General features: G+C 68.2%; 61 protein-coding genes and 4 tRNA genes (2 of these 65 cut by a window edge). 56 read left to right on the top strand and 9 right to left on the bottom strand.

What is annotated here, in order from left to right:
- The 5 genes in view from R2910_03960 to R2910_03940 are tightly spaced (at most 43 nt apart) and all read right to left on the bottom strand, a layout consistent with a single transcriptional unit that may run on beyond the window.
- A protein-coding gene (locus R2910_03960; GenBank protein MEZ4412121.1) for a cbb3-type cytochrome c oxidase subunit 3 crosses the window boundary here: on the bottom strand, nt 1–192 show its 5' portion. Its footprint begins 12 nt before the window's first position; only the first 192 of its 204 coding nucleotides appear in the window; it begins with the start codon at nt 190–192; its stop codon lies beyond the left edge, outside the window.
- Between the two features lies 1 nt (nt 193).
- Nucleotides 194–2,374 (bottom strand): cytochrome-c oxidase, cbb3-type subunit I, encoded by a 2,181-nt coding sequence (ccoN, locus tag R2910_03955; GenBank protein ID MEZ4412120.1) that lies wholly within the window; start codon nt 2,372–2,374, stop codon nt 194–196.
- A 29-nt stretch (nt 2,375–2,403) separates the two neighbouring features.
- A complete protein-coding gene (locus R2910_03950; protein ID MEZ4412119.1) occupies nt 2,404–4,269 on the bottom strand; it encodes a heavy metal translocating P-type ATPase in 1,866 nt (621 codons plus the stop codon).
- On the bottom strand, nt 4,266–4,961 hold the full coding sequence (locus tag R2910_03945) for a response regulator transcription factor (protein MEZ4412118.1): 696 nt from the start codon (nt 4,959–4,961) through the stop codon (nt 4,266–4,268). The genes R2910_03950 and R2910_03945 overlap by 4 nt, the downstream gene beginning before the upstream one ends.
- A 43-nt stretch (nt 4,962–5,004) precedes the next feature.
- Nucleotides 5,005–6,255, bottom strand: a complete 1,251-nt coding sequence (locus tag R2910_03940) for a GAF domain-containing protein (GenBank protein MEZ4412117.1) — start codon at nt 6,253–6,255, stop codon at nt 5,005–5,007.
- Nucleotides 6,256–6,379: 124 nt separating this feature from the next.
- Between R2910_03940 and R2910_03935 the strand changes: the two genes are divergently transcribed.
- The 56 genes from R2910_03935 (at nt 6,380) to R2910_03660 (ending at nt 52,599) form a co-directional block, all read left to right on the top strand.
- Nucleotides 6,380–7,213 carry a universal stress protein gene (locus R2910_03935; protein MEZ4412116.1) on the top strand — a complete coding sequence of 278 codons (834 nt, stop codon included), beginning with the start codon at nt 6,380–6,382 and terminating at the stop codon, nt 7,211–7,213.
- 22 nt (nt 7,214–7,235) lie between these two features.
- Complete coding sequence (locus R2910_03930) at nt 7,236–7,718, top strand: hypothetical protein (GenBank protein ID MEZ4412115.1); 483 nt, start codon at nt 7,236–7,238, stop codon at nt 7,716–7,718.
- 1 nt (nt 7,719) lies between these two features.
- On the top strand, nt 7,720–9,012 hold the full coding sequence (locus R2910_03925) for an MgtC/SapB family protein (protein ID MEZ4412114.1): 1,293 nt from the start codon (nt 7,720–7,722) through the stop codon (nt 9,010–9,012).
- Between the two features lie 30 nt (nt 9,013–9,042).
- Entirely contained in the window at nt 9,043–9,963 is a 921-nt protein-coding gene (locus R2910_03920) for a universal stress protein (protein MEZ4412113.1), read from the top strand.
- Between the two features lie 139 nt (nt 9,964–10,102).
- Nucleotides 10,103–10,555 (top strand): hypothetical protein, encoded by a 453-nt coding sequence (locus tag R2910_03915; protein MEZ4412112.1) that lies wholly within the window; start codon nt 10,103–10,105, stop codon nt 10,553–10,555.
- 63 nt (nt 10,556–10,618) lie between these two features.
- Entirely contained in the window at nt 10,619–11,542 is a 924-nt protein-coding gene (locus R2910_03910) for a mechanosensitive ion channel family protein (GenBank protein MEZ4412111.1), read from the top strand.
- Nucleotides 11,539–12,987: a cysteine--tRNA ligase gene (cysS, locus tag R2910_03905; GenBank protein ID MEZ4412110.1), complete on the top strand. Its 1,449-nt coding sequence runs from the start codon at nt 11,539–11,541 to the stop codon at nt 12,985–12,987. The genes R2910_03910 and cysS overlap by 4 nt, the downstream gene beginning before the upstream one ends.
- Before the next feature lie 76 nt (nt 12,988–13,063).
- Nucleotides 13,064–13,531: a YbjN domain-containing protein gene (locus R2910_03900; protein MEZ4412109.1), complete on the top strand. Its 468-nt coding sequence runs from the start codon at nt 13,064–13,066 to the stop codon at nt 13,529–13,531.
- 228 nt (nt 13,532–13,759) lie between these two features.
- Nucleotides 13,760–13,835: transfer RNA gene (locus R2910_03895), tRNA-Thr, on the top strand.
- Nucleotides 13,836–13,917: 82 nt separating this feature from the next.
- Nucleotides 13,918–14,001: transfer RNA gene (locus R2910_03890), tRNA-Tyr, on the top strand.
- Nucleotides 14,002–14,039: 38 nt separating this feature from the next.
- Nucleotides 14,040–14,112 (top strand) — tRNA-Gly (locus tag R2910_03885).
- Between the two features lie 14 nt (nt 14,113–14,126).
- A tRNA-Thr gene (locus R2910_03880) sits at nt 14,127–14,199 on the top strand.
- Nucleotides 14,200–14,322: 123 nt separating this feature from the next.
- On the top strand, nt 14,323–14,475 hold the full coding sequence (gene rpmG, locus R2910_03875; protein ID MEZ4412108.1) for a 50S ribosomal protein L33: 153 nt from the start codon (nt 14,323–14,325) through the stop codon (nt 14,473–14,475).
- Nucleotides 14,476–14,477: 2 nt separating this feature from the next.
- Nucleotides 14,478–14,732 (top strand): preprotein translocase subunit SecE, encoded by a 255-nt coding sequence (gene secE, locus R2910_03870; GenBank protein MEZ4412107.1) that lies wholly within the window; start codon nt 14,478–14,480, stop codon nt 14,730–14,732.
- 5 nt (nt 14,733–14,737) lie between these two features.
- Nucleotides 14,738–15,280 (top strand): transcription termination/antitermination protein NusG, encoded by a 543-nt coding sequence (nusG, locus tag R2910_03865; protein ID MEZ4412106.1) that lies wholly within the window; start codon nt 14,738–14,740, stop codon nt 15,278–15,280.
- Nucleotides 15,281–15,385: 105 nt separating this feature from the next.
- A complete protein-coding gene (gene rplK / locus R2910_03860) occupies nt 15,386–15,811 on the top strand; it encodes a 50S ribosomal protein L11 (protein MEZ4412105.1) in 426 nt (141 codons plus the stop codon).
- Nucleotides 15,811–16,500 (top strand): 50S ribosomal protein L1, encoded by a 690-nt coding sequence (gene rplA / locus R2910_03855; protein ID MEZ4412104.1) that lies wholly within the window; start codon nt 15,811–15,813, stop codon nt 16,498–16,500. Before rplK ends, rplA begins: the two co-directional genes overlap by 1 nt.
- Entirely contained in the window at nt 16,497–16,991 is a 495-nt protein-coding gene (gene rplJ / locus R2910_03850; protein ID MEZ4412103.1) for a 50S ribosomal protein L10, read from the top strand. Before rplA ends, rplJ begins: the two co-directional genes overlap by 4 nt.
- Nucleotides 16,992–17,010: 19 nt before the next feature.
- A complete protein-coding gene (gene rplL / locus R2910_03845; protein ID MEZ4412102.1) occupies nt 17,011–17,385 on the top strand; it encodes a 50S ribosomal protein L7/L12 in 375 nt (124 codons plus the stop codon).
- A 176-nt stretch (nt 17,386–17,561) separates the two neighbouring features.
- Entirely contained in the window at nt 17,562–22,037 is a 4,476-nt protein-coding gene (gene rpoB, locus R2910_03840; protein ID MEZ4412101.1) for a DNA-directed RNA polymerase subunit beta, read from the top strand.
- A gap of 70 nt (nt 22,038–22,107) precedes the next feature.
- Nucleotides 22,108–26,682, top strand: a complete 4,575-nt coding sequence (gene rpoC, locus R2910_03835) for a DNA-directed RNA polymerase subunit beta' (protein MEZ4412100.1) — start codon at nt 22,108–22,110, stop codon at nt 26,680–26,682.
- Between the two features lie 192 nt (nt 26,683–26,874).
- Nucleotides 26,875–28,104 carry a leishmanolysin-related zinc metalloendopeptidase gene (locus R2910_03830; GenBank protein MEZ4412099.1) on the top strand — a complete coding sequence of 410 codons (1,230 nt, stop codon included), beginning with the start codon at nt 26,875–26,877 and terminating at the stop codon, nt 28,102–28,104.
- A 206-nt stretch (nt 28,105–28,310) separates the two neighbouring features.
- Nucleotides 28,311–31,088 (top strand): Ig-like domain-containing protein, encoded by a 2,778-nt coding sequence (locus R2910_03825; protein ID MEZ4412098.1) that lies wholly within the window; start codon nt 28,311–28,313, stop codon nt 31,086–31,088.
- A gap of 202 nt (nt 31,089–31,290) precedes the next feature.
- A complete protein-coding gene (rpsL, locus tag R2910_03820) occupies nt 31,291–31,677 on the top strand; it encodes a 30S ribosomal protein S12 (GenBank protein MEZ4412097.1) in 387 nt (128 codons plus the stop codon).
- Nucleotides 31,674–32,144 (top strand): 30S ribosomal protein S7, encoded by a 471-nt coding sequence (gene rpsG / locus R2910_03815; protein MEZ4412096.1) that lies wholly within the window; start codon nt 31,674–31,676, stop codon nt 32,142–32,144. Before rpsL ends, rpsG begins: the two co-directional genes overlap by 4 nt.
- Nucleotides 32,145–32,375: 231 nt before the next feature.
- Nucleotides 32,376–34,475, top strand: a complete 2,100-nt coding sequence (fusA, locus tag R2910_03810) for an elongation factor G (protein MEZ4412095.1) — start codon at nt 32,376–32,378, stop codon at nt 34,473–34,475.
- A 50-nt stretch (nt 34,476–34,525) separates the two neighbouring features.
- The gene (gene tuf, locus R2910_03805) at nt 34,526–35,728 is read left to right on the top strand and encodes an elongation factor Tu (protein MEZ4412094.1); all 1,203 of its coding nucleotides are present in this window, start codon (nt 34,526–34,528) and stop codon (nt 35,726–35,728) included.
- Between the two features lie 58 nt (nt 35,729–35,786).
- Entirely contained in the window at nt 35,787–36,095 is a 309-nt protein-coding gene (gene rpsJ / locus R2910_03800; protein ID MEZ4412093.1) for a 30S ribosomal protein S10, read from the top strand.
- Nucleotides 36,096–36,097: 2 nt separating this feature from the next.
- Nucleotides 36,098–36,724, top strand: a complete 627-nt coding sequence (gene rplC, locus R2910_03795; GenBank protein ID MEZ4412092.1) for a 50S ribosomal protein L3 — start codon at nt 36,098–36,100, stop codon at nt 36,722–36,724.
- The gene (rplD, locus tag R2910_03790; GenBank protein MEZ4412091.1) at nt 36,717–37,535 is read left to right on the top strand and encodes a 50S ribosomal protein L4; all 819 of its coding nucleotides are present in this window, start codon (nt 36,717–36,719) and stop codon (nt 37,533–37,535) included. The genes rplC and rplD overlap by 8 nt, the downstream gene beginning before the upstream one ends.
- Nucleotides 37,536–37,823: a 50S ribosomal protein L23 gene (gene rplW, locus R2910_03785; protein MEZ4412090.1), complete on the top strand. Its 288-nt coding sequence runs from the start codon at nt 37,536–37,538 to the stop codon at nt 37,821–37,823.
- Nucleotides 37,824–37,827: 4 nt separating this feature from the next.
- Complete coding sequence (gene rplB, locus R2910_03780; GenBank protein ID MEZ4412089.1) at nt 37,828–38,667, top strand: 50S ribosomal protein L2; 840 nt, start codon at nt 37,828–37,830, stop codon at nt 38,665–38,667.
- 18 nt (nt 38,668–38,685) lie between these two features.
- Entirely contained in the window at nt 38,686–38,976 is a 291-nt protein-coding gene (gene rpsS, locus R2910_03775) for a 30S ribosomal protein S19 (protein ID MEZ4412088.1), read from the top strand.
- 2 nt (nt 38,977–38,978) lie between these two features.
- Nucleotides 38,979–39,335, top strand: a complete 357-nt coding sequence (gene rplV / locus R2910_03770; GenBank protein MEZ4412087.1) for a 50S ribosomal protein L22 — start codon at nt 38,979–38,981, stop codon at nt 39,333–39,335.
- Nucleotides 39,335–39,994, top strand: coding sequence for a 30S ribosomal protein S3 (gene rpsC, locus R2910_03765; protein MEZ4412086.1), 660 nt, complete (start codon nt 39,335–39,337; stop codon nt 39,992–39,994). The genes rplV and rpsC overlap by 1 nt, the downstream gene beginning before the upstream one ends.
- A gap of 5 nt (nt 39,995–39,999) precedes the next feature.
- The gene (rplP, locus tag R2910_03760; GenBank protein MEZ4412085.1) at nt 40,000–40,413 is read left to right on the top strand and encodes a 50S ribosomal protein L16; all 414 of its coding nucleotides are present in this window, start codon (nt 40,000–40,002) and stop codon (nt 40,411–40,413) included.
- Nucleotides 40,414–40,416: 3 nt separating this feature from the next.
- On the top strand, nt 40,417–40,611 hold the full coding sequence (rpmC, locus tag R2910_03755; GenBank protein ID MEZ4412084.1) for a 50S ribosomal protein L29: 195 nt from the start codon (nt 40,417–40,419) through the stop codon (nt 40,609–40,611).
- Nucleotides 40,612–40,620: 9 nt separating this feature from the next.
- The gene (gene rpsQ / locus R2910_03750; protein ID MEZ4412083.1) at nt 40,621–40,893 is read left to right on the top strand and encodes a 30S ribosomal protein S17; all 273 of its coding nucleotides are present in this window, start codon (nt 40,621–40,623) and stop codon (nt 40,891–40,893) included.
- Between the two features lie 19 nt (nt 40,894–40,912).
- Nucleotides 40,913–41,281: a 50S ribosomal protein L14 gene (gene rplN, locus R2910_03745; GenBank protein MEZ4412082.1), complete on the top strand. Its 369-nt coding sequence runs from the start codon at nt 40,913–40,915 to the stop codon at nt 41,279–41,281.
- Between the two features lie 64 nt (nt 41,282–41,345).
- Complete coding sequence (gene rplX / locus R2910_03740) at nt 41,346–41,663, top strand: 50S ribosomal protein L24 (GenBank protein ID MEZ4412081.1); 318 nt, start codon at nt 41,346–41,348, stop codon at nt 41,661–41,663.
- A gap of 1 nt (nt 41,664) precedes the next feature.
- Nucleotides 41,665–42,333 (top strand): 50S ribosomal protein L5, encoded by a 669-nt coding sequence (rplE, locus tag R2910_03735; GenBank protein ID MEZ4412080.1) that lies wholly within the window; start codon nt 41,665–41,667, stop codon nt 42,331–42,333.
- Nucleotides 42,260–42,556, top strand: a complete 297-nt coding sequence (locus tag R2910_03730) for a type Z 30S ribosomal protein S14 (protein MEZ4412079.1) — start codon at nt 42,260–42,262, stop codon at nt 42,554–42,556. The genes rplE and R2910_03730 overlap by 74 nt, the downstream gene beginning before the upstream one ends.
- Before the next feature lie 15 nt (nt 42,557–42,571).
- Nucleotides 42,572–42,967: a 30S ribosomal protein S8 gene (gene rpsH / locus R2910_03725; GenBank protein MEZ4412078.1), complete on the top strand. Its 396-nt coding sequence runs from the start codon at nt 42,572–42,574 to the stop codon at nt 42,965–42,967.
- Nucleotides 42,968–42,975: 8 nt separating this feature from the next.
- On the top strand, nt 42,976–43,515 hold the full coding sequence (gene rplF, locus R2910_03720) for a 50S ribosomal protein L6 (protein ID MEZ4412077.1): 540 nt from the start codon (nt 42,976–42,978) through the stop codon (nt 43,513–43,515).
- A 2-nt stretch (nt 43,516–43,517) separates the two neighbouring features.
- Nucleotides 43,518–43,889: a 50S ribosomal protein L18 gene (gene rplR / locus R2910_03715; protein MEZ4412076.1), complete on the top strand. Its 372-nt coding sequence runs from the start codon at nt 43,518–43,520 to the stop codon at nt 43,887–43,889.
- Nucleotide 43,890: 1 nt separating this feature from the next.
- Complete coding sequence (gene rpsE, locus R2910_03710; protein ID MEZ4412075.1) at nt 43,891–44,526, top strand: 30S ribosomal protein S5; 636 nt, start codon at nt 43,891–43,893, stop codon at nt 44,524–44,526.
- 3 nt (nt 44,527–44,529) lie between these two features.
- Complete coding sequence (rpmD, locus tag R2910_03705) at nt 44,530–44,790, top strand: 50S ribosomal protein L30 (protein MEZ4412074.1); 261 nt, start codon at nt 44,530–44,532, stop codon at nt 44,788–44,790.
- Nucleotides 44,790–45,263, top strand: a complete 474-nt coding sequence (rplO, locus tag R2910_03700) for a 50S ribosomal protein L15 (GenBank protein MEZ4412073.1) — start codon at nt 44,790–44,792, stop codon at nt 45,261–45,263. The genes rpmD and rplO overlap by 1 nt, the downstream gene beginning before the upstream one ends.
- The gene (secY, locus tag R2910_03695) at nt 45,264–46,577 is read left to right on the top strand and encodes a preprotein translocase subunit SecY (GenBank protein ID MEZ4412072.1); all 1,314 of its coding nucleotides are present in this window, start codon (nt 45,264–45,266) and stop codon (nt 46,575–46,577) included.
- An 87-nt stretch (nt 46,578–46,664) separates the two neighbouring features.
- Nucleotides 46,665–47,237 carry an adenylate kinase gene (locus R2910_03690; GenBank protein MEZ4412071.1) on the top strand — a complete coding sequence of 191 codons (573 nt, stop codon included), beginning with the start codon at nt 46,665–46,667 and terminating at the stop codon, nt 47,235–47,237.
- On the top strand, nt 47,234–48,022 hold the full coding sequence (map, locus tag R2910_03685) for a type I methionyl aminopeptidase (GenBank protein ID MEZ4412070.1): 789 nt from the start codon (nt 47,234–47,236) through the stop codon (nt 48,020–48,022). Before R2910_03690 ends, map begins: the two co-directional genes overlap by 4 nt.
- A 53-nt stretch (nt 48,023–48,075) precedes the next feature.
- Complete coding sequence (gene trpS / locus R2910_03680) at nt 48,076–49,023, top strand: tryptophan--tRNA ligase (GenBank protein ID MEZ4412069.1); 948 nt, start codon at nt 48,076–48,078, stop codon at nt 49,021–49,023.
- A gap of 58 nt (nt 49,024–49,081) precedes the next feature.
- The gene (locus R2910_03675; protein MEZ4412068.1) at nt 49,082–50,152 is read left to right on the top strand and encodes a PilT/PilU family type 4a pilus ATPase; all 1,071 of its coding nucleotides are present in this window, start codon (nt 49,082–49,084) and stop codon (nt 50,150–50,152) included.
- A 2-nt stretch (nt 50,153–50,154) separates the two neighbouring features.
- Nucleotides 50,155–50,928: a hypothetical protein gene (locus tag R2910_03670; protein ID MEZ4412067.1), complete on the top strand. Its 774-nt coding sequence runs from the start codon at nt 50,155–50,157 to the stop codon at nt 50,926–50,928.
- Nucleotides 50,929–50,965: 37 nt separating this feature from the next.
- The gene (locus R2910_03665) at nt 50,966–51,112 is read left to right on the top strand and encodes a hypothetical protein (GenBank protein MEZ4412066.1); all 147 of its coding nucleotides are present in this window, start codon (nt 50,966–50,968) and stop codon (nt 51,110–51,112) included.
- A gap of 287 nt (nt 51,113–51,399) precedes the next feature.
- Nucleotides 51,400–52,599 carry an adenylosuccinate synthase gene (locus R2910_03660; protein ID MEZ4412065.1) on the top strand — a complete coding sequence of 400 codons (1,200 nt, stop codon included), beginning with the start codon at nt 51,400–51,402 and terminating at the stop codon, nt 52,597–52,599.
- Between the two features lie 3 nt (nt 52,600–52,602).
- On the opposite strand, the gene R2910_03655 is transcribed toward R2910_03660, so the two are convergent.
- The 4 genes in view from R2910_03655 to R2910_03640 are tightly spaced (at most 10 nt apart) and all read right to left on the bottom strand, a layout consistent with a single transcriptional unit that may run on beyond the window.
- Nucleotides 52,603–53,526, bottom strand: coding sequence for a prepilin-type N-terminal cleavage/methylation domain-containing protein (locus tag R2910_03655; GenBank protein ID MEZ4412064.1), 924 nt, complete (start codon nt 53,524–53,526; stop codon nt 52,603–52,605).
- 5 nt (nt 53,527–53,531) lie between these two features.
- Nucleotides 53,532–53,903 carry a prepilin-type N-terminal cleavage/methylation domain-containing protein gene (locus R2910_03650; GenBank protein ID MEZ4412063.1) on the bottom strand — a complete coding sequence of 124 codons (372 nt, stop codon included), beginning with the start codon at nt 53,901–53,903 and terminating at the stop codon, nt 53,532–53,534.
- Nucleotides 53,900–54,460, bottom strand: coding sequence for a GspH/FimT family pseudopilin (locus tag R2910_03645; protein ID MEZ4412062.1), 561 nt, complete (start codon nt 54,458–54,460; stop codon nt 53,900–53,902). Before R2910_03645 ends, R2910_03650 begins: the two co-directional genes overlap by 4 nt.
- 10 nt (nt 54,461–54,470) lie before the next feature.
- Nucleotides 54,471–55,085, bottom strand: partial view of a hypothetical protein gene (locus tag R2910_03640; protein MEZ4412061.1) — the final stretch only. It continues 1,197 nt past the right edge of the window; 615 of the gene's 1,812 nt are visible here — the last part of the coding sequence; the start codon falls outside the window, past its right edge; it ends in the stop codon at nt 54,471–54,473.

Below are 55,085 nucleotides of genomic sequence, written 5' to 3'. Positions count from 1 at the left end.
TCCTCGGCCTTGGCGCGGTGATTGTGGGTGAACGTCATCCAGCGGCATGCGGCTGGCCTCGTCAAACTCCTTGCGGCGCGACGGCGCGAACACCGACAGGGTGATCAGGAGGAACGCGATCAGGAAGATGACCAGCGCGATTTCCGCATAGTGGGACAGGCCGGCGTTGCTCATGATGTCGGAGAGGCGCATCTCACGGCGCTCCCGCGGCGCCCGCCGCTGCGGGGGCGCTGATGTCGCGCCCCAGCCGCTGGAGATAGGCCACCATCGCGACGATCTCCTTGTCAGAGAGGTCCGCGGGTCCACCCTGCGCGGCGATGGACTGCCCGATGGCCTCCGCCTGCCGGCGGGCCATGCCGGGGGCGTCGTTGACGGCTTCACCGTAGGGGACGCCGAGCATCACCATCGCGTCCACCTTGCGCTGGATGCCCTCGAAATCGAGCTGGTTGGTCAGCATCCAGGGGTACCCCGGCATGATCGACTTGGCCTCCAGGTCCTTCGGGTGGCGCATGTGCCGGACGTGCCAGAGGTCGGGGTACTTGCCGCCCTCCCGCGCCAGGTCGGGCCCGATGCGGCGGGAGCCCCACAGGAACGGGTGGTCATAGACGAACTCGCCCGGCTTCGAGTACTCGCCGTACCGGTCGGTCTCGTAGCGCAGCGGCCGGATCATCTGCGAGTGGCAATTGAAGCACCCCTCGCGGATGTAGATGTCGCGCCCCGCGAGTTCGAGCGGCGTGTACGGCTTGACCGACGCGATCGTCGGGACGTTCGACTTGATGAGGAAGGTCGGGATGATCTCGAAGAGCGAGGCCACGAGCACCGCCACCGTCACCAGGATGGTGAAAGTGAGGGGGAGCCGCTCCCAGGTGCGGTGCCAGGCCGCCTGGACGAACCGTGCCAGGACGCCGGCGGGACGGGAGGCGGTCAGTTCCTCGTAGTCGCCGAGCGGCGCGGCCTGGATGACCGGCTCCTCGTAGGTGGCCGGACGCGCCATCCAGGTCTTGAGCAGGTTGTAGCCGAAGAGCACCATGCCCGCCAGGTACAGCGTGCCACCCGCCACGCGCACCCAGTACATGGGCATGAGGCGCATCACCGTCTCGATGAAGGCGGGGTACTCGAGCCGGCCGGTCACGTCGTAGGCGCGCCACATGAGGCCCTGCGTGAGGCCGGCGCTGTAGATGGCGGTGGCGTAGAGGATGATGCCGAAGGTGGCGAGCCAGAAGTGCACCTCGGCCATCTTGACGCTGTGCAGCTTCGCCTGGAAGAGCCGCGGGGCGAGCCAGTACACCATGCCGAAGGTCAGCAGCCCGTTCCATCCGAGGGCGCCGGTGTGGACGTGCGCGATGATCCAGTCGGTGTAGTGCGCCAGGGCGTTGACGCTGCGCACCGAGAGCATCGGGCCCTCGAAGGTGGACATGCCGTAGGCGGTGATGGCGACCACGAAGAACTTCAGGATCGGGTCTTCCACCACCTTCTTCCACGCGCCGCGCAGGGTCATCAGGCCGTTGATCATGCCGCCCCAGGAGGGCATCCAGAGCATGATGGAGAAGATCATGCCAAGCGTGGACGCCCACTCCGGCAGGGCGGTGTAGTGCAGGTGGTGCGGGCCGGCCCAGATATACAGGAAGACGAGAGTCCAGAAGTGCAGGATGGACAGCCGGTAGCTGAAGATCGGCTTGTCCGCCGCCTTGGGGAGGAAGTAGTACATCAGCCCGAGGAACGGCGTGGTCAGGAAGAAGGCCACGGCGTTGTGGCCGTACCACCACTGCATGAAGGCGTCCTGGACGCCGGCGTAGATCGAGTAGCTCTTCAGGATCCCGGCCGGCACGACCAGGTTGTTGAAGATGTGCAGGATGGCGACGGTGATGATGCTCGCGATGTAGAACCAGAGGGCGACGTAGAGGTGCCGCTCCCGTCGCTTCGCGATCGTCCCGAAGAAGTTGATGGCGAAGATGACCCAGACGACGGCGATCAGGATGTCGATCGGCCACTCGAGCTCGGCGTATTCCTTGGCCTGGGTGAACCCGAGGGGCAGGGTGATCGCCGCCAGCACGATAATCAGCTGCCATCCCCAGAAGTGGAGCGCGCTCAGCACGTCGCTGAACATGCGCGTCTTGAGCAGGCGCTGGGACGAGTAGTACACGCCGGTGAAAATGGCGTTGCCCGCGAACGCGAAGATGACCGCGTTCGTGTGCAGGGGGCGGAGCCGCCCGAAGCTGAGCCAGGGGATGTCGAGGTTGAGGGCCGGCAGCGCCAGTTGGGTGGCGATGAGCAGCCCGACCGTCATGCCGATCAGGCCCCAGACGAAGGTGGCCCAGAGGAACTTCCGCACGATGGCGTCGTCATAGCGGAATGATTCCAGCTGTGGATTCATGGAGGCTCCCGGAACTGCGTGTGGTGGTCTCAGGCGACCGCCCGAGGTGAATGCGCCGGGGCCGGTGCCGCGGCCCGCAGCGCGTTGAGAATCACGGCAATATCGATCACTTCCTGCAGGACGGCGCCCGCGATCGGTGGAATGTAGCCTGCCGCGGCGACGACCATTGCGGCGCCACTGAGCCCCAAGCCCGCCCAGATGCTCTGGCGCGCAATGCGCATGGTCCACCGGCTGGTTTCGATCGCGTCCGCCACCCGGCCCAGGTCGTCGGCGAGAATGACGATGTCGGCCGCTTCCGCGGTAATCCCGCCACCGTGCGAGGCGAGCGCGATGCCCACCGTGGCGGTGCTGAGCGCGGGAGCGTCATTGGTGCCGTCGCCCACCATCACGACCTTCTGCCCGCCGGCCATGGCCGACTCGACGAGCGCCACCTTGTCGTGGGGCAGCAGGTCGGCGTGCGCCTCCGTGAACCCGAGTTTGGCGCTGAGGGCCTCGACGTTTTCCTTCCGGTCGCCGGAGAGCAGCGCAATCCGGGTGATCCCGAGGCCGGAGAGCCGCCGCAGCAAGGCCGCCGCCTCAGGCCGGAGGGCGTCGGCAAACTCCAGGAACCCGGCCGCCGCGCCGTCCACCGCGACATACGCCCGAAGTGCCGCCCGGTCACCGTCGGCGGCGTTCAGCGCCTCGACCGCTGCCGGTGCGAGCCGCCGCACGTACTCACGCGCGCCAACCACCACCATCCGTCCCTCGACACGTCCCGCCACGCCCTCACCGGGCGCTTCGCGAATCTCCGACGCGGCCGGCAGGCCGACACCCCGGGTACGGGCCCCGTCCACGACCGAGCGGGCCAGGAGATGCCCCGAACCGTGCTCCACGGCGCCGGCGAGGGCGAGCAGCGTCGACTCGGTGAAGGGCGACACCGCCACGATCCGGGCGAGCGCAGGGCGGCCGACCGTCAGCGTGCCCGTCTTGTCGAACATCGCGACCGACACGCCGCCAAGCTGCTCGAGCGCCCCGCCGTTGCGGATGACGATCTGCTGCCGTGCGGCCCGGTTCAATCCCCCGATGATGGCCACCGGGGTGGCCAGGATGAGGGGGCAGGGGGTCGCGACCACCAGCACCGCCAGCACCCGCACCGGGTCGAACGAAATGAGGTAGGCCACGAGGCACACCGCAAGCGTAAGCGGCGTGAACCAGATGGCGTACCGGTCGGCCAGCCGCTGGAGAGGGGCCTTCTCCGCCTGGGCCGACCGAACCAGCTCGACGATCCGCGCATAGAGGCTCTGCGACGCGAGCGCCTCGGCGCGCAGCGTGAGGGGGCTTTCCCCGTTGACGGAGCCGCTGGGAAGCCGGGTGCCCGGCCCGGCGCTGACCGGGACCGGTTCGCCCGTCAGCCGGGAGACGTCCACGTGCGAAGCGCCGACCGTGACGACCGCATCGCAGGGGACCATTTCCCCCGGCCGGACCAGGAGCAGATCGTCGATGGCCACGGCATCCGCCGCGATGTCCTCCACGGTGCCGTCACCGAGGAGTCGGTGCGCCTCGTGGGGGGCCGCCGCCTCCAGTTCGCGAACCGCGGCGCTGGCCCGGCCCTCCGCAAACCGCTCCAGCGCCTCCCCTCCCGTCTGCATCAGCACGACCACGAGGCCGGCGAGCGGTTCGCCCAGCGGAATGGCCGTGACGATCGCGAGCGTGGCGACGATGTCAGCGGCTGCCCGTCCCCGCAAGAGCCCGCGCAGGGTCTTCCATGCCACCGGAACACCGGTAACCAGCAGTCCCGCCATCCATAGTGAATGGCTCCACCCCGACAGGTCGGGCTGGAGCCGTAGGAACAGCCCCGCAAGGATGAACAGGAGTGCCGCCCCCGGCAGGATCGCCGGGGGCACGCGCCGGGTCACGCGGAGCGGGTCGCCACCGTGTTGGCGGCGCGGAGGCAGAATCCGACGCCCCGCACGGTAGTGATCAGGTTGCCACCGGCGGAGGCGGCGAGCTTCCGGCGAAGGTTGCCGACATGAACATCCACCACGTTGCTCTCAGGGTCGAAATGCATGTCCCAGACCTTTTCGAGCAGGGTGGTCCGCCGTACCACTTCTTCCGGGTGGAGGAGGAAGAACTCCAGGAGCTGGAATTCCTTGGGCGTCAGGTCCAGGGGCTGGTCGTCCAGCCGAACCTCATGACGCAGCCGATCCATGGAGAGGGGGCCGTAGCGGAGCGTCTCGAGGCGCTCGGCGCCTCCGCGCCGGACCAGGGCGCGCATCCGGGCCAGCAGCTCCTCGAACCGGAACGGCTTGGCCAAGTAGTCGTCCGCACCCGCGTCGAGGCCGCGGACCACATCCTCCACCGCGTCCCGCGAGGTGAGCATCAGGATGGGGGTGTTGCGCCCCTCACGGCGAAGCTCCGCCGCGACCTGGAACCCGTTCTTCTTGGGCAACACGACATCGAGCAGGATGACGTCGTACTGGTAGACGTGAGCCAGCATCGTGGCCTCCTCGCCATCCGGCGCGACGTCCACGGTCCAGCCCTCTTCCTTCAGACCCTGTTCGATGAACCCGGCGACCTTCCGGTCGTCCTCCACGACGAGAACTTTCATGATGCTCAAGCTATGAGGAAGGGGTGAACGGTACCGGAAGGTATTATGAAGAACTCTTTAGTTTTCCGCCACCTGGCAGCTCAAGGATGAAGCAGCCACCCACGTCCGGCCGGGCCTCAGCACGGAGATCACCCCCGAGGAGCCGTGCCAGGCGGCGGGACAGGGGCAGGCCAAGGCCGACGCCGCCATCGGATCCCTTGGTCTGGTAGATGTCGAAGATCCTGTCGAGGTCTTCTTCGGACACGCCTGGTCCTTCATCCAGCACCTCGATCCGGACCCTGGTGTGGTCTCCGAGGAGATGCACGCGGATGGTCGACTCCTTCGGAGCGTGCCGGGTCGCATTGCCCAGCAGGTTGAGGAGGATTTGCTCGACCCGGTGCGCGTCGGTCTGGATGGCCCCCCCGCCGGCCGGAGCTTCGAAGATCACCTCGATGCCGTGTGCGCTCGTCATCGGAGTGACGCGGGCAATGGCGCGCTGGACCATCGCCGTCGACTCCACGTCGCGAAGCACCGGTTTGAGGCGGTCTTCATCCAGCCGGCTCAGGTCGAGCAGGTCGTTCACGAGGGCAATCGCCTGCTCGGCAGAATCGAGCACCTCGAACGCTGCCTTGGGCACGGTCTCGGGGTCCTTCTTGCGCACCAGCATCTCCGCCCAGCCGTAGACGCCGGCCAGCGCGTTCCTGAGTTCGTGATTCACCATGGCAAAGAAGCGTTCTCGGGAGCGCTGCAGCTGCTGGACTTCTTCAAGCAGTCGGGCGCTTTCCTCGTGGAGCCTGGCGTTCTCGATGGCGGCGCCGGTCTGGGCCGCCAGGAGCCGGGCGACGTGCTCGTCCTCGGCGGTGAACTCGGGGCCGTCGAGCTTTTCGGTCAGGTAGAGGATGCCGAACACGCCTCGTCTGCGCTCGATCGGCACGCCGAGAAAGGAGTGCATGGGCGGATGCCCGGGGGGGAATCCCACGGATCCGGGGTGTGACTGGAGGTCGGCGAGTCGGATGATCCTGCGCTCCCGCATCACCAGACCGAGGACGCCCCTGCCTTCCGGCGGCGCCCCGAGCCGAACCTTCGTCGCTTCGTCGATGCCCGCCGTGACGAAGGCGTCCAGACGGCGATGATCTTCGGACAGGACGCCGATGGCGGCGTATCTCGACCCGATGATCTCGCAGGCGAGATCCGCCACCCGCTGCAGGACCCCTTCCAGGGAGAGCTCGGAGGTCAGGAGCAGGCCGGCGGAGACCAGCTGTTCCAGCCGTTCCGGTGAGGGTGAGGGGGAGGCGTGTCGAGGGGGGCGGGTCATGGCTTGAAAGTAGGCAATCGGAGGGGCGGCAGGGAGGGAGCCACGCTTTCTTCTCGTTTCCTTCATACTCTCTTCAAGGGAATGAGACGAGAATGCGTCATCACCCACCGCGGAGCACAACTACATGGAGCTTCGGCATGTGGTCGCGGCCACGGATCAATCCGAGGCCGGTCATCACGCCGTGCTGGTCGCCGCACGTCTGGCCGAGCAGGCGGGCGCCCGGCTGACGGTGCTGACGGTCCGTGTGGCCACGCCAGGCCAGGTAGCGGCCGGCAGTGGCGCCTCGGACGCCGAGCAGCAGACCATGCTGCGCGACCTCTCGCGCGGCCTGGAGGCCAAGCTGCAGCGGGCGGCCCCCCGCATTGCGCCGGCCTTCACGGTGCTGTCGGGAGTGCCTGGCATTGAAATCCCGCGCTATGCGGAAGAGCATTCGGGCGACCTCCTGGTCCTGGGCCGGAAGCAGCGGACCCAGCGCCAGCGGATGTTTCTCGGCGACACGGCCGATGCCGTCGCGCGGCGGAGCCGGGTGCCCTGCCTGTTCGTGGGCCTCGACTGCGAGGAATTCGATCCGATGCTGGTCTGTCTCGACGCGACGGAGCGCAGTGCCTCCGTCTTCAAGGCCGCCTCCGACTTCGCGCGCACCATCGAGGCCCCGCTGCGCGCGGTGACCGTCGAACCGGTCTGGCTGAACGAGCCGGATGAACTGGCCGCGACACTGCCGGCGTCGCGGACCCTGCGCCTCAACCGCACGCTGGACAAGGCCCTGGTCACGACGGACCTCCGGATCCGACGGGGGAACGTGCTCTCCGAGCTGCTGGCCGAGGCCGCCGACGCCGGCGCCAGGCTGCTGGCGTTCGGGTACCATCGTGGTGGGCCTCCCGGAATTGTCGAGGGAGGCAGCGTGGCCCGCGGCCTGTTGCATTCGGCGTTGTGCGCCGTATTGACTGTTCCGCTCTGATTCTTTCTCTTTGAGGTACCCTATGCGCCGCCTTTCCCTGATCGCCCTGGCTGCCCCGCTACTGTTCGCCGCTCCTCTCTGGGCCCAGGAGCCGGCCGCGCCGGCCCCGATGGCGGGCCATGCGCACGCCATGGGACCCGGCATGGGCGCCGGCGGTGGTTGCGGCGGTGGCGGCGAGTGCCCTGGCATGGCCATCATGGCCAAGATGGACTCCGCCAATGCGCAGATCGCGGACCTCACCGCCGCCATGAACGCGGCGAGCGGCAGCAAGAAGACTGAGGCGATGGCCGCGCTGCTGAACGCCATGGTGCAGGACAGGCTGATGATGGAGGGAATGCTGAAGCTGATGCACGCGCACATGGAAAAGATGATGATGGGCGGCATGGGTGGCATGAAGGGCATGGGAGGGAATGGCGCATGTTCCCCTGGCATGGAATGCTGCAAGGGCGCTGGCGGGGCCGGCTGCGGCGCGGCGGCAACGCCCGCCCCCGAACAGAAGGAGTAGGGTGCTAAGCGCGGCCACGGTCCTTCCCCTTGCCGCGTCAGAAGCGGCGGTGGGCATGGGTGTGGCCGCGCTCATCGGCCTGGCGGTCGGTATCGAGCGCCAGTGGTCGGGACATGCCGAAGGTCCGGACGCCCGCTTTGCGGGGGCCCGGACCTTCTTCTTGCTGGGGGGTGCGGGCGGGATTGCCGGCGTGCTCCTGATGGCAGGAGCCGTGGCGCTGTCCGCGGTCCTCCTCGGTGGTGCCGCGCTGTTGGTGGCAGCCGCCTATGTCCTCGCCAGCCGGCGGGGCTCCCTGGATCCGGACGCCACCACGGAGGTGGCCGCAGTTGTCGTGCTCGGGCTCGGGGTGATTGCCGGGCTGGGACATTTGCGCCTGGCGAGCGCCGCCGGGGTCGTCGTCGTGCTCGCCCTGAACGAGAAAAGCAGGATCCACGAGTTCGTCCGGCATATCGACGACTGGGAGTTGCGCGGGGCGCTCCAGTTTGCTGTCCTGGCCCTGGTCGTCCTCCCGCTGATGCCGAAGGGCCCCTTTGGCCCCCTCGGCGGAATCTATCCGCAGTCGCTGTGGCTCCTGGTACTGCTCTTTTCCGGGCTGAACTTCCTCGGATTCGTCGCGCGGCGCGGGGTGGGGGTTCGGCGGGGGTATGCCTATGCGGGCCTCGCCGGCGGCCTGATTTCGTCGACGGCCGTGACGCTGAACTTTGCCCGCCGAAGCCGGATCGAACCTGAGGCGGGCCGGGGCCTGGCCGCCGGAGTGGTCGCGGCCTGCACGATTCTCGTCATTCGCGTCACCGGCATCACCTTTGTGCTGAACCCCGACGCCGGGTGGGCACTGCTGCCGATGGCCTTCATCCCGCTCGCCGCCGGAACGATCCTCACGGCCTGGGCGTTCCGACCCGGCACCGAGGCGGACGATCCCGCGGCAGAACCGATGACCCCGCCGAGCAATCCGCTCCGGCTGGGAAGTGCCATCCGCCTCGCGCTGCTCTTTCAGGGGGCGCTGATGGCGCTCACCTGGGTGCAGGGCAGGTTCGGGGACCCGGGCGTGCTCCCGCTCGCCGCCTTCCTCGGCCTGACCGACATGGACGCGCTGACGGTCTCCATGGCGAAGCTCGCGACCGACGGGGGGATGGTCCGCCTCGCGGCCGAGGCGATTATGCTGGGAATGCTGAGCAATACCGTGCTCAAGCTCACCGTGGCCGTGACCCTCGGCACGTCCCAGTTCCGCCGGCTGGCGGGGGCCGGACTGGCCTATCTCGGCCTCGCCACACTGCTGGCCCTATTGCTGATCTGAACGCGTGACTGCGCGTGAAAGGATGGATCGATGATCAAGAGCATCCTTGTCCCACTCGACGGCTCCCCGTTCTCGGAGCAGGCGCTGCCCTGGGCCGCCTGCCTCGCCAAGGCGACGGGGGCGCACCTCGAGATGGTGCGCGTGCACGACCCGGTGCCCGCCTGGACGATCGCCACCGAGGGTGCCGTGGCCGCCACGGCGGTGGACCCGTCCATCCGCGACGGAGAAGAGCAGTACCTGGCGAATTGCGCCGCCCGCCTCGAGGAAGGAGGGTTTACCGGCATCACCCGGCAGCTCCTGGATGGTGACGTGGTGGACCAGATCGCGGCGCACGCCGAGGACAACGCGTTCGGACTCGTGGTCCTCGCCACGCATGGACGCGGGGCGCTCAGTCGTCTCTGGCTCGGCAGTGTGTCCGACGCGCTGGTGCGGCGGCTCACCGTGCCCGTCCTGCTCATTCGTCCGGCCGAAGGGACCACGATTCCGCCGGCGGAACAGTTCCGCAAGGTGTTTGTGGCGCTCGACGGTTCCACCGAGTCGGAGTCCGCCATCGGGCCGGCGCTGGCGCTCGCGGACCCGAAGCGGTGCGAAGTCGTCCTGCTTCGGGTGGTGCCGCCCATTCCGATCGCCGGCGAGGCGGGAATGGGCGCGTCGCTCGCCATGGACGACTCGCTGACCGCCTCCCTCACGGAGCAGGCTGAAGCCTATCTGGAGGGAGTGGCGGCGCGGGTCCGGAGTCCCGCCGTCAAGGTGTCCACCCGTGTCGTGGTGGAGCCCGGAGTTGCCCAGGCCATCCTGCACGAGGCGGCGCTCGCCGACGCGGAACTGCTCGCGCTCGCCACCCATGGGGCGCGCGGGCTGCGGCGGATGGTGCTCGGGAGCGTGGCCGACAAGGTCCTGCGGGGCGCCGATCGCCCGGTGCTCCTGACCCGGGTGCCCGACCGCCGTTAACGCGCACCGACCCGCACGGCCGGGGTGACGCCCCCCGGCCTTCTGCGGCTACGCTGCCCGGATGCATCGCCGCTTTCCGGGTAGCTGCCCCTCACCGCTTCCCCTCCTCCTCGCGCTCCCGCGTGGAGCCGTTGTGGGTGTGCCGCCAGGCGCCGCGGCCACCCTCACCCTCTTCGGCCCGGTGCTCCGAAACGAGGCGGACCTCCGCCACGCGATCCATCGCGCCCCGTCGCGGCTCGTGCTCGACGCCCGCAGACTGGCGACACCCCAAGTGGAGGCGGCGCTGCAGCCGCTTCGGAGGGGACAGGTGGTGGTGGTCATCTGCTCCGATGACCTTGGCATGCTTTCGCGGTGGTGTGAGCGGCTTCTCTGGCATGACGCCGCAGGATTCCGCTGGCTGACGGCTGGGGTCGTTCGAGCCGGACGCTGCCTCGAACTCCGGCTCGCCGGGACATCGCCGGACCGGGATCGCTGGGTCCGGATCGCGCTGCAGGACGGCGAGGGGGCGGAGGCGGTGCTCTCCGCGGTTCGGGCAGGCGGGATGCGGGTCCGCGAGAGCCGGATAGCGTATGCTTCGAGCGCGCCGCGTTGACGCCGCGCGCGGCCCGGGTCTAGGTTACCCCCTCCAATTCATTGTCTACGAAGGGGTTGTCCCGTGCCGTTTCTCGCATCACTCCGCGACATGATTCACGCTGCCATCGAATTCTTCCACGTGGACCCGGCGACCGCCGCGCGCAAGGCGATCGCGCTGGTCTTCATCTGGATCGCCGCCTGGGTCACCAACCGCCTGGTCGGCAAGCTGGCCGACCGGATCGTGGCGGCGGCCGACGACGGCAATGACGCGCACTTCAGCGCGACGGAGCGTCGCAGTGCCACGATTGCCGGCCTCCTGCGCAGCCTTGGCACCGTGCTGGTGCTGGTGCTGGCCGGCCTGTTTACGCTGAACCTCTTCATGCCCATCGGCCCGATCCTGGCCGGCGCCGGCGTCCTCGGCCTGGCGGTGTCCTTCGGCGCGCAGTCGCTGGTGAAGGACGTCATCGCCGGCTTCTTCATCCTGCTCGAAAACCAGTTCGCCGTGGGCGACACCATCGAAGTCGTCGGCAAGTCAGGCACGGTGGAGTTGATGACACTTCGCATCGTGCAGCTGCGGGATATCGAGGGCGTGCTCCACACGATCCCCAACGGACAGATCGGGGCCGTCAGCAACAAGACCCGGGCCTGGAGCCGGGCCGTGGTGGACGTCGGCGTGGCCTACGACGCCAGGGTGGACCTGGTCCTTGAGATCTTTGCCGACGAAGCCCGGGCCTTCGCTGAGGACGATGTGTGGGGACGCCAGCTCGACGGGGCGCCTGATGTGCTGGGCGTCCAGGACCTGGGCGACAGTGCCGTGGTCATCCGCACGCTTCTGAAGACGCTCCCGGGTGGGCACTGGGCGGCGGGCCGCGAGTTCCGCCGGCGGATGAAGAACCGTCTCGACCGTGAAGGCATCGAGATTCCCTTCCCGCAGCGGACCATCCACGTTCGCGGGGAGCAGTCCCCCGACCACGCCGTGGCGCAGGCCGCCGCCGAGGACGCATGACCCTCCGCCTCTACAACACCATGACCCGGCAGGTCGAGGACTTCGTCCCGCTGGTGCCGGGGCGGGTCTCGCTCTACACCTGCGGCCCGACCATCTGGAACTACGCGCATATCGGGAACTTCCGGACGTTTCTCTTCGAAGACCTGCTGCGGCGGTGGCTCGAGGCGAGCGGATTGACGGTGTTCCATGTGATGAACCTGACCGACGTGGACGACCGCACGATCCAGGCGGCGGCCAAGGCGGGCGTCACGCTCCGGGAGCATGTCGAGCCCTACGCCCAGGCCTTCTTTGCCGACCGGGACTATCTCCGGATCCTGCCCGCGCACGCCTATCCGCGGGCCACCCAGTTCATCGCGCCGATGATTGCGCTGGTGGAGTCGCTGCTGGCCAAGGGGGTTGCATACCGTGGGGAGGACGGGTCGGTGTACTTCGCGATCGCGCGGTTCCCGGCGTATGGGCGGCTGAGCCAGCTCGACCAGCGGGAGCTGCGCTCGGGGGCGAGCGGTCGGGTCAGCAGCGACGAGTACGCCAAGGAGGACGCCCGCGACTTCGTGCTCTGGAAGGCGGCGCAGCCGGACGACGAACAGGTGCAGGCGGCGTGGGACGCGCCGTTTGGCCGGGGGCGGCCGGGGTGGCACCTCGAGTGCTCGGCGATGGCGCTGGACCTGCTGCGGGAGAAGTGGGGCGGGGATGTGCTCGACATCCACTGCGGGGGGGTGGACCTGATCTTCCCGCACCACGAGGACGAGATCGCCCAGAGCTGCGCGCACACCGGCAAGCCCGACTTCGCGCGGGTCTGGATGCACGCCGAGTTCCTGAATATCCGCGGCACCAAGATGTCGAAGCGGTTCGGGAACATCACCACGGCCCGGGACCTGAAGGAAGACGGTGTGGATGCCGCGGCGCTGCGGCTCTTCTTCTTCCAGACCCACTACCGCCAGAAGATCGACCTGAACGACGAGTCGATTGCGCAGGCCACGGCCGGGCTCCGCCGGCTGGGCGACTTTGCTGCGCGGCTCGAGGCCGCGCCGGCCAAGGCCACCGGCGCGGTCGGCGAAGGGGCCACCGCCGAACTGGACGGGGCGGCCGCGAAGCTCCGGGAGCAGTTCTCGGCGGCGCTGGACGACGACCTCAACGCCCCCCGGGCGGTGGCGGCCCTCTTCGACTTCGTGACGGCGGGGAACCGGGCGCTCGACCGGGGGGCAGCGGCGTCTGTCTCGGCCCGTGAGGCGTTTGCGTGGGCCACCGGCGTGCTGGATGTGCTGCCGACCCCGAAGGAAGCGGACGCCGAGCTGGCCACTTGGGTGGAGGAGCGGATCCAGGCGCGGAAGGCGGCCCGGCTGGCCCGGGACTTCGCCAAGGCGGACGCCATTCGCGACGAATTGGCGGCGCGCGGCGTGACGCTGGAGGACGGCCAGGGCGGGACGAAGTGGCGGGTGGGGTAGTCAGGGCTTGTAGCTTCGCCACCGCGCGAGCAGATTGCGGCCCTTCCACCTACCCATAACTCCGCGGAGAGTGCCGATGGTCGCTCGAAAGTCTGGACGTGCCGCCCGGCACGTGGCCGCTGCTTTGGCGTTGTTCCTGCTTGTCGCAGTCGCGCGCCCGGTGCACGCGCAGGAGGTCATGACCTCGGTGACCGACAAGCACATGGAGGCGCTCCTCGGCGGTCTCGATTTGACCTTCACCAAGAAGGGTGAGCACTCCTGGCGCATCGAGCTCAACGGCAAGAAGGCGCTGCTCATCATGGCGAACGACAACACCGACGCCCAGCTGTACATCGCGTTCGGTGACATCCAGGTGAGCACCTCCAAGATGAACGAATGGAATGATGACCACCGGTTCGGGCGTGCCTATGCCGACAAGGACCGTAACCCCGTGCTGGAGAGTGACTTGGACTTTGCCGGCGGAGTCACTGATGGTGCCATCAACGCCTGGATCACCCTGTTTGGTGCGCAGATCAATTCCTACCAGAAGTTCCTGAACGACTGAGCGACTGATCTGGCGAGGGGGCCGGCACGCAAGACCGGCCCCCACACCTGGACCCCGGCTTTCGCCGGGGTGACGGCCAGGCCAGCTTCCTGCCCCGCTGCCCCGCTGCCCCGCTGCCCCGCTGCCCCGCTGCCCCGCTGCCCCGCTGCCCCGCTGCCCCGCTGCCCCGCCCGTTGACTATTGCCCCAACCCCTTCTATCATATGGGTCTGCCTATTTTGGCTTTCGTGCTGACGTAGCTCAATTGGTAGAGCAGTGGTTTTGTAAACCACCGGTTGGGGGTTCGAGTCCCTTCGTCAGCTCCAGCTGAAGTGCAGGAAAACTCTCGACGGTCAAACCCCGCCCAGTTGGTGGCGGGGTTCTGTATCGGGGGGTAGCAGGCAGCGCGGTGGGGTGGCCGAGTGGCTAATGGCAGCAGACTGTAAATCTGCCGGGCTTCGCCCTACGTAGGTTCGAATCCTACCCCCACCATGCCTGGCAGCAGGACATGGTCAGGCAGCAGGACACCGGCGGGTGTAGCTCAGTTGGTAGAGCGTCAGCCTTCCAAGCTGAGGGTCGCGGGTTCGAGTCCCGTCGCCCGCTCTGGGCAAGTAGTCGCTCGCGTAGCTCAGTTGGTAGAGCACATCCTTGGTAAGGATGAGGTCATCGGTTCAATCCCGATCGCGAGCTCTGGCAGGGGCGTCGCAGGGCGCACACGAATCACTTATTCCGGAGGGCGGACAGGCGGAGAGACGGTTGACCGAGCGGCATGGACTGCCTCCCGGCCCCGCGGCCCCGCTGCCCCGCTGAGATATGCCGCGCGAAAAGATCATTCTCGAGTGCACCGACTGCAAGAACCGGAACTACTTCACCGACAAGAACCGGCGCAAGCACCCGGAGCGGGTGGAGTGGAAGAAGTATTGCCCGCGGTGCGACAAGCACCAGTTGCACAAGGAGTCGAAGTAGTCATGGAAGGCTCCAAGCATGCCGGGCAGGCTGTCGCGCCCGCCGGTGGCGTCGTCGGCTGGTTCCGCCGGACCGGGGATTTCCTGGCCGCGGTCCGCACCGAGACGAAGAAGGTCTCCTGGCCGTCGCGGGACGAGCTGAACAAGGCGACGCGCATGATCATCATCATGTCGATCGCGCTCGGCTTCCTGATCGGCTGGATGGACCTGCTGCTGCAACTGATCCTGGTGGACGGCATCGCCAAGCTGGCCCGGTGAGCGCCATGGAATACCGCTGGTACGCGATCCAGACCACTGCCGGGCACGAGAACAAGGTTCGTGGCCTGCTGCAGCGGCGCATCGAGGAGGATCCGCGTCCCGCCGAGGAGCGGCTCGTGCGCCAGGCACTGGTGCCGGTGCAGGAAGCGGTCGAGATCAAGAACGGCAAGAAGGTCACGGTCGAGCGGAAGCTCTACCCGGGCTACGTGCTCGTGGAGATGGGGTTGAGCCAGGAGGCGCTGCACCTGGTCAACAGCATCCAGGGCGTCATCAAGTTCGTCGGCACCGGCAAGCTGCCGCAGCCGCTCCGCCAGGAGGAGGTCAACCGCCTCCTCGGCGTCGTGGAGCAGGCCTCCGAGTCGGAGCCGAAGGAAGAGATTCCCTTCCTCCCCGGCCAGGTGGTCGAGATCACGGAAGGCCCCTTCTCCGACTTCAGCGGGACGGTCGAGGAAGTGCTGGCGGACAAGGGCAAGGTCAAGGTGTCGGTCAGCCTCTTCGGGCGGCCGACGACTGTCGAGCTGGATTACCTCCAGCTCCGCGGTCACTAGGGCGGCAGGCGCCGCTCTTGCGCCCCCTCGGGGGCGCACCGCCACCGCGCGGAATACGCGGGAGCCAGGGGCAGGGGATCGCGCCGGCGCACCACGAGGAGATGTATGGCCAAGAAGATTCAGGCGCTCGTCAAGCTGCAGGTTCCGGCTGGCGCCGCGAACCCCGCGCCCCCGGTCGGGACGGCGCTGGGCCCGCATGGCGTCAACATCATGGAGTTCTGCAAGCAGTTCAACGCGCGGACCCAGAGCCAAAGCGGAATGGTGATCCCGGTCGTCGTAACGATTTACGCCGACCGGACGTTCACGTTCATCACCAAGACTCCGCCGGCGCCGAACCTCCTGCTCAAGGAGGCGGGGCTCGACAAGGGCAGCGCGCAGCCCAACCGGACCAAGGTCGGCAAGGTCAGCTCGGCACAGCTCAAGAAGATCGCCGAGATCAAGATGGCCGACCTCAACGCCGCCTCGGTGGAGAGTGCCATGCGGATGATCGCCGGCACCGCCCGCTCGATGGGGCTGGAGGTCATCGACTGATGCCCAGCCACGGAAAGCGCTACACCGCCGCGGCCGCCACGGTCGACCGCAACCGTACCTACAGCAGCACCGAGGCCTGCGCCGCCGTGAAGGCCGCCGCCAAGGCGAAGTTCAACGAGACGGTGGACGTCGCCGTCCGGCTCGGCGTGGATCCGCGGCACGCGGACCAGGTCGTGCGGGGCACGGTCGTCCTGCCGCACGGCACCGGCAAGTCGGTGCGGGTGCTGGTGGTCACGCAGGGCGAGAAGGTCCAGGAGGCCGAGGCCGCCGGGGCGGACTTCGTCGGCGTGGAGTACCTCCAGAAGCTGAAGGACGGCTGGCTCGAGTGCGACGTCATCGTCGCCACGCCGGACGTGATGGGCCAGCTCGGCCAGCTCGGCCGGGTGCTCGGTCCGCGCGGCCTGATGCCCAATCCGAAGGCCGGCACGGTCACGCTCGACGTGGCCAAGGCGGTCAAGGAAATCAAGGCGGGCAAGATCGAATTCCGGGTCGACAAGACCGGCAATGTGCATGTCCCGATCGGCAAGGCCTCGTTCACCGAGGCGCAGCTGTCGGAAAACCTCCAGGCCTTCATGGACACCATCCTGCGGGCCAAGCCGTCCGCGGCCAAGGGTGTCTACATCCGGTCGGCGACGGTCTCCAGCACCATGGGGCCTGGCGTGCGGCTCGAGACGGCGGGGTACAAGTGAGCAAGACGGAACGGCAGGCAGAGGTCGAGACCCTCACGGCAGCGTTGAAGGCGTCTCCCAATGTCTATGTCACGGATTTCACTGGTCTGAACGTGTTGAGCATGACGGAGTTCCGCCGTCGCCTCCGGGCGGCCGGCGCCAGCTACATCGTGGTCAAGAACACGCTGGCCCAGCGGGCCCTCGCGGCCAACAAGATCGAAGGGCTCGACGCGCACTTTACCGGCCCGACCGGCCTCGTGCTGTCGCACGAACCGCTCTCGGCGGCCAAGGTGCTGACCGAGTTCGCCAAGGAGCATGGCGACAAGCCGACGGTCAAGATGGGACGCGTGGACGGCGAGGCCGTTTCCGCGGCCCACGTCAAGCGGCTGGGCGAGATCCCGTCGCGCGAAGTCCTGCTGGCGCAGATGGCCGGCGCAATGAACAGTGTCCTCTACACCATGGTCGGCGCACTCGAGGCACTGCGTGAGCAGCGCAGCGCCGCGGCATCCTAACCCGACGGAGAGCATCCCGATGAGCACCACGATGAGCAATGAGCAGATTCTCGACGCGATCGGCAACAAGACCGTGATCGAGCTGGCGGACCTGATTGAAGAGTTCAAGACGAAGTTCAACGTGACCGTCATGGCCGCCCCGGCGGGTGGCGCGGGCGCGGGCGCAGCCCCGGCAGCCGAGGAGCAGAGCGAGTACTCCATCGTCCTGACCAGCGGCGGCGCCAAGAAGATCCAGGTCATCAAGGCCGTGCGTGAAGTCACGAGCCTGGGCCTGAAGGAAGCCAAGGATCTGGTCGACGCCGGTGGCGTCATCAAGGAAGGCATCTCCAAGGCCGAGGCGGAAGAACTGAAGAAGAAGCTCGAAGAGCAGGGCGCCACCGTCGAAATGAAGTAGGGGGCGCACCGCCCGCCGGGACGACCCGGCGGGCGCCTGCGACCACCCTGCTTTAGTGAGACGGCATGACGAACCTGCGTTGGTCCTGAATTCCAGCGACGTCCGAGCCCCGCGGGGCCAGCGCCTTTGGCGTTGGCCGCCGTCCCGGGGCCCTTTGTGTTGCATGAGAGTGAGCCATGACTGATATCCGACCGGTAATTACGTTCGCGAAGCACGAGGGCGGCATGCCCATGCCGCACCTCCTCGACATCCAGACGCGCGCCTTCGAGTCGCTGCTGGTGCCCGACGACGTCGACGGCGCCCGGCAGGACGTGTCGCTCGAACGCGTCTTCCGGGATCTCTTCCCGATTTCGGACGTGAACGGGAAGTACACCCTGGACTTCGTGCGCTACGCCCTGGGCGAGCCGAAGTACTCCGTCGAGGAGTGCATCGAGCGCGACATGACGTACGCCGCCCCGCTCAAGGCCACGCTGCAGCTGGTGGTCTTCGAGGAGGTCGAGGGGGAGAAGCGGCCGAAGAACATCATCGAGAAGGAGGTCTACCTCGGCGAGCTGCCGATCATGACCCCGCTCGGGACGTTCGTCATCAACGGCGCCGAGCGCGTCGTGGTCAGCCAGCTTCACCGGTCGCCCGGCGTGGTGTTCGAGGAGGACATCCACCCGAACGGCCAGCGGCTCTTCTCGGCGCGGATCATCCCCTTCCGGGGCTCGTGGGTCGAGTTCACCATCGACATCCACGACGTGATCTACGTCCACATCGACAAGAAGAAGAAGTTCCCGGCCACGGCGCTCCTGCGCGCCTTCGGCTACGGGGAAAACGCCGACATCCTCAGCCTCTTCTTCGCCACGAAGTCGCTGTCGATCACCGGCAAGATCGAGACCCGGCAGGAGCGGCGCGAGGTGGTGGGGGCCGTGCTGGCCGCCGCCGTGCCGAACCCCGAGGACAAGGGGGGCGACCCGCTCGCCGCCGTCGGCGACGAGCTGACCCCCGAGCGCCTCAACATCCTGCGCGCCGCCGGCATCAAGACCGTCGAGGTGTTCGCCGGCTACACGATCCTCGACCTGCGGGACGAGGAGCAGCCGACCACCACGCGCGACCGGGTGGAGCATGTCCTCGCCTTTGACGTGGCCGATCCGGCCACCGGCGAGGTCGTCGCCGAGCGCGGCGCCAAGCTGAGCGACACGCTCCGCAAGAAGCTGATCAAGGCCGAGGTCCGCCGGGTGGACGTGCTCCTCCCGCCGGGTCGGGGCGACAGCCAGCTGATCAAGAACACCCTGGCCAAGGACCCGACCCACTCGGAGTCCGAGGCGCTCGAACAGATCTACTCCCTGCTGCGGCCGGGCGAGGCGCCGAACCTCGAGACGGCCCGCGAGGCCCTCAAGCGCCTCTTCTTCAACCCGAAGCGCTACGACCTCGGCCGCGTCGGCCGGTACAAGATCAACCAGCGCCTCAAGCTGAAGCAGGACCCGAACCACACCGTCCTGACCGAAGAGGACTTCGTCGCGATCATCCGCTACCTGATCGACCTGGCGGACGGCCGCGGCTACACCGACGACATCGACCACCTCGGCAACCGCCGCATCCGGTCGGTGGGCGAGCTGATCGCCAACCAGTTCTCGGTCGGCCTCTCGCGCATGGCCCGCCTCGTCAAGGAGCGGATGAGCATCAACTCCGATCCGGAGAAGATCTCGCTCGACGACCTGGTCAACGCCCGCACCGTCTCGGCGGTCATCCAGGCCTTCTTCGGGTCGTCGCAGCTGTCGCAGTTCATGGACCAGACGAACCCGCTCGCCGAACTGACCAACAAGCGCCGCCTCTCGGCCCTCGGCCCGGGTGGCCTGACCCGCGAGCGCGCCGGCTTCGAAGTCCGCGACGTGCACTACTCGCAGTACGGCCGGATGTGCCCGATCGAGACGCCGGAAGGCCCGAACATCGGCCTGATCACGTCGCTGTCGACCTACGCGCGCATCAACGACCTCGGCTTCATCGAGACGCCGTATCGCGTGGTCCGCAACGGCAAGGTGACCGACGAGATCCGCTGGCTGTCGGCCAGCGAGGAAGAGGACTACGCGGTGGCCCAGGCCAACGCCCCCCTCAATCCTGACGGCACCTTCCAGGACACGATGGTCCTGACCCGCCGCGGCGACGACTACCCGTTGCTGAAGCCCGAGGACATCGAGCTGATGGACGTGGCGCCGGAACAGCTGGTCTCCATCGCCGCCGCGCTCATTCCGTTTCTCGAGCACGACGACGCCAACCGCGCCCTCATGGGCTCGAACATGCAGCGCCAGTCGGTGCCGCTCCTCTTCCCGCAGGCGCCGCTGGTCGGCACCGGGCTGGAGGAGAAGGTGGCGCGCGACTCCGGCGCGGTCATCATCGCCCGCCGGGGCGGCACCGTCACCCGGGTCACCGCCGACGAGATCATCGTCGACGCCGGCATCGTGGGCCTCAAGGCCGGCGCCGGGCCGCTCGCGCGGCTCTCGCAGCACGACCGCTACCGGGTCAAGAAGTTCTGGCGCACCAACCAGGACACCGCCATCAACCAGCGGCCGCTGGTGCAGCTGGGCCAGGAGGTCGAGGCCAACCAGGTCATCGCCGACGGCGCGGCCACCGAGGGCGGCGAACTGGCGCTGGGCAGCAACGTCCTCGTGGCGTTCATGCCCTGGTACGGCCACAACTTCGAGGACGCCATCATCCTCTCCGAGCGCCTGGTCAAGGACGACGTCTACTCGTCGATCCACATCCAGGAGCTGGAACTCCACGTCCGCGACACCAAGCGCGGCCAGGAGGAGATCACCCGGGAAATCCCGAACGTCTCGGATGAGTCGCTGATCGACCTCGACGAGCGCGGCATCGTCCGGATCGGCGCGCACGTCAAGCCGGGCGACATCCTCGTCGGCAAGATCACGCCGAAGGGCGAGACGGAGCTGTCGCCGGAAGAGAAGCTGCTCACAGCCATCTTCGGCGAAAAGGCCAAGGACGTGAAGGACAGCTCGCTCAAGGTCAGCCCCGGCATGAAGGGCGTCGTCATCGACGTCAAGATCTTCAGCCGGATCGAGGACCTGGTCGTCGAGAAGGACCGCGGCGAGCGGATCGGCGAAGTGCGCCGGATCGAAGCCGACGAGAAGGCCCGCATCACCACGGTCATGATGGAGGAACTCAACGCCTTCCTGAAGAACCAGGAAGTGGCGCTGATGCTGAAGGCTGGCACGGTGGAGGAGTTCCTTCCCCAGGGCACCAAGCTGACGCCCTCGGTGCTCGACGGGCTGGACCTCTCCGAGGCCGACCTGAAGACGCTCCGCGTGGCCGACAAGGCCGCCAACGAGCGGATCCGCGCCACCATCGACGCCGCGACGCGCGAGCGCGCCCGGGTCGAGGAGCGGGCCGAGGACCAGATCGACAAGATCCTCCAGCCGGACGAACTGCCCCCGGGCGTCATCCAGCTGGTCAAGGTGTATATCGCCGAGAAGCGGAAGATCAGCGTCGGCGACAAGATGGCCGGCCGCCACGGCAACAAGGGCATCGTCGCCCGCATCGTGCCGGAAGAGGACATGCCGTTCCTGCCGAACGGCACGCCGGTGGACATCGTCCTGAACCCGCTCGGCGTGCCGAGCCGCATGAACGTCGGGCAGATCCTCGAGACCCACCTCGGGTGGGCGGCGCGGATCCTCGGCTTCGAGGCGAAGACGCCGGTCTTCCGGGGCGCCGACGAGGCCGAGATCAGCGTGCTGATCCGCCTGGCCGGGCTCAAGTGGGCCGCGCAGGCGCTGCGGCTCAATACGCCCGCGCCGGAAGCCGCGCCGGATATCATCACGGCGATGGTGGCCGACCTGAAGAAGGCCGCGACCGACGCCGACCGCACCGCGCTCGGCAAGGTCGGCATCGAAGTGCTCGGGCATCGGGCCTCCTCGGCCGATACCAAGGCGCTCTACAAGTCGGCGCAGGGCTTCCTGGTCGATGCCGCCAAGCAGCTGGCGGAGCGCGAGCAGGCGCAGGTCCGGCTCGAGCTCGAGCACCACGCCGTCCTCCTCGGCGATGCCGGGAAGACGGAGAAGAAGGCGCTTGAGAAGGCGGTCAAGGAGCTGGAGAAGAAGGCCGAGCTCTCGCCGGCCGAGCTGCTGGAGGCGGCGGGGCTGCCGGCGCTGGCCGGCGTCCTCGGCGCCAAGTCCGAGGCCGCGTGGGACGACGCGTCCGCGGAGCTCCTGACGGCCGCGGGGATCACCCCCGGCGGCAAGGCCCGGCTGCGGGATGGCCGGACCGGCCAGGAGTTCGCCAGCGACGTGACGGTGGGCGCCATCTACATGCTCAAGCTGAGCCACCTGGTGGACGACAAGATCCACGCCCGGTCCATCGGCCCGTACTCGCTGGTCACCCAGCAGCCGCTGGCCGGCAAGGCGCAGTTCGGCGGCCAGCGCTTCGGTGAAATGGAAGTCTGGGCGCTGGAAGCGTATGGCGCGGCGCACGTGCTGCAGGAGATGCTGACGGTCAAGTCCGACGACGTCAACGGCCGCAGCCGGGTGTACGAGGCCATCGTGAAGGGCCAGAACCTGGCCGAACCGGGCATCCCGGAGTCGTTCAACGTGCTGGTGAAGGAACTCCAGGCGCTCGGGTTGAAGGTGACCCTGGGCACCACCGCCGACGGCGACGAATAGGGCCCGGGACACACGACACTGTTTTTTCCGCCGGCGTGGCAACCGCGCCGGATTCAAGAATGAGGCAGCAATGATCGATTTTCGCAGCGGACGCGAGCCCAAGAGCTCCAGCTTCGACTACATCAGCATCCGGATCGCCTCGCCCGAGGAGATCCGGGGCCCCCGCGACACCAAGGAGCGCGAGCGCCTGGAGCTCCAGGGGCAGCGCACCTGGTGGTCCTGGGGCGAGGTGACGAAGCCGGAAACCATCAACTACCGCTCGTTCAAGCCCGAGAAGGACGGCTTGTTCTGCGAGCGCATTTTTGGTCCGGTCAAGGACTGGGAATGCCACTGCGGCAAGTACAAGCGGATCCGCTACCGCGGCGTCATCTGCGACCGCTGCGGCGTCGAGGTCACGCTGTCGAAGGTCCGGCGCGAGCGCATGGGCCACATCGAGCTCAGCGTGCCGGTGGCGCACATCTGGTTCTTCAAGACGCTGCCGTCGCCGATGGGCAACCTGCTGAACATCACGCTGCGGGAGCTCGAGCGGGTCATTTACTACTCGAACTACATCGTCATCGAGCCGGGCAAGCAGGAAGTGGAAGTCGACGGCAAGGTGATCCCGGTCAAGCAGAACCAGCTGCTCGACGAGGACGAGTTCCTCGCCATGAAGCAGAAGGCGCGCGACATGGGCGACACCATGTTCCGGGCCGACACCGGCGCGCCGGCGGTGCGCGAGCTGCTGAGCCGGATCGACATCAAGAAGCTCGCGGAAGACCTGCGCGCGGGCGTGGCCAGCGAAACCAGCCAGCACCGCAAGAAGCAGATGCTGAAGCGGCTCAAGATCGTCGACGCGCTGCTCAGCTCCGGCGACTCCGGCGACCTGCCGAACAACCCGGCGTGGATGATCCTCGACGTGGTGCCGGTCATTCCGCCGGACCTCCGGCCGCTGGTGCCGCTTGACGGCGGGCGCTTCGCCACGAGCGACCTGAACGACCTGTACCGCCGCGTCATCAACCGGAACAACCGGCTCCAGAAGCTCATCCAGCATCGCGCCCCGGAAGTCATCCTCCGGAACGAGAAGCGGATGCTGCAGGAGGCGGTGGACGCGCTGTTCGACAACGGGCGCCGGAGCAAGGCGATCCGCGGCCGCGGCAAGCGCCCGCTGAAGTCGCTGAGCGACATGCTCAAGGGCAAGCAGGGTCGCTTCCGGCAGAACCTGCTCGGCAAGCGCGTGGACTACTCGGGCCGGTCGGTCATCGTGGTCGGACCGGAACTCCGGCTCCACCAGTGCGGCCTCCCCAAGGCCATGGCCGTGGAGCTCTTCAAGCCGTTCATCATTCACAAGCTGGTGGAGAACGGCATCGCGGAGACGGTCAAGCGGGCCAAGAAGATCGTCGAGAAGGAAAGCCCCGAGGTGTACGAGATCCTGGAGCAGATCATCCAGGACCACCCGGTGCTCCTCAACCGCGCGCCGACGCTGCACCGCCTCGGCATCCAGGCGTTCGAGCCGGTGCTGGTCGAGGGCAAGGCCATCCGGATCCACCCGCTCGTCTGCGCGGCGTTCAACGCCGACTTCGACGGCGACCAGATGGCGGTGCACGTGCCGCTGTCGTTCGAGGCGCAGATCGAGGCGCGGGTGCTGATGATCGCGTCGAACAACATCCTCAAGCCCTCCGACGGCCGCCCGGTGGCGGAGCCGTCGCAGGACATGGTGCTGGGCTCGTACTTCCTCACCAAGCTCCCGCCGGGCGCCGAGGAGCCGATGAGCGGCCCCCTGGCCGACCTGTCGACGCGGAGCGCCGGCTGGAAGAACGCGCCGTTCTTCTCGACGCTGGCCGAGATCGAGATGGCATTGCTGCACGAGACGGTGGGGTACCAGACCACCATCTTCTACTGGTTCGAGCCGCCGGTCGGCTCCGAGCCGGCGCGCGCGGCGGGATGGATCCCGACCACGGCGGGCCGGGTGCTGTTCAACAGCATCATCCCGGTCAAGATCATCCAGAGCGGCGGCTTCCGGAACGGCCTGATGCGGAAGAAGAGCCTCTCGCAGCTGGTGCTGACCAGCTTCCTGGAGGCGGGCCTGGCCGACACGGTCATCTTCCTCGACCGCCTGAAGGAGTTCGGCTTCCGGTACGCGACCTTCGGCGGCATTTCCATCGGCATCGAGGATCTCGAGATTCCGGAGGAGAAGGTCACCCTGCTCGAGGAGGCCGACAAGCGCGTGCAGCGGTTCCAGCGCGCGTACAACACCGGCCAGATCACCTTCGGTGAGCGGTACAACAAGGTGATCGACGCCTGGACCCACGCCAACAACGACGTGGCCGAGGCGATGATCAAGCACATGGGCGCCTCGCGCGGCGGGTTCAACCCCGTCTTCATGATGTTCGATTCCGGGTCCCGCGGCAGCCGCGACCAGATCCGGCAGCTGGCCGGCATGCGCGGCCTGATGGCCAAGCCGCAGAAGAAGCTGACGGGCGGCATCGGCGAAATCATCGAGAGCCCGATCAAGTCGAACTTCCGTGAAGGCCTCACGGTGCTCGAATACTTCATCTCGACGCACGGCGCCCGGAAGGGCCTGGCGGACACGGCCCTCAAGACGGCCGACGCCGGGTACCTCACCCGCCGCCTGGTGGACGTGGCGCAGGATGTCACGATCACCGAGGAGGATTGCGGCACCATCCTCGGCCTCGAGATCAGCGCGCTCAAGGAGGGCGAGGACGTCATCGAGTCGCTGCGGGAGCGCATCCTCGGCGCCGTGGCGCTGGAAGACGTCTACGACCCGAACAAGATGGACGAGGACGGCGACCCGAAGCTGCTGGTCGCGTCGGGGCAGCTCATCAAGGAAGACGTCTCCGACGAGATCGACGAGGCCGGGATCGACCGGGTCAAGATCCGCTCGGTGCTCACCTGCGAGGCCCGGCGCGGCGTCTGCCGCATGTGCTACGGCCGCAACCTGGCCACCATGGAAATGGTGGACATGGGCGAGGCGGTCGGCATCCTGGCCGCCCAGTCGATCGGCGAGCCGGGCACGCAGCTGACGCTCCGGACCTTCCACATCGGCGGTACCTCCGCCCGCATCGCCGAAGAGGCGGAGCGGCGCGCGCGGTCCGACGGTCTGGTGCAGTACACGCCCGACCTCGAGTTTGCCGACCTGCCGGTCGAGTACGAAGACGGCGAGAAGGGGCAGATTCGCATCGCGCTCACGCGTGAAGACGAGTCGGCGGCGGATGAGCAGAAGGAAGGCATCCTCATCACCGACCCGAAGGACAAGAAGCGGGTGCTCAACCGCTTCCCGGTGCCGGAGGGCGCGCTTCTGCAGGTCAAGGTGGGCGACACCGTGTCGAAGGTCGATCCGCGGCAGGGCGCGCGGGCCTCGGTCCTCTACACCTGGGACCCGTACAACGACCCGAGCATCATCAAGGTCGACGGCGAGCTTCGCTGGAAGGACCTCGTGCCGGGCGTCACGCTGCGCGAGGAACTCGACGAGTCGACTGGCCTCCGGTCGGTGGTCGTCGTGGCTGACCCGGACAAGGAGCTCCATCCGTCGGTGCTCGTGTACGCGCCGAACCGGAAGGACCCGCAGGAATACATCCTGGCGGAAGGCTCCCGGATCATCCTCGGGTCGCCGACCGACCTGGTGAGCCGGGCCATGGAAATTCCCGACGAGGCCAACCCCTGGTCGCCGAAGTTCAAGGTCGAGGAGTATCCGATCAACGTGGCGTGGCCGAACAAGACCAAGAAGGAAGCCAAGGACAAGACGGTCTTCCTGTCGCCCGCGGTCAAGGTGCCCAAGGGCGTCACGGTCACCAAGATTCCGCGCCAGGCGTACAAGACGCGCGACATCACCGGCGGTCTCCCGCGGGTGGCGGAGCTCTTCGAGGGGCGGCGTCCCAAGGATCCGGCGACGATCGCCGAGGTGGACGGCCACGTGAAGTTCGGCGAGATCAAGCGCGGCAAGCGCGAGATCTTCGTCTACCCGCTGGAAGAGGGCGCGGAGCCGCAGCTGTACGAAGTGGCGGCCGGCAAGCACCTCCGGGTGCACGAGGGCGACAAGGTCCGCGCGGGCGACCGCCTGACCGAGGGCCCCGTCAACCCGCACGACATCCTGGGCATCAAGGGCCCCCGCGCGGTGCAGGAATACCTGCTCAACGAGGTGCAGGAGGTGTACCGCCTGCAGGGCGTGCGCATCAGCGACAAGCACATCGGCGTCATCGTGCGGCAGATGCTGCAGAAGGTGCGCGTCGTGGATCCGGGCGACACCGGCTTCCTTGAGGGGGAGACGGTGGACAAGCTCTCCTTCCGCGACGAGAACGACCGGATCCTGCGCAAGAAGGGCACCCCCGCCAACGCGGAACCGGTGCTCCTCGGCATCACCAAGGCGTCGCTCACGACCCAGTCGTTCATCTCGGCGGCGTCGTTCCAGGAGACCACCCGCGTGCTGACCGACGCGGCCATCCGCGGGGCCAAGGACGACCTCCTGGGCCTCAAGGAGAACATCATCATCGGTCACCTGATTCCGGCCGGGACCGGCATCTACCGGTATGCCGAAATCGACATCGAGCCGCCTCCGGGCTTCGAGCCCCCGCCGCCGCCGCCGCCGGTGGAAGCGGTCGAGGTCGTCGCCGACGCGGTGCTGGTCGGGACGCTCGAGGACGACGTCTAGCCGGGTGGTTGAAACGACACGGCCATGACAGCGCCCGGGACAGGTTCCCGGGCGCTGCTTGGTTTTGACAGTCCGTCGGTGGGTGTGCAGGGTGTGGGTGAGCTGCGCGTCCTATCATGCTCGACATTCGCTGCCGATGTCCCCCTGGTCGCGGCACAACCGTTTGGCGCGATCATCGCGCAGGAGCACCACATGGGCAGGATTCCCGCGAGGGGCGTGGGTGGGTTGGTGGCGGCGTCGATGCTGGTGATGAGCTGCTCGAGTGACAGCACCGCACCGGCGCCGGCACCCGTGCCGGCCGCGATTGTCGTCGTGTCCGGCAACAATCAGAATGCGCTCTACAACGAGACCGCGGCGCTCCCCCTGGTGGTCCGGGTCGTCGACGCCGGTGGGGCGCCGGTGGCCGGCGCGAGCGTGAGCTGGGCGGCGATTGGTGGCGGCACCGTGTCCGCCACCAGCACCGAGACGAATGCCTCGGGACAGACGTCGGTCACGCGCACCATCGCAGGCACGATGAGCGGCTACACGACGGTGGCATCGCTCCCGGCAGACACATCGGCAACGGCGTACTTCGTCACCCTCGGCACGGCCGTGCCGAGCACCTACAGCGTGGATGTGCAGTTCCTGACCCCGGTGACGGCGACGCAGCGGGCCGCCTTCCTGGATGCGGCGGCGCGCTGGAGCAGTATCATCGTCGCGGACTTTCCGGCCGATCTCGTGGTCGCCGATTCGGCGAGCTGCGACGACAATACCCCGCCGATCAACCAGTCGATCACCTCGGTCGTGATCTACGCCACTATCGCGCCGATCGACGGACCGGGCGGGATCCTGGGCGGGGCCAGCCCGTGCTGGGTGCGGCAGCCGAGCATCCTCCCGCTCGTGGGCACCATGACCTTCGACGCCGCCGACATGGCCCTCATCGAGGCAAACGGCGTGTTGAAGCCCGTCATCCTGCATGAGATGGGGCATGTGCTTGGCATCGGGACCATCTGGGACTACGTCACGCCCTCCCTCCTGATCTTCGGCGGAACCGACTCCACGCATTTCGATGGTGTGTCGGCCAACACCTACTACGCCGCGGCCGATGGGGTGACCTCGTTTCCGAACCTTTACCCGGTGCCGGTGGAGAATACCGGCGGCCCCGGCACCCAGGACGGGCATTGGCGGGAAACGGTCATGACCACCGAACTGATGACGGGCTACCTTGCGCTCGGAAGCAACCCGCTCAGTGCCATCACGATCGGCTCGCTTGAGGATCTCGGGTACACCGTCAACTTCACGACGGCGGACCCCTTTGTGATTGCCCCGTCGCCCTTCGGCGCAGCGGCCAACGTGGACCAGGCGCTCCGCCTCCGGGAACTGGGCCGCCGCGGCCCGATCCACGCGATTGATCGCCAGGGCCGGATTACCCGGATGCGATAGCGGCCCGACTCATGGCGCGGGCAGACCGCCACCGCTCGCATGCGCCCCGGCCGGAATCGATCCCGCCGGGGCGCCGTGTATCCGGGTGCCTGGTCTGGCGCTTTGGGGATCTTCGGTGCAGTATGATTTATCCATGTTGCCGGGCTCCTCCCGCGGGCGCCTCTGGCAACACCCTCGATTCTCCGCCGAAGTTCAGGAGCCCCCTCATGACGCTGAATCGCGCTGGCATCCTGGCCGCCGTCGTGGCCGTCGGACTGACGAATGTGAACTGCTCGGACAGCGGGAACGGTGGCACGGCGCCCACGCCTGTCGCTACGACCCTCGCCCTCGTATCGGGCGACGCGCAGACGGCCACCGCCGGCGCGGCACTGGCCAACCCGATCACGGTCAAGGTGACGGACCAGAACGGCGCCGTCATGGCGAATGTGTCTGTGGCCTTTGCGGTGACCGCCGGCGGCGGGAGCGTCGCCGCAGCGAGCGTGACGACCAACGCGCAGGGTGAGGCGGCCACGACGTGGACGCTCGGTCCGATGGCCGGTGTGGGGTCCCACACCGCGACGGCCTCGGTGTCGGGGCTGACCGGATCCCCGGTGACCTTCACGGCCTCGGCCACGGCCGGCTCGGCAACCCAGATCGGCGCCTCGGCAGGGAACGCGCAGACCGGCGAGGTGGGTGCGGCGGTGGCCCAGGCCCCGACCGTCACGGTCCAGGACGCCAACAACAATCCGGTGGCCGGGGCGACGGTGACGTGGACGGTCATGGGTGGCGGCGGATCAGTGAGCGCAGGGACCTCGATGACCGATGCCGCGGGCGAGGCCTCCATCGGCTGGACCCTCGGACCGCTGGTCGGCGCCGACCTGCAGATGCTGCGCGCGTCGCTGGCGGGCGGGGCCAACGTGATGTTCACGGCCACCGCGGCGCTGACGGCCGGCACGCTGGCCATCAACGGCGGCGACAACCAGTCTGCCGTTGCGGGGACCGCCGTGGCCACCATGCCCTCCGTCCTGGTGAAGACGCCTGGGGCCAGCGGCGTGCCGGTGCAGGGCGTGACCGTCGATTGGGCCGTGACGGCCGGCGGCGGAACGCCCTCGGCGGCCTCGAGTGTCACCGACGCCTCGGGCATCGCCTCCGTCGGATGGACGCTCGGCGCCACGCCCGGGTCCAACAACCAGGGCTTGAGCGCGAGTTCTGCCGGGCTCACCGGCTCGCCGGTGGCCTTTGTGGCGAGCGCGACGGCGCCTCCGACGCAGATGGCACTGGTTTCTGGTGACGGGCAGACGGGGACGGCGGGGCAGGCCTTGGCCCAGCCGTTCGTGGTCGTGGTGGAGGACGCCGCCAACGCACCCGTGGCCGGGGTCGTCGTGAACTGGCAGGTGACGGCCGGCGGCGGGTCCGTCGCGGCGGCCACCGCCGTCACGGATGCGGCGGGCGAGGCGTCGATGACGCTGACCGTCGGCACCGCCGCGGGAACCGGCAATCAGACCGTCACGGCGGCGGTGGCCGGCCTGACGAACTCGCCGATCACCTTCACCGCCAGCGTCGTGGCGGGCGCGGCCTCCAAGATCGCACTGAGTTCGGGTAATGCGCAGACTGCGGTCGTCGGCACGGCGTTGTCGAATCCGCTTGCCGTCCTGGTCAGCGACCAGTACGACAATCCGGTCGCGGGCGCCACGGTCAACTGGGCCGCCGGCGCCGGGAGCGGGGCGACCGCCGTGGCATCGTCGATGACGAATGCCTCCGGCATCGCGACATCGGGTTGGACGATCGGCACGGTGGCCGGTACGGGGAACCAGTCCGCGACCGCGACCGCCGCGGGGCTGGCCGGGTCGCCGGTCAACTTCACGGCGTCGGCCACGGCCGGACCGGCAGCGACGCTTGCCATCTCGTCCGGCGACAACCAGTCGGCCGTGGCAGGTTCGCCGCTGCCGGCGGGGCTCGTGGTGCTGGTGACCGACGCCTACACCAACCCGGTCTCGGGCGTGACGGTCAACTGGGCGGCGGCGACGGGTGGCGGATCGGTCTCCGCGCCCACGTCGGTCACCTCGGCCACGGGCCTGGCGACGGTCTCCTGGACCCTGGGCGGTACGATCGGCGGGCAGACTGCCACCGCGTCGGTGGCCGGCACCACACCGGCCTCGGTGACCTTCAACGCCACGGCCACGGCGGTGGTCAGCAACTACAACGTCACCCTGCGCTACCTGACGGCCCTCTCGCCGTCGCGCCAGGCGGTCTTCGAAGCCGCCGCCACCCGGTGGAGCACGATCATCACCGGCGACCTGACCGACGTCAACGCCGCCGGCGTTCCGGCCGCTTCGTGCGGCGACAACTCGCCGGCCCTCAATGAGGTCATCGACGACATCCTCATCTTCGTCACCCTCGACTCCATCGACGGCCCGAGCAATATCCTGGGGTCGGCGGGCCCCTGCTACATCCGCAGCGGCACCAAGCTCTCCCTGATCGGCCAGATGAAGTTCGACACGGCGGACGTGGCGAATCTCGAGACGGCCGGTCTCTTCCAGGCGACCATCCTGCACGAGATGGGGCACGTGATCGGCATCGGGACGCTGTGGAAACAGGCCCCGTCGCTGCTGGTTGGCGACCAGACGGCCGATCCCTACTTCAGCGGAACGACCGCCATCGCGCAGTTCAACGCGAACGGCGGCGGCGTGTACGGGGGGATTCCCGTCCCCGTTGAGGCCACGGGAGGGCCGGGGACGGCGTACGGGCACTGGCGGGAGTCGGTCATGGGCAAGGAGCTGATGACCGGCTACATCAGCCTGATCGCGAACCCGCTGAGCACCATCACGGTGGGTTCGCTCGCCGACGCCGGGTACACGACCAGCTACGCCAACGCCGACCCGTACACGGTGAACGGAACCAACCTGCGGGCAGGCGACGCGGGGGGCCTGCGGCTCGTCGAGGGGGCGCCCGACTGGACCCTCAAGGCCATCGACGCCAGGGGGAGGATTACAAGGGTGCGGTAGGATTGTCTGCCCTAGGTACCAACTAATTGCTGGACAACAGGATACGGCCCCGTTCCTCTCCGTGCTGCCGTCGGCAGAGGGGGCGGGGCCGACCCGTTCCTGACCTGGACCCCCTCCCTTGACTCCCACCTGAACGCCCTCTATCTTTGGTGTCTGCCGCGGTTTGCGGCCATTTTATTCTGACCACGAACAAGTGCAGGGTATGCCGACTATCAACCAACTCGTCCGGAACGGTCGCAAGACGCCGGTCTACAAGGGCAAGTCGCCCGCGCTCAAGAGGAATCCCCTCCGGCGTGGCGTCTGCACCCGCGTCTACACCACGACGCCGAAGAAGCCGAACTCCGCGCTCCGCAAGGTCGCGAAGGTGCGTCTCACGAATGGGTTTGAAGTCATCGCCTACATCCCCGGCGAAGGGCACAACCTGCAGGAACACTCGATCGTGCTGATCCGCGGCGGCCGCGTGAAGGACTTGCCGGGCGTGCGCTATCACATCGTGCGGGGCAGCCTCGACACCGCCGGCGTCAATGATCGCCGCCAGTCGCGCTCGAAGTACGGCGCCAAGCGTCCGAAGGCCGGAGGGGCCAAGTGAGCCGCCGGAATTCCGCGGTCAAGCGGCCGGTGCCGCCCGATCCGCGCTACGACAGCCAGACGGTCAGCAAGTTCGTCAACAACCTGATGAACGACGGCAAGAAGAGCACGGCGGAAGGCATTTTCTACACCGCCATGGACCTGATCGAAGAGCGCACCGGGCAGCCGGGCGTCACGGTCTTCAAGCAGGCGGTCAACAACGCCAAGCCGGCGCTCGAAGTGAAGAGCCGCCGCGTCGGTGGCGCCTCGCTCCAGGTGCCGGTCGAGGTCCGTCCGGACCGTCGCGGCGCGCTGGCCATGCGGTGGATCATCGGGTACGCCCGGGACCGCACCGAGAAGACGATGGCGGAGCGGCTGGCCGCGGAGCTGATCCTGGCCGCCAAGGGCGAGGGCAGCACCATCAAGAAGAAGGAAGACACGCACCGCATGGCCGAGGCCAACCGGGCGTTCGCGCACTACCGCTGGTAGGCGCATAGAGCAGCTGGGTGAAGTGGCGAACCTGGTGTTCGCCAACAATCGGACCATGTGACGGCGGCGAGACCGCCTGCCACCTCTGGTCTTCCGACGAAACTGCGAGGGAGTCCTAGAGATTCCTCGTCTCGGGCGAATGCCCGGACGTGCGCGGAGCGATACCACGGGCATCTGCCCGGCTCGGTCGCCCCGCTTTTTCGCTGAATAGAGACCAGAGACAGGGACCGTATGTCGCGTCAAACACCGCTCGAACTGTACCGGAACATCGGCATCATGGCCCACATTGATGCCGGGAAGACGACTACGACCGAGCGTATCCTCTACTACACCGGCAAGAACTACAAGATCGGTGAAGTGCACGAGGGCGCGGCCACCATGGACTGGATGGAGCAGGAGCAGGAGCGGGGCATCACCATCACCTCCGCCGCCACGACCTGTTTCTGGATCCGCAACGGCATCACGCACCGGATCAACATCATCGACACCCCGGGCCACGTCGACTTCACGGTCGAGGTCGAGCGCTCGCTCCGGGTGCTCGACGGCGCGGTGACCCTGCTCGACTCGGTGGCGGGCGTGGAGCCGCAGACGGAGACCGTCTGGCGCCAGGCCGACCGGTACGGCGTGCCGCGGATCATCTTCGCGAACAAGATGGACCGGGTCGGCGCCGATTTCGACCGCTGCCTGACCATGATCCGGAACCGCCTGACCAAGCGCGCCTTCCCGCTCCAGCTGCCGGTCGGCTCGGGCGAGACGTTCACCGGCCACATCGACGTGCTGCGCCGGGTCGAGTACATCTTCGACGAGGCGAACCTGGGCAAGACCTTCACCGAGATGCCGGTGGCCGACGCCTTCAAGGAGCGCGTCGAGCAGGCCCGGCACGAGGTGATCGAGGCGGCGGTCGAGTCCGACGACGTGCTGATGGAGAAGTACCTGGCGGGCGAGGAGCTCTCGATGGAGGAGATCACCGTCGCGATCCGCAAGGCCACCTGCAACGGCTCGATCGTCCCGGTGCTCTGCGGCGCCTCGTTCAAGAACAAGGGCGTGCAGGCGCTGCTCGACGCGGTGATCGACTACCTGCCGAGCCCGGAGGACGTCAAGCCGGTGCAGGGGCACCTCCCGCTGCACGATGACACCCCCGCGTTCCGCTCGGCGAAGGACGACGAGCCGTTCTCGGCGCTGGCCTTCAAGGTGGCCACCGACCCGTACGTCGGCCGGCTGACCTTCTTCCGGGTGTACTCGGGCTCGCTGAAGTCGGGCAGCTACGTGTACAACAGCACGAAGGACAAGCGCGAGCGGGTGGGGCGGTTGCTCCAGATGCACGCGAACAAGCGGGAAGAGATCGAGGAAGTGTGGGCGGGCGACATCGGCGCGGCGATCGGCCTGAAGGACACCCGGACGGGCGACACGCTCTCGGATGAAGAGAAGCCGATCATCCTCGAGGCGATGAAGTTCCCGAACCCCGTCATCGACGTGGCCATCGAGCCGAAGACGAAGGCGGACCAGGACAAGCTGACCATCGCCCTGCAGAAGCTGCAGGAAGAGGACCCGACGTTCCGGGTCCGGACCGACGTCGAGACCGGCCAGACGATCATCGCGGGCATGGGCGAGCTCCACCTGGAAATCCTCGTGGACCGCATGAAGCGCGAGTTCAAGGTCGAGGCCAACGTCGGCAAGCCGCAGGTGGCCTTCCGCGAGACGATCCGGAAGCGGGTCGAGAACATCGAGGGCAAGTTCATCCGGCAGTCGGGCGGCAAGGGCCAGTACGGCCACGTCGTCATCCACGCGGAGCCGGCCGACGTCGGCCAGGGCTTCGTCTTCGAGGACAAGATCGTCGGCGGCGTCATTCCCCGGGAGTTCATCAAGCCGGTGGAGGCAGGCATCCGCGAGGCCCTCGAGGGCGGCGTGCTGGCCGGTTACCCGATGGTGGACGTGAAGGTGACGCTGGTCTACGGCAGCTACCACGACGTCGACTCGAGCGAAATGGCGTTCAAGATCGCCGGCTCGATGGCCGTGAAGGAAGCGGCGCGCCAGGCGCATCCCGTCCTGCTGGAGCCGGTCATGGAGGTCGAGGTGGTGAGCCCCTCGGACTTCCTGGGCGACGTCATCGGCGACCTGTCGAGCCGGCGTGGCAAGATTGGCGGCATGACCCAGCGCGGCGACGCGCAGGTGGTGGCCGCGGATGTCCCGTTGTCGGAAATGTTCGGGTACTCCACCACGCTCCGCAGCATGACGCAGGGGCGCGCGGTCTACTCGATGCAGTTTGACCATTACGAAGAAGTGCCGAAGAGCATTGCTGAAGGCATTATCACGAAGCAACAGAAAGGCTGAGGCCGAGAGGCACTCAGCGGACTCCCCACATCTCGACAGGATAGCGAGCCATGGCGAAGGCAAAATTTGAGCGGAAGAAGCCGCACGTGAACGTGGGCACCATCGGCCACGTCGACCACGGGAAGACCACCCTGACGGCGGCGCTGACCAAGGTGTCGCACGATCGCGGCTGGGGCACCAAGTACATCCCGTACGACGAGGTGGCCAAGGCCTCCGAGTCGCAGGGGCGGCGTGACTCCACCAAGATCCTGACGATCGCCACCTCGCACGTCGAGTACGAGACCGAGAATCGTCACTACGCGCACGTCGACTGCCCCGGGCACGCCGACTACGTGAAGAACATGATCACCGGCGCGGCGCAGATGGACGGCGCCATCCTGGTGGTGTCGGCCACCGACGGCCCGATGCCCCAGACCCGCGAGCACATCCTCCTGGCCCGCCAGGTGAACGTGCCCTCGATCGTCGTGTTCCTGAACAAGTGCGACCTCGTGGACGACGAAGAGCTCCTCGACCTGGTCGAGCTCGAGGTGCGCGAGCTCCTCAGCGCCTACCAGTACCCGGGCGACGACACGCCGGTCATCCGCGGCTCGGCCATGAAGGCCATCGAGGGCGACGCCACCTATCTCGCGAAGATGGACGAGCTCTACAACGCGCTCGACACCTTCATCCCCGAGCCGGTGCGCGACGTGGAGAAGCCGTTCCTGATGCCGGTCGAGGACGTCTTCTCGATCACCGGCCGCGGCACGGTGGCCACGGGCCGTATCGAGCGCGGCAAGATCAAGGTCGGCGAGGAAGTCGCGCTGGTCGGCTTCGGGTCCGAGAAGAAGACGGTCGTCACGGGCGTCGAGATGTTCCGGAAGCTCCTCGACGACGGCCAGGCGGGCGACAACGTCGGCCTCCTGCTCCGCGGCGTGGAAAAGAACGACATCGAGCGCGGCATGGTCCTGGCCAAGCCGGGTTCCGTCACCCCGCACACCCACTTCGAGGCCGAAGTGTACGTGCTCCGCAAGGAAGAGGGCGGCCGGCACACCCCGTTCTTCAAGGGGTACCGTCCCCAGTTCTACTTCCGGACCACCGACGTGACCGGTTCCGTTGAGCTGCCGGCCGGCGTGGAGATGGTCATGCCGGGCGACAACATCGGCGTCAAGGTGGAACTGATCACCCCGATCGCCATGGATGAAGGCCTCCGCTTCGCCATCCGCGAGGGTGGCCGGACCGTCGGCGCGGGCGTCGTCACCAAGATCCTGAAGTAAGCAGCTACACGGCAAGCCGCGGGCGCTGCCCGCGGCCTCTACCAGAAACGAGAGAGTCATGGCCCAGAAGATTCGCATTCGCCTGAAGGCGTTCGACCACGTGGTGCTGGACCAGGCCGCGGCGGACATCGTGCGCACGGCGGAAAAGACCGGCGCCCAGGTGTCCGGGCCGATCCCCCTCCCGATGAAGATCGAGCGGTGGACAGTGCTGCGCAGCCCGCACGTGGACAAGAAGAGCCGGGAGCAGTTCGAGCTCCGGACTCACAAGCGCCTGCTCGACATCAACGACTCTCGCCCGCAGACGGTGGACGCGCTGACGAAGCTCGACCTCCCGGCCGGCGTGGACGTCGAGATCAAGGTCCAGTAGCCATGACGAACGGACTCATTGGCCGGAAGCTCGGCATGACGAGGCTCTTCGCCGAGGACGGCACCGCGACACCGGTGACGGTGATCGAGGCGGGCCCCTGCCAGGTGGTGCAGGTCAAGACCGGCACGGTGCAGCTGGGCTTCGGCGCGCAGAAGACGAAGAACGCGAGCCAGGCGGAACTCGGGCACGCGAAGGCGGCGGGGCTCGAGGTGGCGCCCCGGATCATCCGGGAATTCGACGTGGCGGGTGACACCGTGCCGGCGGCGGGCTCGACCGTGACGGTCGAGATCTTCGCGGCGGGCGAGCGGGTCAAGGTGACCGGCACCACCAAGGGCAAGGGCTTCCAGGGCGTGGTCAAGCGCCACGGCTTCGGCGGCGGCCCGGCGTCCCACGGCAACACGCGGCACCGGAAGCCGGGCTCCATCGGGCCGGGCACCAATCCGTCCCGCGTCATCAAGGGCAAGAAGATGCCGGGCCACCATGGCGCGGCACGTCACACCGAGCTCGGCCTGACGGTCGTGCAGGTGGATGCCGAACGGAATCTCCTCTTCGTGCGCGGGGCCATTCCCGGGTCGAAGAACGGCATCGTGACCGTCTCCAAGCAGGGAGGCAAGAGCCGCCATGATTGAGGCTCCGCTGTATTCCGCCGCAGGCGCCAAGCTGAAGACGCCGTTTGCCCTGCCGGCCGAGACCTTTGACGGTACGGTGCACCAGCCGGTCCTCCACGAGGCCGTGAAGGTGTACCTGAACAACCAGCGCCAGGGCACGCAGAAGGCCAAGACCCGGGCGGAAGTGTCGGGCGGCAACCAGAAGCCCTGGAAGCAGAAGGGCACCGGTCGCGCGCGGCAGGGCACCACGCGGGCTCCGCACTGGCGGGGCGGTGGCGTGGCGTTCGCGCCAGTCCCGCGCGATTACCGCACCGGCATCCCGAAGAAGGTGCGCCAGCTGGCGCGGAAGTCGGCGCTCAACGCCCGCGCGGCCGACGGCCTGCTGGCGGTGGTGGAGCGGCTGGATTTTGCGTCGCCCAAGACGAAGGAAATGACGGCGCTCCTCGGCAAGCTCGGGTTCGAGGGCCGGAAGGTCCTCGTGCTGACGCACGGCATCAACACCGCGGCCTACCTGAGCGCCCGGAACCTGCCGCGCGCCGGCGTGCTGCCGTACACCGACGCCTCGGCCTACGACATCCTGTGGGCGGACGCGCTGGTGGTGGAGCAGGGCGCGCTGGGCGGCGAGGTGAGCACCGCGACCGACGCGGCGGCCGCCCCGAAGACGACCAAGAAGGCGGCCAAGCCGAAGGTGGCCAAGGCGGCCAAGGCCAAGGCGGCCCCGAAGAAGAAGGCGGCGCCGAAGGCGAAGGCGCCCAAGGTCAAGGCCCCGAAGGCCGGCGCGCGGCGCAGCACCGCCCGCAAGGCCGAGCCGAAGAAGAAAGGCAGCGAGTAAATGCCCGCCCTGCATGAAGTGATCGTCAAGCCGCTGATCACCGAGAAGAGCTCGGCGGCCTACCAGGCGCGCAAGGAATACGCGTTTCACGTGCATCCCGACGCGAACAAGTACCAGATCCGGGATGCGCTCCTGAAGTTGTTCGGCGTCACCGCCACCGACGTCCGCACCATGCAGATGCGGCGGCACGAGGTGACCCGGGGCCGCACGCGGGGCGCGACCGCCCGGTGGAAGAAGGCCATCGTCGTCCTCAAGGACGGCGAGACGCTTCCGGTATTCGAGGGCTGAGCCAATGACCATTCGACAGTTTCGCCCGATGACGGCCGGCACGCGGTTCCGCTCGGTCTCCGGGTTCGACGAGATCACGCGCGGCACGCCGGAGAAGTCCCTGGTCGAGCCGCTTCCGAAGAGCGGTGGCCGGAACAACAAGGGGCACCTGACCGTCCGGCACATCGGCGGCGGGCACAAGCGCCAGTACCGGAAGATCGACTTCAAGCGCAACAAGTTCGGGATTCCGGCCAAGGTGGCGGAAATCGAGTACGACCCGAACCGGACGGCGCGCATCGCGCTGCTGGTGTACGCCGACGGCGAGAAGCGCTACATCCTGCATCCGACCGGCCTGAAGCAGGGCGACGCGGTGATGTCGGGCCCGGGCGCGGACATCCGGCTCGGCAACGCGGTGCCGCTCTCCGAAGTGCCGCTCGGCACGATGGTGCACAACGTGGAGCTCAAGATCGGGAAGGGCGGCCAGATGGCGCGCTCGGCCGGGTCGGGCTGCCAGGTGGTGGCCAAGGAAGGCGATTACGTGACGCTCCGCCTCAAGTCGACCGAGGTGCGGCGGATTCACGGTCGGTGCATGGCCACGATCGGCGAAGTCGGCAACTCCGAGCACGAGCTGCTGTCGGTCGGCAAGGCCGGCAAGAGCCGCTGGCTCGGCATCAAGCCGAGCGTCCGCGGCGTCGCGATGAACCCGGTCGACCACCCGTTGGGTGGCGGCGAGGGCAAGTCGTCGGGCGGCCGTCCGCCGGTCTCGCCGTGGGGCAAGGCCGAAGGCAAGAAGACACGGCACCACAAGAAGGCGTCCACCAAGCACATCGTGCGCGGCCGTCGCCGCGGCAAGGCCACGAAGTAGGCCACTGGGGATTCAGACATGGCACGTAGCATCAAGAAGGGCCCGTTCGTCCAGGACGCACTGCTCCTGAAGGTCGAGGCCCTGAACCAGAAAAACGAGAAGAAGGTCGTGAAGACCTGGAGCCGGGCGAGCACGATCCTGCCCGAGTTCGTGGGGCACACCTTCGCCGTCCACAACGGCAACAAGTTCGTGCCGGTGTACGTGACGGAAAACATGGTGGGGCACAAGCTGGGCGAATTCTCGCCCACGCGACTGTTCCGCGGCCACAGCGGCAAGATCGTGGCGGACAAGAAGGCCAAGCCGGAGTGACGATGCCAGGCACAGCGATTCAGCGGCTGGTGCGCCAGTCGCCCCAGAAGATGCGTCTCGTCGCGGACCTGATCCGCGGCAAGGACGTGAACGAGGCGTACGCGATCCTCAAGTTCAACAAGAAGCTGGCGGCGCGGCAAATCGAGAAGACGCTGAAGTCGGCGGTCTCGAACGCCGAGCAGCTCGCCTTGCGGGACAACGAGGCGTTCGACGTGGACGCGCTCTACGTGTCGAAGGCGATGGTGGACATGGGGCAGCCGCTCAAGCGGTTCACCGCCGCGGCACAGGGCCGCGCGACCCCGATCCGCAAGCGGACCAGCCATGTGACGATTCACGTGGCCACGAAGGGGAGCATCTAATGGGGCAGAAGACCCATCCGATCGGTTTCCGGCTCGGCATCGTCCAGCCGTGGCGGTCCCGCTGGTTTGCCACCAAGGACATGCCGGCGCTGCTCAAGGAAGACGAGCTGATCCGGAAGTACCTGCGGGCGCGCCTCGGGCACGCGGCCATCGCCGACATCCACATCGAGCGGAAGCCGGGCAAGGTGACCGTGACGGTGCACACCGGGCGTCCGGGCGTGGTCATCGGCAAGCGCGGCGCGGAGGTGGACAAGCTGCGCGACGAGCTGGCGCAGCTGACCGGCAAGGAAGCCGCGATCAACGTCGAGGAGATCAAGCGGCCCGAGATCGCGTCGCAGCTGGTGGCCGACAACATCGCGCACCAGCTGGTGCAGCGCATCTCGTTCCGCCGCGCCATGAAGCGCGCGGTGCAGAGCGCCATGCGGATGGGCGCCCAGGGGATCCGCGTGCGGGTCTCGGGCCGCCTCGGCGGGTCGGAAATCGCGCGGACCGAGGGGTACCGCGAGGGCCGGGTGCCGCTCCACACGCTGCGGGCGGACATCGACTACGCGACCTCGACGGCCAAGACGACCTACGGCACGATCGGGATCAAGGTCTGGATCTTCAAGGGTGAGGTGGTCGAGGAAATGACCGGCCGCACCTACAGCACGGGGGCCTGAGGACCATGCTGGCACCGAAGCGGGTGAAGTTTCGCAAGACGTTCAAGGGCCGGACCAAGGGCATCGCCTCGCGTGGCATTGCGGTGTCGTTCGGCGAGTTCGCCATCAAGACGCTCGATCCGGGCTGGATCACGAACCGGCAGATCGAGGCGGCGCGTGTCGCCATGACCCGTGAAATGAAGCGCGGCGGCAAGGTGTGGATCCGGATCTTTCCGGACAAGCCGATCACGAAGAAGCCGGCCGAGACGCGCATGGGCAAGGGGAAGGGCAATCCCGAGGGCTGGGTGGCCGTGGTGCGGCCGGGCCGGGTGCTCTTCGAGGTCGAAGGGGTGACCGAGGAGCTGGCGCGGAAGGCCCTGGCGCTGGCCCAGGCCAAGCTGCCGGTGCGCACGCGCTTCGTCAAGCGCGAGGAGATCTAGGCAATGAACGCGACTGAATTGCGGGACCTGTCCGACGACGAGCTGAAGGCCAAGCTCGCGGAGCTGAAGGAAGAGCGGTTCCGGCTGCGCTTCCGGTCGGCGAGTGAGTCGATTGACAACCCGATGCGGTTCCGGACGTTGCGCCGGGACACCGCGCGGATTCTGACGGTCCTGCGCTCGCGCACGACCAATTCGTAAGGGCACATCATGGCTGAAGAGACCACCGCGACGACCCGCCTGCAGCGGAAGACCCGCACCGGCGTCGTCAAGAGCGACAAGATGCAGAAGACGGTCACCGTCACGCTGACCCGGCGTTTTGCGCACGCGGTCTACGGGAAGATGATGACCCGGACCATCACGGTGAAGGCGCGGGATGAGCACGGCGCGAAGGTGGGGGACACCGTCCGCCTGATGGAAACGCGGCCGCTTGCCAAGACCGTGAACTGGCGCGTGACCGAGATCGTCAAGCGGGCCAAGTAGCCCACGTAACGAGGAACACATGGTTCAGCAAGAGAGCATTCTCAGAATCGCGGACAATTCCGGCGCTCGCAAGGCGCTGGTGATCCGCGTCCTCGGCGGGAGCCGGCGCCGCTACGCGGGCCTCGGCGACACCGTGGTGGTGGCCATCAAGGACGCCATCCCGACCGGCCAGGTGAAGAAGGGCGACGTGGCCAAGGCGGTCATCGTGCGCACCGCGAAGGAGACCCGCCGCAAGGACGGCTCCTACATCCGGTTCGACGAGAACGCCGCGGTCCTGATCGATGACAAGGGCGAGCCGCGGGCCACCCGCATCTTCGGTCCCGTGGCGCGCGAGCTCCGCGAGAAGCGTTACATGAAGATCGTCTCGCTGGCGCCGGAGGTCCTGTAACATGAAGCCGCTCGTATACAAGAAGGCCAAGCGGGTCCGGCAGAAGCCGGTGGTCCGCCACTCGATGCCGATCACCAAGGGCGACACCGTCCAGGTCGTCTCGGGCGACGACAAGGGGAAGCGGGGGAAGGTGCTCCGCGTGTACCCGAAGACGGGCCGCGTGACGGTCGACGGGGTGAACGTGGTCAAGCGGCACCGCCGCGCCACGCAGAACACCGAGGGGGGGATCATCGAGTTCCCGGCGCCGATCCATCACTCGAAGACCATGCTGATCGACCCCAAGAGCGGTGAGCCGACGCGCGTGCGCCGGCGCCGCGACACCGACGGGACGGTCGAGCGCCTTGCCGTGAAGTCCGGGCAGCCGATTCCGAGGAGCAGGTAAGATGGCGACCACGAAGGAGAAGGCCCCGAAGGCGGGTGGCGCGGCGAAGGCGGGCAAGGAGAAGGCCGCCGTCGGCGCCACCGACGCGGCGCCGAAGGCCGCCGAGGGTACGCCCCGGCTGCAGACGTACTACGAGACGACGGTTCGTCCGCGCCTGGTGCAGCAGTTTGGCATCGCGAACCCGATGCAGGTGCCCCGGATCACGAAGGTGGTCCTGAACGTCGGCATGGGCGAGGCGAGCAAGACCCCGAAGCTGCTGGACGCGGTGGTGTCGGAGCTCGCGCAGATCACCGGGCAGAAGCCGGTCATCACCCGCGCCAAGAAGTCGATCGCCAACTTCGGCCTCCGGGCCGGGGTGCCGGTCGGCGCCTCGGTCACCTTGCGGGGCGCGCGGATGTACGAGTTCCTCGACCGGTTCATCTCGATCGCGGTGCCGCGGGTCCGGGACTTCCGCGGGCTGGCGAACAAGAGCTTCGACGGCCGGGGCAACTACACGACCGGCATCAAGGAGCAGTTGATTTTCCCCGAGATCGACTACGACAAGGTCGAGAAGATCCACGGGATGGACATCACGGTGGTGACGAACGCCGGGCGGGATGACCTGGCAATGGCGCTTCTTCGCGAGCTCGGCTGGCCGTTCCGCGGCGAGACGCCGGTCCCGATGGCGTGAAACCCCGGCGCCCTGCGCGGCGCCACCAGGAGAAACGATGGCAAAGACCAGTTGGATTGAACGAGCCAAGCGCACGCCCAAGTTCAAGGTGCGCGCCGTCCGCCGGTGTGCACGGTGCGGGCGGTCACGGGCAGTCCTGCGCAAGTTCGGCCTCTGCCGAATCTGCTTTCGAGAGCTCGCGCTGAAGGGGGAAATCCCGGGCGTGCGCAAGGCCAGTTGGTAAGGGGACGCAAGTAACATGAGCATGACAGATCCCGTCGCGGATATGCTGACTCGCATCCGGAACGCCTGCTCCGCGGGCCACCGGCGAGTCGATGTGCCGACGTCCAAGCTCAAGGTCGAGCTGGCGCGTCTGCTTCTCGAGAATCACTACATCGCCGAGTGCAAGGTGCTCGAGGATGGCGGTCGCGGCGTGCTGCGGCTCTACCTCAAGTACCACAACGAGCTGCCGGTCATCCGGGAGCTGCGGCGCGTCTCGACCCCGGGGCTCCGGCAGTACGTGAAGTGCCGCGACCTCCCGCGGGTCAAGAACGGCCTCGGCATGGCCATCGTCTCGACGCCCAAGGGCCTCATGACGGACCGGCAGGCGCGCACCGCCAACCTCGGCGGCGAGCTCCTCGCCGTCGTCTGGTAGGAGGCGCCATGTCACGTATCGGCAAGCGCCCGGTGCCCGTGCCCTCCGGCGTCACCGTGGCCCTCAAGGGCAACCATATCGCGGTCAAGGGGCCCAAGGGCGAGCTGTCCCGGGACCTCCCCCGCGACATGATCGTGGCCCAGGCGGACGGGCACGTCACCGTCGAGCGGCCCAGCGACGAGAAGCGGCACAAGGCGCTGCACGGCCTGACCCGCACGCTCGTGGCCAACATGGTCGAGGGCGTCACCGCCGGGTACCAGAAGGTCCTGGAACTCCAGGGCGTCGGGTACAAGGCGGAGATGAAGCCCTACGGCATCAATCTCATCGTCGGCCTGTCCCACCAGGTGGCCTTCAAGGCGCCGGAGGGGATCAAGATCACGGTCGAAAACAACACGCTGGTGCGGATCCAGGGCGCGAGCAAGGAACTCGTCGGGCAGGTCGCCGCCGAGATCCGGTCCGTCCGGCCGCCCGAGCCCTACAAGGGCAAGGGCATCCGTTACCAGGGCGAGCAGGTCCGGCGCAAGGCCGGCAAGACAGGAGCGAAGTAGGCATGCGCGCGATTCACGCACCCAAGACGCGCCGGGAACAGCGCTACCGCCGCCACCTCCGCGTCCGGCAGAAGGTCGCCGGCACGCTGGAGCGTCCGCGGCTGGTGGTCTTCCGGTCGCTCAAGCACATCTCCGCCCAGCTGGTCAACGACGACCTCGGCGTGACGATTCTCGGCGTGACGGACAACAGCGAGGGGATCGCGGTCGAGGGCACGGGCAAGGTGGCCCGCGCCAAGGCCGTCGGGAAGCTCATTGCGGAGAAGGCAAAGGCCGCGGGCATCACCTCGGTGGTGTTCGACCGGGCAGGTTACCGATACCATGGCCGCGTGCAAGCGGTCGCCGACGGCGCGCGCGCCGGCGGACTGGAGTTCTAGCATGGCTGACGAACAGGCAGCAGTCCCCGGCACCACCACCGAGGCGCCCGCCGAGCAGGCGGCGCAGCCGCAGCGGCGGGGCCGCGGCGGGCGCAACGACCGCGACCGGGGTCCCCGGCGCGACCGCGACCGGGACCGGAGCAGCGATCACGTCGAGAACGTGGTGGCGATCAACCGCGTGGCCAAGGTCGTCAAGGGCGGCCGGCGCTTCTCGTTCAACGCGCTCGTGGCCGTCGGCGACGGCAAGGGCAAGGTGGGCGTCGCGACCGGCAAGGCCAACGAGGTCTCCGAGGCGGTCCGCAAGGCGGTGGACGCCGCCAAGCGGAACATGATCGAGGTGCCCCGCACGGGCGCCACGATCCCGCACGAAATCATCGGCGAGCACGGCGCCGGACGGGTGCTGCTCAAGCCGGCCTCCGCCGGTACCGGTGTCATCGCGGGCGGCCCGATCCGGATGGTGCTGGCCTGCGCCGGGATCACCGACATTCTGACCAAGAGCCTCGGCTCCCCGAATCCCCATAACATGGTCGGCGCCACGATGGACGCCCTCTCCCGGCTCGTGTCGGTGCGCCAGGTGGCGCGTGAGCGGGGCATCGAAGTCAGCGACATCGGCTACAAGCCGCGCCAGGAGGGCTGAGCCATGGGACGCAATCCCGTCGTCGGACGGCAGGGACCCAAGCACCACGCCGCGACGATTCCAGACGAAAAGACGGCGAAGCGCATCGCGGTCAAGCAGATCCGTTCCGGCATCGGCCACGCCGATACCATGCGGCGGACGCTGGCCTCGCTCGGGCTTCGGCATCACCAGCAGACCGTCGAGCTCGAGAACTCGGCTTCGGTCCGCGGGATGCTCTTCAAGGTGCGGCACCTCGTTGAGGTGACGCCGGCGCAGGAGGCGTGATGGCGAAGGCGAAGGCGAAGGAAGTGGCGACCCCGTCGGTCACCCTGTCGAACCTGAAGCCGGCGGCCGGCTCCACCCAGTCGCGCAAGCGGATTGGGCGCGGGCCCGGCTCCGGGATTGGCAAGACCTCGGGCAAGGGCCACAAGGGGCACAAGGCCCGCACCGGCGGCTCGACCAACCCGGGCTTCGAGGGCGGCCAGATGCCGATGTACCGGCGGCTGCCGAAGCGCGGCTTCACGAATCCGTTCAAGGTGACCGCGGTGCCGATCAACCTGGCCCGCCTCGCGGCGGTGGCGGGCGGAGACGTCACCCCCGAGACGCTGACGGAGGCCGGGCTGATCAAGAACGCGGAGCAGGTGGTCAAGATCCTCGGCACCGGCGAGGCCGCTCGGGCCTACGCCGTCCGTGGCATTCCGGTGTCTGCCGCGGCTCGCGCCAAGATCGAGGCGGCCGGCGGCAGCGTTGAGGCGTAAGTGACTGCTCCCAACACTCCGACCTTCTCGTTTGATCCGGAGCTGAAGCGGAAGCTCCTGTTCACCCTGTTGGCCCTGGTGATCTACCGGATCGGCGCGCACATCGCCGCCCCGGGGGTCAACGTCCAGGCCCTCTCAGACTTCATCCGGAACTCGGCCGCCGCCGGGTTCTTCGGCTTGTACGACATGCTGGGCGGCGGATTGTCGCGCGCGACGGTCTTCGCCCTCGGCATCATGCCGTACATCTCCGCCTCGATCATCTTCCAGCTGGTCGGCGGCGTCGTCCCGACCATCGCGAAGATGCAGAAGGAGGAGGAAGGCCGGAAGACGATCACGCAGTGGACCCGGTACGCCACGGTGTTCATCTCCTTCGCCCAGGCCTACACCTTTACGCTCTTCACCGAGTCGATTCCGGGGGCGGTGGCCAACCCGAACTTCGTCTCGCGCATGGTGATGGTGGTGACGCTCACCACCGGCGCCATCTTCGTGATGTGGCTCGGCGAACAGATCACCGAGCGGGGCATCGGCAACGGGATGAGCCTCCTCATCACCTTTTCGATACTCGAGCGGCTCTGGCCGGGCATGCTGCAGCTCGTGTCGCTCATCAAGGGCAGCGTGGTGTCGCCGATCGGCGCCGTCTTCTACCTGGCCGCGCTCATCGCCATCGTGGCGGCGACGGCGGCCATGACGATCGCGGCGCGCCGGATTCCGATCCAGATTCCCCGCAAGGTCATGGGCCGCGGACGGATTCGCGAGGGCCAGAAGACGTTCATCCCGATCCGGCTCCTGACCGCGAGCGTGATGCCGATCATCTTCGCCCAGACGATCATCATCGTCCCGGGCACGCTGGCGAGCTTTACCAAGAGCCCGCTGCTGCGCGACGTGGCGGGGTTCTTCAACCCCGGCAGCCTGCCGTACGCCATCATCTTTGCGCTCATGACGCTCCTGTTCAGCTACTTCTACACCTCCATCATCTTCAACTCGGTGGACGTGGCGGAAAACCTGAAGAAGCAGGGCGGATTCATCCCCGGCGTGAAGCCGGGCGCCAGCACCGCCGACTACATCGACGACGTGCTGGTGCGGATCACCCTGCCCGGCGCGATCTTCCTCGCCGCGGTGGCGCTCATCCCGATCTTCCTCAGCGCCAAGATCGGCGTCCAGCAGCAGTTCGGCGGCACCTCGGTGCTGATCGTGGTCGGCGTGCTGCTCGACACCCTGTCGCAGATCGAACAGCATCGCCAGCTCCGCAAGTACGACGGCTTCATGAAGTCGGGACGCGTCAAGTTCCGGGGGCGCCAGCAGCGCTTCATCTAGGACGCGACACCAGGTCGAGATGCTCGGACGAGGACTGGGGACAAAGAGTCCTCGGTCCTCAGTCCTTTTTTGGAAGGGAGCGGGGAGATGGACATCCTCCTGATGGGGCCCCCCGGGGCGGGCAAGGGCACGCAGGGCGCCCTGCTGGCCGAGGCGACGGGGCTGCCGACCTTCGCGACCGGCAACCTCCTCCGCGACGCGGTGAGCCGCGGCACTCCGCTGGGCCTGCAGGCCAAGGCGGTCATGGAGGCGGGGAAGCTGGTCAGCGACGACATCATCCTGGGTGTCATCCGGGACGAGCTCGACCACCCTGCGGCAACCAACGGCGTCATCTTCGATGGCGTGGTCCGGACGATTCCGCAAGCCGAGGGGATGGAACGGCTCCTGGGCGACCGGGGCCGGAAGCTCAACGCCGTCCTCTTCTTCGATGTGCCCGACGCGGAAATTCTCGGGCGGATCGAGCGCCGGCGCGGCATCGAGGGACGGGCCGACGACGACCCGAAGGCGGTGGCGATGCGCCTGCAGAGTTACCGCGAGCAGACCGCACCGGTGCTGGCCTGGTACGAGCAGCGCGGCAACCTGGTCCGGATTCCTGCCGTCGGTCCGGTGGACGACATCGCGACCCGGGTGCGCCGCGCGCTGGCGGAGCAGGGGACGTGATAACCCTGAAGTCGCCCCGCGAAGTCGAGACGATGGCCCACGCGGGCGCCATCGTCCATGCCGTGCTCGACCTCCTTCGCCGGGAGACCCGCCCCGGCATGTCCACCGAGGACCTCGACCGGATGGCCGAGGCGTTCATCCGCAGCCACGACGGCGCGACGCCGTCGTTCAAGGGGCTCTACGGCTTCCCGAAGACGCTCTGCACCTCCATCAACCAGGAAATCGTCCACGGCATTCCCTCGAAGAAGCGGGTGCTGCGCGAGGGGAACATCGTCAGCGTCGACGTCGGCGTCCATTTCGACGGCCTCCACGCCGATTCCGCCACCACCATCGGCGTGGGAGAGATTTCCCCCGACACCGAGCGCCTCCTGGCCGTGACGCAGGAGAGCCTGGTGGCCGGCATCGCCGCGGCGCGGATCGGCAACCACATCGGCGACATCGGACACGCGGTGCAGACGGTGGCGGAAGGGGCGGGGTACGGCGTGGTGCGCGAACTGGTGGGCCACGGGATCGGCTCGCAATTCCACGAAGAACCGCAGGTGCCGAACTACGGCAACCCGAAGCGCGGGCCCCGGCTGCTCGAAGGGATGACCATCGCCATCGAGCCGATGATCACGATGGGTTCCCCGGTCACCAAGACGCTGTCGGACAAGTGGACGGTGGTGACCGCCGACGGCAGCCTCTCCGCCCATTTCGAGCATACGGTGGCGATCACGGCCCACGGCCCGCGGATCCTCACGCAGGCGGCGCCGGAGGGTGCAGGGGTCGCAGAGCAGGAGCACTAAGTCATTCCCCGATATTCACTTGCCGCACTGATGCGGGGTTAGTACCTTACCGCATGCCCCGCATATTTTCCGGCATTCAACCCTCCGGCGACCTGCACATCGGGAACTGGCTGGGCGCCGTCCAGAACTGGGTGGCCCTCCAGGGGCGCCACGAGTGCTTCTTTTCCATCGTCGACCTCCACGCCATCACCGGGCAGCACGACGCCGCGACGCTGGAGCGGCGCACCCTCGACATGGCCATCGGGCTGCTGGCGGCCGGGATCGACCCGGCGCGGGCCACCCTCTTCGTGCAGTCGCACGTGCCGGAACACGCCGAGTTGATGTGGCTCCTGAATTCCGTCACCCCCCTCGGCGAGCTCGAGCGGATGACGCAGTTCAAGGACAAATCGCAGAAGATGGAGAGCGTTCCCGCCGGGATCTTCAACTACCCGATCCTGATGGCCGCCGACATCCTGCTGTATCGCGCCGACCAGGTGCCGGTGGGCGACGACCAGCTGCAGCACCTGGAGCTGGCGCGGGTCATCGCGCGGCGCTGGAACGCCAGCTACGGTGGCGGCACGGACTACCTCCTGGAGCCCACGTCGCTCCTGACGCCCGCGCGCCGCATCCTGGGGCTCGACGGGCAGGCCAAGATGTCCAAGAGCCTCGGCAACACGATCGGGCTGCTCGACACCCCCGAGGAGATCTGGCAGAAGCTCCGGCCGGCGGTGACCGACCCGGCCCGTGTCACGAAGAAGGACCGGGCAACTCGACATCTGCAACATCTACACGCTGCACAAGCACTTCTCCCCGCCCGAGACGGTGGTGGAGGTGGCCCGCAAGTGCCGCGGCGCCGAATGGGGCTGCCTCGACTGCAAGCGGGTGCTCGCGGAGCACATGTCGGCCGCGCTCGCCCCCATCCGGGAGCGCGCCGCGGCGTTGCGCGCCGACGAGGGTGCCGTGCGCGCGCTGCTGGCCGACGGCGCGGCGCGCGCCCGGGCCGTGGCCCGGGAGACGCTTGACGAGGTGAAGTCCCGAATGGGCTTCCTGCCCCCCATCCACCCGAGCGCCTGAGGTTCCATGGAGAAGATCATCAAGGCGGCGGTCGAGCGCGGGGCGTCCGACCTGCACATCAAGGCGGGCGACGTGTTCCGGGCCCGGATCAACGGGCGCCTGGTGCCGCTCACCAAGCAGCGGCTCACGCCGGACCAGACCCGGGCCATCGCCCACAAGCTGATCCCGAGCGAGGAGGACCGCGCGCACCTCGAACGGCTGCGCGACTTCGACTGCTCGTGGGGGATGCCGGGGGTCGGCCGCTTCCGGGTCAACGTGCTGCGGCAGCGCTCGTCGTTCATGATCGTGATGCGCGTCATCCCCTTCGCGGTGCCCTCCATCGAGTCGCTGGGACTTCCGGAGGTGGTGTCGACCCTGGCCGACCTGGAGCGGGGCCTGGTGCTGGTGACCGGCGTCAGCGGCAGCGGCAAGACGAGCACGGTGGCCGCCATCATCGAGCACATCAACCGCACGAAGCAGAAGCACGTGGTGACCATCGAGAACCCGATCGAGTTCCTCCACCGCGACATCAACTGCTCGGTGACCCAGCGCGAGGTCGGGGTGGACACCGCGAGCATGGCCATCGGGCTCCGCGCCGCGCTCCGCCAGGATCCCGACGTGATCCTGATCGGGGAGATGCGCGACCCGGAGACGGCGGATATCGCCGTCAAGGCGGCCGAAACGGGGCACCTGGTGATTTCGGCGATGCCGACGCCCGACGTCCCGACCACGGTCGAGCGGATGGTGGCGATGTTCCAGCCCGACGAGCGCGACATCGGCCGCGTGCGCCTGTCCGAGGCGCTCAAGGGCATCATCTCGCAGCAGCTGCTGCCCAAGACCGACGAGGAAGGGCGGGTGGCGGCGATCGAGATCCTGGTGGGGACGCCGCAGGTGCGCGCCTGCATCAAGGACCCCGCGAAGTGGGGCGACCTCCGCAAGCTGATGGCGGAGGGCCGCGACCAGCACGGGATGCAGACCTTCGAGCAGCACCTGGCCGACCTGGTCAAGGAGGGACTCATCACGGAGGAGACGGCGCAGGCGGCGGCGCGGGGCGAGGCCGAGCCGCCCAGCCGGGACCGCCGGAAGAAGGCGCGCTGAGCGTGGCGCGCGCGCGCGAACTCATCGCCCTGGTCCTCGATGCCCCGCGCGAGGCGGGCACGCCGGCGGCGGCGCACGCGCGGCGCCTGGTGGCCGATCATCTCCGCGCGCTCGGATACAGGGTCGAGGAACAGCCGTTCTCCTTCTTCCCGTCCAGCCTCAACGCCCTCCCGATGTTCGGCGCCGGCCTCGGCTGGCTCACCCTGCTGCAGATCCCGCTCGTCACCGTGCCCGGCGCCCCCCCGTGGGCGGCGCTTGGCGCGTGGCTGGCCGGTCTCGGGGCGCTCGCCATGCTGGTGCGCGGCACGGCGCTGGGCTGGTCCTCGCTCGGCGGCGGGGTGCGCGAGGACGCCAACCTCATCGCCACCCGCGGGACCGCGCCGGTGCGGCGGTGGATCGTGGCGCATCTCGACACCAAGGCCCAGGGCCAGTCGATGGCCGGGCGGGTGGTGGCCGTGGTGGTGGCGGCGCTCGCCATCGCCACCCTCACCGTCCTGGCGGTGCTCCGGATCCGGGGGCCGCTGGGGGGCGACACGGTGGCCTACGCCGCCGTGCTGACGCTCAGCGCCTGCGGGCTCGCGGCGCGGGGCGCGCTGCGCGGGACGTCGCCAGGGCGCCCGGGACAATGGCACCGGGCTCCTGGCGGCCCTGGTGGCCGCGGAGGCCGCCCCGCCCGAGGGTCGGCATCCTGGTCACCGGCGCGGAGGAGTTCGGGCTGGTGGGCGCGCGGATCTTCGCCCGGGAATACGGTCCGCAGCTGGTCGGCGTGGAGGTGATCAACCTCGACACCATCGACGACCAGGGAAGCTGTACGTGGTCTCGCACAGCGCGGCGGGGGCGCTGGTCTGCCTCGGTGGCGGGGGCGCTCGCGGGCGCGGCCCGGTGGTCCGGGAGCGGCGGCAGCCGCTCTGGGCGTACGTGGACAGCCGGCCGCTCTCGCAGACGGGGCCGAGGCGCTGACGGTGTCGCGCCTGGACTGGGGCACGCTCCGGCGGATGCACACGCCGCGCGACACCCCCGGCCGGCATGGCGTTCCAGACGGCCGAGGCGGTCGGCCGGCTCGTGGCCGGACCGATTTGACCCCGGGGCCGTCGCCCGCTAGCTTTTCCCTGAGGATACACGGGCCCCGCGAGGGGCCCTTTTCGTTGGCCTGAGCCCGTGCGAGGACCCATGTTCGATCCGAAGACGCACTGCGTCGTCGTGGTAGGCGCCCAGTGGGGTGACGAAGGGAAGGGAAGCTGGTCGACGTGCTGTCCGAGCGCGCCGACTGCGTGGTGCGCTACCAGGGGGGCGCCAACGCGGGCCACACGGTGGTCATCGGGGAGGAGCAGTTCATCCTCCAGCAGATTCCCTCCGGCATCCTGCATGCGGGCGCCCGCTGCCTCATCGGCAACGGCGTGGTGCTCGACCCGGAGACCCTCTTCAAGGAGCTCGACGGACTGACCGGGCGGGGCGTGGACACCACCGGCCGCCTCTTCATTTCGGAGCGGGCGCACCTGGTGCTGCCCTATCACAAGCTGCTCGACGCCGCGAGCGAGAAGTCGCAGAAGATCGGGACCACGGGACGCGGCATCGGCCCGACCTACGAGGACAAGTACGGGCGGCGGGGCGTGCGGGTGGTCGACCTGCGGGACGGGGCGGGGCTCCGGGCGCTGCTCGCGGAGCGGCTGGACCGGGCCAACCGGCTCCTGGCGATGATGGGGGCGGCCCCGGCGTCGCTCGACGAGCACGTGGCGCTCCTGGAGCGCCTGGCGCCCCGCCTGCTGCCCCTGGCGACCGACACCGGGCTCCTGGTGCACCGGGCGCTGCGGTCGGGCCAGCGGGTGCTCCTGGAGGGGGCCCAGGGGGCGCTGCTCGACGTCGACCACGGCACCTACCCGTATGTGACGAGCTCCAACACGACGGCGGGCGGGGCCTCGGTCGGCTCGGGGATCGGCCCGACCGCGATCGACGGCGTGCTGGGGGTGGTGAAGGCGTACACGACGCGGGTGGGGAACGGGCCGCTGCCCACGGAGGCGCAGGGGGAGGGCGGGGAGGCGCTGCAGCGGATCGGGGGCGAGTTCGGGGCGGTCACCGGGCGCCCCCGGCGCTGCGGGTGGTTCGACGCCAACGTGGTGCGGTACTCGGTGCGGGTCAACGGCCTGACGGGCCTGGCGGTCACCAAGCTCGACGTCCTCGACAGCTTCAGCGAGATCCCGGTGGGGACGGAGTACCGGATCGACGGGGAACGGAGCGAGGAGCTGCCGGCGGAGGTGGAGCGGTTGGAGCGGGTGGAGCCGGTGTACGAGGTGCTGCCCGGCTGGAAGAAGTCCACCGAGGGCGCCCGGCGGATGGCGGACCTGCCGCCGCAGGCGCGGGCCTACCTGGACCGGCTGCAGGACCTCGCCGGCGCCCCCATCCGCTACGTGAGCGTGGGGACGCGGCGGGACCAGATCATCGAAGTGTAGGACTCAGCTGATTCGATTCTTCTCGTAGCGCAGGTTGCGGGGCGCGAACCACCAGCCGTAGGCGCGGGTCACGGGCTGCCCGTTGTTGACGCGGCGATCCACGGGGTCGCCCTGCATCCAGGCGTTGACCCGGATGGCCAGGATGTCGTCCCAGTCGTTGTCGCCGTTGCTGTCGGTCGGATTGGCGGTGGTCGCCTCGGTGCCGTCGCTGAACACCAGCCGGACCCGGATGCTGTCCACGCCGGTCGCGATCAGCTCCCCCTTGGGTGTCCCGTTCGGGTTCAGTTCCTGCGCCCGCATCAGGGCGCCGTTCTCCACCCAATACGACACGAACTTCAGCTTCGTCACCGCCACGCCGTTGTTCGGCAGCGTGAGGTTGCGGGCGTACGCGCCCTCGTGCTGGAGGAGGACGGTGTCCGGGCGGAAGGTCACCGAGGCCACGCCGCTCCCGATGCTCACGTTGGTCACCTCGATGAGGCGCCGCTCGTTGTTGGCCTGCAGGAGCGCCAGGTCGTTGGCGGCCAGGTCGAACCGGACGGTGTCCACGTCCACGCAATAGGTGCCGCAGCTGCCGGTGGCGGCGGCCAGCGGGGCGCCCCCGTACTGGAAGGTGTGCGGCGCCGCCACGGTGTCGTTCACGTAGGGGACGCTCAGGATCACGATCGTGTCGTTCCGGACGGTGAGCGAGCCGAAGCGCACGCTGGAGGCGATGCCGACGCCGGTCTCGGAGAGGTCGCGGTTCAGCGCCTCGTTGATGAAGCGGGCGTTCCGCTCCAGCCCCTCGCGGGTGCGTCCGCCGGCGATGCCCTTCCAGGTGGACGCGACGACGGAGGTGGCGGCCGCGAGCACGACCAGGCCGACGATCATCGCGATCATCAGCTCGACGAGGGTAAAGCCGGCCCGGCCGGCGGGGAGACGCACGCGCATGGCGATCACCGGTAGATGAGAGTGATGATTTGGACGGGCTGCTGGCCCCGCGGATAGGTCACGCTGCAGATGGCCTGGTAGAGGCCGTCGCCCAGGTCCGAGACCGTCAGGGAGCGGCTGTAGTGCCCGCCCGCGCTCGCGGTGCCCGTCTCGTCCACGGCCGTTGCCCCTTCCGAGGCCGGCTGGGTGGTCCGGCTCCGGACCTCCTCGACGTAGTTGCGGGCGATGCCGAGCGCCACGTCCCGGCTGGCGCTGGTGGCCTGGGCGCGGACCAGCATCGCCTGGGACCGCCCGAGCGCGATGATCCCGATGCTCAGGATGACCACGGCCATGATGACCGAGATGAGGGTGAATCCCCCTTCGTTCTTCCGCTTCATCGCCAATACCCTCCCTCAGAAGTCCAGAGCCGGACGCCGCCGGCGCCGGACACCGTCACGGCGGCCACGGCGCCGGTGTCGGCCGCGAATTGCAGGTAGACGACGCCGCGGGTGCCGAACGGGGTGGACAGCCCCCGGCCGTCGAAGTTGATCTGCGAGGCGGGGAGGGTGATCGCCCCCGCGCCCGCGAAGTTGGTGATGTCCACCTGGCCCGCCCGACCGAACGACGCGCCGGTCGGCAGCACGCGGGTGCCGAAGGCGTGGAGCGAATCCCGCTCGGCGGCGGTTTCCCCGATGACGTTGTCCCGGTCGAAGTCGAGGTAGCCGGTATACGACCTGGTGCTCGGGTCGAAGACCACCCGCACGGTGGCCCGCTTGGCCATCGCGGTCGACCGCGCCACCTCGAGGTCCGCCGCGAGCTGGGTGGCCGCCTGCCGGGCCTTGGTCTTGTCCGAGACCCGGAACCGGGGCACCGCGATCATCATCGCCAGGCCCATGACGACGATCACGATGACCATCTCGATGAGCGTGAAGCCCGCTCGGTCGTTGGGTGCCATGCGTGCCATCCTAGAACACCGGCCGGAAGGAGGTCTGAATCACGCTGCCCACCACCGGGGTGCCCGGGGGAAGGTTGCGCGGGTCGCGGAACCGGAGGTCGAAGGCCCAGTCACGGTCCGGGGCGTCGTAGTAGCTCTTCCACGCCCAGCGCCGCCGGGCGGCATACTGGCTCTCGAAGAGGGACACCAGGGAGCCGCGGTAGAACACGGTCCGGGAGCCGCCGAAGCTCTCGAGGAATCGCGGGAAGTTTTCGAGCCCGCCGCCGTAGCTCCCGCCGCTCGTCGCCGGGGGTGGCGTCGGCACGGTGCAGCCCGTCCGCTGCCAGTCGCACGGCGTGGCCGAGTGACCCGCGGCCACGGCGGCATAGATCGTGGTCAGGCCGGCCGCGGTGGTCTTCGCGGTGCTGGTGTAGTCGGAGCCGCCGCCGGCGGCGGTGTTGCCGGCCGGGACCGTGTGCGTCGCGTCCGTCCAGTTGCTGGACAGGATGGTCAGCGCATCGGCGATGAACGACGCCGGCTGCCACCCGATGCTGTTGAAGTTGCCCCAGAGATAGAGCGGACGGTCGGTGGAGACCGTGATGGGGGCCCGGAGCGTGGCCCCGTTGGTGACGCGCACCGCGGGGTA

The organism is Gemmatimonadales bacterium, assembly GCA_041390145.1.
In the GTDB taxonomy this organism is placed as follows: domain Bacteria; phylum Gemmatimonadota; class Gemmatimonadetes; order Gemmatimonadales; family GWC2-71-9; genus SPDF01.
Note: the sequence above shows the minus strand (reverse complement) of the source record. Positions and strands in the feature narration are given on the sequence as shown.

Excerpts from the sequence above, each read along its gene's own strand:
- ccoN (MEZ4412120.1), bottom strand. The coding sequence starts at position 2,374 with ATGAATCCACAGCTGGAATCATTCCGCTATGACGACGCCATCGTGCGG.
- R2910_03945 (MEZ4412118.1), bottom strand. The coding sequence starts at position 4,961 with ATGAAAGTTCTCGTCGTGGAGGACGACCGGAAGGTCGCCGGGTTCATC.
- R2910_03940 (MEZ4412117.1), bottom strand. The coding sequence starts at position 6,255 with ATGACCCGCCCCCCTCGACACGCCTCCCCCTCACCCTCACCGGAACGG.
- R2910_03935 (MEZ4412116.1), top strand. The coding sequence starts at position 6,380 with ATGGAGCTTCGGCATGTGGTCGCGGCCACGGATCAATCCGAGGCCGGT.
- R2910_03930 (MEZ4412115.1), top strand. The coding sequence starts at position 7,236 with ATGCGCCGCCTTTCCCTGATCGCCCTGGCTGCCCCGCTACTGTTCGCC.
- R2910_03920 (MEZ4412113.1), top strand. The coding sequence starts at position 9,043 with ATGATCAAGAGCATCCTTGTCCCACTCGACGGCTCCCCGTTCTCGGAG.
- cysS (MEZ4412110.1), top strand. The coding sequence starts at position 11,539 with ATGACCCTCCGCCTCTACAACACCATGACCCGGCAGGTCGAGGACTTC.
- R2910_03900 (MEZ4412109.1), top strand. The coding sequence starts at position 13,064 with ATGGTCGCTCGAAAGTCTGGACGTGCCGCCCGGCACGTGGCCGCTGCT.
- rpmG (MEZ4412108.1), top strand. The coding sequence starts at position 14,323 with ATGCCGCGCGAAAAGATCATTCTCGAGTGCACCGACTGCAAGAACCGG.
- secE (MEZ4412107.1), top strand. The coding sequence starts at position 14,478 with ATGGAAGGCTCCAAGCATGCCGGGCAGGCTGTCGCGCCCGCCGGTGGC.
- nusG (MEZ4412106.1), top strand. The coding sequence starts at position 14,738 with ATGGAATACCGCTGGTACGCGATCCAGACCACTGCCGGGCACGAGAAC.
- rplK (MEZ4412105.1), top strand. The coding sequence starts at position 15,386 with ATGGCCAAGAAGATTCAGGCGCTCGTCAAGCTGCAGGTTCCGGCTGGC.
- rplA (MEZ4412104.1), top strand. The coding sequence starts at position 15,811 with ATGCCCAGCCACGGAAAGCGCTACACCGCCGCGGCCGCCACGGTCGAC.
- rplL (MEZ4412102.1), top strand. The coding sequence starts at position 17,011 with ATGAGCACCACGATGAGCAATGAGCAGATTCTCGACGCGATCGGCAAC.
- rpoB (MEZ4412101.1), top strand. The coding sequence starts at position 17,562 with ATGACTGATATCCGACCGGTAATTACGTTCGCGAAGCACGAGGGCGGC.
- rpoC (MEZ4412100.1), top strand. The coding sequence starts at position 22,108 with ATGATCGATTTTCGCAGCGGACGCGAGCCCAAGAGCTCCAGCTTCGAC.
- R2910_03830 (MEZ4412099.1), top strand. The coding sequence starts at position 26,875 with ATGGGCAGGATTCCCGCGAGGGGCGTGGGTGGGTTGGTGGCGGCGTCG.
- R2910_03825 (MEZ4412098.1), top strand. The coding sequence starts at position 28,311 with ATGACGCTGAATCGCGCTGGCATCCTGGCCGCCGTCGTGGCCGTCGGA.
- rpsL (MEZ4412097.1), top strand. The coding sequence starts at position 31,291 with ATGCCGACTATCAACCAACTCGTCCGGAACGGTCGCAAGACGCCGGTC.
- fusA (MEZ4412095.1), top strand. The coding sequence starts at position 32,376 with ATGTCGCGTCAAACACCGCTCGAACTGTACCGGAACATCGGCATCATG.
- tuf (MEZ4412094.1), top strand. The coding sequence starts at position 34,526 with ATGGCGAAGGCAAAATTTGAGCGGAAGAAGCCGCACGTGAACGTGGGC.
- rpsJ (MEZ4412093.1), top strand. The coding sequence starts at position 35,787 with ATGGCCCAGAAGATTCGCATTCGCCTGAAGGCGTTCGACCACGTGGTG.
- rplC (MEZ4412092.1), top strand. The coding sequence starts at position 36,098 with ATGACGAACGGACTCATTGGCCGGAAGCTCGGCATGACGAGGCTCTTC.
- rplD (MEZ4412091.1), top strand. The coding sequence starts at position 36,717 with ATGATTGAGGCTCCGCTGTATTCCGCCGCAGGCGCCAAGCTGAAGACG.
- rplW (MEZ4412090.1), top strand. The coding sequence starts at position 37,536 with ATGCCCGCCCTGCATGAAGTGATCGTCAAGCCGCTGATCACCGAGAAG.
- rplB (MEZ4412089.1), top strand. The coding sequence starts at position 37,828 with ATGACCATTCGACAGTTTCGCCCGATGACGGCCGGCACGCGGTTCCGC.
- rpsS (MEZ4412088.1), top strand. The coding sequence starts at position 38,686 with ATGGCACGTAGCATCAAGAAGGGCCCGTTCGTCCAGGACGCACTGCTC.
- rplV (MEZ4412087.1), top strand. The coding sequence starts at position 38,979 with ATGCCAGGCACAGCGATTCAGCGGCTGGTGCGCCAGTCGCCCCAGAAG.
- rpsC (MEZ4412086.1), top strand. The coding sequence starts at position 39,335 with ATGGGGCAGAAGACCCATCCGATCGGTTTCCGGCTCGGCATCGTCCAG.
- rplP (MEZ4412085.1), top strand. The coding sequence starts at position 40,000 with ATGCTGGCACCGAAGCGGGTGAAGTTTCGCAAGACGTTCAAGGGCCGG.
- rpmC (MEZ4412084.1), top strand. The coding sequence starts at position 40,417 with ATGAACGCGACTGAATTGCGGGACCTGTCCGACGACGAGCTGAAGGCC.
- rpsQ (MEZ4412083.1), top strand. The coding sequence starts at position 40,621 with ATGGCTGAAGAGACCACCGCGACGACCCGCCTGCAGCGGAAGACCCGC.
- rplN (MEZ4412082.1), top strand. The coding sequence starts at position 40,913 with ATGGTTCAGCAAGAGAGCATTCTCAGAATCGCGGACAATTCCGGCGCT.
- rplX (MEZ4412081.1), top strand. The coding sequence starts at position 41,346 with ATGCCGATCACCAAGGGCGACACCGTCCAGGTCGTCTCGGGCGACGAC.
- rplE (MEZ4412080.1), top strand. The coding sequence starts at position 41,665 with ATGGCGACCACGAAGGAGAAGGCCCCGAAGGCGGGTGGCGCGGCGAAG.
- R2910_03730 (MEZ4412079.1), top strand. The coding sequence starts at position 42,260 with ATGACCTGGCAATGGCGCTTCTTCGCGAGCTCGGCTGGCCGTTCCGCG.
- rpsH (MEZ4412078.1), top strand. The coding sequence starts at position 42,572 with ATGAGCATGACAGATCCCGTCGCGGATATGCTGACTCGCATCCGGAAC.
- rplF (MEZ4412077.1), top strand. The coding sequence starts at position 42,976 with ATGTCACGTATCGGCAAGCGCCCGGTGCCCGTGCCCTCCGGCGTCACC.
- rplR (MEZ4412076.1), top strand. The coding sequence starts at position 43,518 with ATGCGCGCGATTCACGCACCCAAGACGCGCCGGGAACAGCGCTACCGC.
- rpsE (MEZ4412075.1), top strand. The coding sequence starts at position 43,891 with ATGGCTGACGAACAGGCAGCAGTCCCCGGCACCACCACCGAGGCGCCC.
- rpmD (MEZ4412074.1), top strand. The coding sequence starts at position 44,530 with ATGGGACGCAATCCCGTCGTCGGACGGCAGGGACCCAAGCACCACGCC.
- rplO (MEZ4412073.1), top strand. The coding sequence starts at position 44,790 with ATGGCGAAGGCGAAGGCGAAGGAAGTGGCGACCCCGTCGGTCACCCTG.
- R2910_03690 (MEZ4412071.1), top strand. The coding sequence starts at position 46,665 with ATGGACATCCTCCTGATGGGGCCCCCCGGGGCGGGCAAGGGCACGCAG.
- trpS (MEZ4412069.1), top strand. The coding sequence starts at position 48,076 with ATGCCCCGCATATTTTCCGGCATTCAACCCTCCGGCGACCTGCACATC.
- R2910_03675 (MEZ4412068.1), top strand. The coding sequence starts at position 49,082 with ATGGAGAAGATCATCAAGGCGGCGGTCGAGCGCGGGGCGTCCGACCTG.
- R2910_03655 (MEZ4412064.1), bottom strand. The coding sequence starts at position 53,526 with ATGCGCGTGCGTCTCCCCGCCGGCCGGGCCGGCTTTACCCTCGTCGAG.
- R2910_03650 (MEZ4412063.1), bottom strand. The coding sequence starts at position 53,903 with ATGAAGCGGAAGAACGAAGGGGGATTCACCCTCATCTCGGTCATCATG.
- R2910_03645 (MEZ4412062.1), bottom strand. The coding sequence starts at position 54,460 with ATGGCACCCAACGACCGAGCGGGCTTCACGCTCATCGAGATGGTCATC.